The following is a 56,184-nucleotide window of genomic DNA, read 5'->3' on the forward strand; positions in this document are numbered from 1 at the left end:
AATGCTGCAAAACGTCAGAAAGTTCTTGCCAGGGCGCCGTCCACACGTGACCCATAGCGGAAGTCATAAGAAGGAATAGATAGATTGCGACTGTGGCTCCTTCTGAAAGAGAACGAGTATGCGCTCGATGGTTTCCATTCTTTCCCGACTTGTCGTCGCCGGAATGCTGGCATTCAGTTCGGCTTCGGTGGTGCTCGGGCAAGACCACGCAGAGGCGCTGAAACGGGAGTGGGTCACCGCGTCCAAAGGGCGAACCGAGTTTGAGGTTTCGGACGCTGCTTTAATACCAAGCACTCTTGCACTTGCGGCCGAACAATCAGGTTGTCGTTACAAAGACGACATCAAAGACGCGCCCGTTCGTTTCATCCGCCCAGAAGGTCGCCGTCTTGCTATCGTGTTCTGCTCCGGAATTGCAGTTGGCTCTCATCAGGTATTCGACGTACGTAACGTGCTGAAGCCAACGCTGGTAGAACTTCCGTTTCTCGCGCAACCGGATGGCTTTGGCACGACAGCTAGGCCGGGCTGGATTACCTGGGAAAAGGAAGCCAACATCTTTCAAGCCGAAACTGGTTCGGACATCTCGTTTGCGAGGCTTCGCCACATCTATCGAGTAGACCGCGGCACCGGCAGCTTCGTGATTGTTCGCATTGAATTCACGCCGCACATCGGTACCAAGGACGAATGGACCACGATTTGGGACGCGCCCAACTGGTCTTTCCCGGCGAAGCCAAACTAAAGCGGCAAGTTCGGAAACATTCGGGCGGGGTCCGCTTCTGGCACTTGAAGCGATTTTCAGGTCGTCGATACGCTATTTGGAAACCGAGTATCTTGCACCAAAAATTCTTGCTCTGTTCCAGATCAAACACGTCTAGCTCAGGGACGAGCCGCGCAAAGCCGCCAGTTGGTAATCTATCTGCTGGTATTCCCATGGCTTTCCTCCCGCATTCGATTCAGTGCGCTTGGGCACAACGCTGCTCTCTCGCGGGAAAAACAGATATCATCGACGGGACGCTTTGACGACCGCTTATGGCACTTCTGAGACTGGCCGACCCGCTCCGAAGATCTCTGCCATTCGGTGAAGAGCGGAAGTGGCCAGCGTTCGGCCAAAACGTTGCGATTGGACCCAGAGCGGAAATCGGCGCCCGGCGGGCACGCGCCGTTGCTAGTCAACGTAAGCCTGGCACTCGATCTCGACCTTCAATCGCGAATCGACCAATCCCTTCACCTCGACAAGCGTCGAGGCCGGCAGATTTTCGCCGAAATACGCTATGCGGCGGGGGTTGATTTTCGGTCGTTCCGTGATGTCGGTCATGAAAACTTGCACCTTGACGATATGCTCGGGCCCAGCGCCAGCCGCCTTCAGGCACTTGTCCATCACGGCGATGGCGATGTCGAATTGGGCAACAACGTCGGACGGTATGCTGCCGTCCTGCGCCTGGCCAACGACGCCAGCGACCCAGACGTGGGGGCCTGCGCGGGTCACGTGGCAATAGTGGCTGACAGGCTTTGGGATGTCAGGAACAATGATGCGCTGGATTTTTGGCATGCCTAGCTCGCGAATTGGGATCGACGCCCAGAGGCTAGCTGCAGTTTGCCCTGTCGGCCAGCACATCCTCTGCCGCGGAAGCTTATCGCGTGTTCACCTTTATGCGGCCGCAACGTATTACGCTGTACAGCTTCTGCACAATTTGACCGAGTGTGTGTCCTGCGCCAATGGAACTATCGTCATGAGGGGACGTTTTTCCCGGGGACCGTGAACGGTCTGGTTAGGGAGACGGCAATGCGTATTGAAGTAGCTGTGCTCAGTGTAGCCTTGATTGCAGGGGCTGCCGGCGCGCAGTCGACGTCACCGCCGAACTTGAAGCCGGAGACGAACTGCACGACTTCGTCGGTTACGACGGGAAGCGCCGGCGAAAAGAAAGCGGACTCGATGGCGGTGGAGAAGAGCGCAGTGCTCCCGGACACAGGGGGAGAGGCCAATTCAGCCGCCCCCACGGTGCAGAGCGCCGGAAAGCCGATGGAAGTCCGCCCGGATTGCCCGCCCGACTCAAAGCGCAAGTAAAAAAGGACTTGCTGGCTAGTCCAATCGAGGACGACGCACGGCGGTGGTCGTCTCGCGATGCCCAACCTAAGCGTTGTCCAGATGTCACGTAACGCGCCGCGTGGTCGCCTTTCGGCGGCGACGACTGGGTGTCCGTGGCACCTTTCGAACATGACGGACTCGGCTGACCATGTCCGTTCTTGGAGGGCAAACCGGACTTCTTGGTTGCGCGCCTGGACTTCTGGGTTTGACCCAAGGCAGACCTCTGAATGTCAAAATCCGCTCTGTCCCTCCGTGCAACATCTGCGGCGGGGATTATCTCGAACGGATCGGTATGGCCGACGCGACATCGGTGAGGCGCTGTCGATGCGGAATATGTTACGACTCCTTGGCGGCATGGATGTCGTACCACGATCCGCGAATGAGATTTGGTAGACCGCAACGCCTAGCCAAGCCGACCAGACGATCACGAGCCATCACGCGCATGTAGCGCGCCACGAATCCGGGTGGTGAGAGCCAGTGCCCCGGCAGTTCGAGCCCGAAAAGTCCGGACGCATCGGGGGCGATCCCACAGTCCGCGTACAGACCTTCACGGGCGGGAAACGGCTGCTCTTGTTTCTGCACGGCCTTTTGATCGACGAGCTGAAACCGCCGATATCCCAGACGTATAAGGAGCGACAGCTCGGAGCGTAGCGCCGATATGGTCTTGCGATCACTCTCGAACGAGACGAAGTCGGGCCGATCCGATTCCGATAGCAGGCTTTCGAGGCACAGCATGTCGGCACCTTCGATATCGATCTTGAGATAGCGCGGAACACCGTAGCACTGCAGGAGAGAATTGAACGTCACCGAGGGGACAACGATCTTGGCGAAGTTCTCCTTGTCGCGCTCTACAAACTCTCCGCGTATCGTGCCCCAAATGCTGTGCGCGGAATTGACGAAGAACTCGACCTCTCCGGGAACCTCGGCGATAGCCTTTTCAACGAGCACGAACTGGCCACTGGCCATCTCTCGAGAAAACGTCTCGCGCAATTCACGGCATAACGCGGGGTTCGCCTCCACGGCGACGACATGAAAGCCCTTCCGCAAAAAGAAGCGCGAGTCCTCGCCGCGATGGCATCCAACGTCGAAAATCAGGTCCTGTGTTGCCATTCTGCACAGCTAAAGGCTCAGAACCTATTTCGCCATAGGGGTGGCAGAGGATCTGATTGCCTCTATCCCGCAGCTTGTTGCAGGTGCAGGCTGGGGGCTACACTACTCTTGCACGTCGCGCGAGTTGCGTCCACACATGGAACTTTTGAGACATGCCGACCGGTCGTGACGATGTCCGCTTCCGGGGGATACTGTTGCAAAATCGAAAGTTGCATCGGTCCGAATTTTTGGTGAAACCTTAAAACGCGAGGCGATCGACGATTCGGATAATCTCAATCGCGTTACCGAAGTCGCCTATGAGTTTAGCGTGAGGCGATGAGGTCCCTCTGATCTCTACACGAAAATCGCGCTTGCGGCCCTCAGAATTTTTGACGCCTTCGGCAAAACGACTTTTGCAACACAATGGGGGGAAAACTGGAAGTCATGGGCAGATCGGCAAAATGACGCGATTGACCCCAAGCTGACGCTGAAGTGGGAAGAAGTCAGAACGGCATGGTTGCCTTGGTGCCGGCAGCGTTCCCTTGGATCGTCTCGCCGAAGCGTCCATCATAGAAAAGCTTGACCGAGGTACCGTGAAGATCCAGCACATCGACGCTGCTTACACATCAGCCACAACATCGTCGATGCCGGTGCCGATCAATTTCCGCACCTTTGAGGTTAGGCGGCCACAGCATAGATGCGGTTCTCATCGGCGACGTTCCTACCGGCGAAGAGACGCTTGAAATCCTGCCACCCGCCGGACCCGACGACCACTGGGCTCGAGACATTACCGGGAGTTCCGTTGTCCCTATAGGACAGCAGTTCGCCGTTCTGGTTCACAGCGTAGATGCGGTCCTCACCGGCGACGTTCCTACCGGAGAAGAGAAACTTAAAATCCTGCCACCCGCCGAACCCGACGACCATCAATGGGTTCCCGGCATCGAGATTACCGGGAGTTCCGTCGTCCCCCCAGGACAGCAGGTCGCCGTTGTGGTTCACAGCGTAGATGCGGTTCTCACCGGCGACGTTCCTGCCGGAGAAGATAAACTTGAAAGACCACTGACCAATTTGGGGCGCGAGAACCACTGGGCTCTTGTGTTTGACGTTACCGGGAGTTCCGTTGTCCCCATAGGACAGCAGGTCGTCGTCTGGTCTCCTCACAGCGTAGATGCGGTTCTCACAGATCGCCTGATCGCAAACGTCCAGAGCTGGCCTAACCGGCGCGTTGCCCGTCATCCGGCCGCCCAGGCCGGTCGGCTCGAACCGGCGAACATTCCTACCGGAGAAGAGAAACTTAAAATCCTGCCACCCACCGAACCCGACGACCATTGGGCTCCCGACGTTGACATTACCGGGAGTTCCGTCGTCCGCATAGGACAGCAGGTCGCCGGTCCCGAACGAAGCATTTGTCCTGGCCATGAGCTCCTCCTCTTTTGACATAGCGCGTGTTGAATACAATCAGACAATTGGACTTGCTGCGGCAGAGGTCGGTCCGCGACGCTTGACCAATTTGAGAACACAACGCGCTGCTTTCAAACGGCTGCAAGTCTAATTCGAAGGAATACCGCGGCTGCGGCGCTGCCGTATGTGAGCCGGTTCACGGCGGCCAAACGTTTTTCTTGCCGGGATGTCGCTTGTTGGCACGAAACAGACTCGCCCGCGCATTTCGCCGATGTCCGTAGTTGATGGCAGAGCGGACCAAGCGCGTCCGGCGCCGGAGGTCAGTTGATGACCCGGAGCAGAAGTCGGAGATCAAGATAGTCCGAATCTCTGACACCGGTACCAGCCTTGAATCCGGAGTCAGGAGCTCGAACCTCTTCGGGCGCGCCACTACGCCGTTCAAGCCATTGGGAGGGGTCACATCCGTGAATTGGGTAGGTTCAGCATACGTGTCCTGATGAAAGGTTTTGACCTTGCGGACACTGCACCAATAAACGCCGATCCGTGGATTGCCTTACTAGTCCAACTCAGCAAGTAGCGCGGCGGCTTCTTCGAGATGGCGCGTATCGAAGCCTTCAGTGAAGGAGCCGTAGACCGGCGCAAGGAGATCGCGAGCCTCGATGCGCTTGCCGTGGTCGCGCCAGAGGCGAGCGAGACTTGTGGCGACGCGCAGCTCCCAAAACCTGGCCTCCTGGTCTCGAGCCACGGCCAGGGCGTGGCGGAGCGAGGCTTCGGCTTCCGCAGAATCACAGGGCGAGCTCGCAAGGAGCGCCTCGGCCCTGAGGCGATGCAGCTCCGCTTCAAACCACCGCTCCTGCGTTCTGTCGACAATTCCCAGCGCCTCGGTCAGCAGGTCACGCGCTTCGGTTGGGTCTCCAGCTTGAGTGCAAATGTCTGCCAGCAGGCCCAAAAGAAAGGGTACCTGGTTGATGACGCCCAGATCTTCCTTGGCCGCTATGGCACTGCGCATCTGCGCAGTGCCTGCTGTGACCTCGCCAGCGGCGGCGAGCGCCCAGCCATACCAAAACGCAGCACAAACTTCCCAGAGCGGAAAACCGTGCTCCGCGGTAAGTTTCATCGCCGCCTCGGCCCGCTCTCTCACAGTCGTCGTATCGTGGAGATGCTGATAGAGCCAGCAGTTCAGATGGAAGACATGACTCAAAGTGTAGGCATCACCCAGCTCCAGCGCCGCGGCAAATGCCGCGCGGCTGCGCGCTATAGCTTGGTCTATTTCGCCCCGCCACAGCAGGATCAAAGGGATAAAATTCAGCGAGGCGACCCGGATGTCAGACACCGACAGGAACACCGGGGATCGGCGATCAGCCCGATCACAAAACGCGAGCGCCCGCTCGAAGTGCGCAAGTGCGAGCTGCTGGTTGCCACGGTGGAGCGCGCTGACCGCTAAGAACCGATGGCCGACGGCACAAGCAGCGGGGTCTCGCCGCTGTTCTGCGAGGCGCAGCAGCTCCTCGGCAACGTCGTAGGCGACATGGACACCGGATCGATGCAGATGATGCACGCACAAACCAGACAGAACGGCGGGCAACTCGGGATGATCGGCCCCCTGCCGGCACAGCTCACGGGCACGTTCATAGGCCCTTCCGACCTCCAGCGCTGCGAAGCTCTTGGTGGCGGCGATCGCCGCCCCCAACGCCACCTGCACGTCAAGCTCGAGATGGTCACGCTCGTCTCCGGCGGGCAGGTCGGCTAATAGTTCCAGACTTTGCGCCAACTGGGCCACGGCCTCGATCATGGCCGAGCGCGCCATCGCGTGACGGCCGGCCCGGTGCCGATAGGCGACCCCTTTCTCAATAAGACCTGCTCGTGTGCAGTGGTGGGCAAGAAGCTCGGGGTGTGTTTCGCCTATACCGGGAAACTGCTCCTCCAGCACCCGCACGATGCTGGCGTGAAGTTGCTGGCGCCGGGCGCGCAGCAAGGTGCTGTAGGCGGCATCCTGTACAAGCGCGTGCTTGAAAGTGTACTCCGCGTTAGGCGGCGTCCCGCGCCGGAAAATCAACTCGGCGCGCACGAGCCGCGCCAAGGCATCGTCCAGTTCCTGCCGTGGCATCCGCGACACCGCGCTGATCAACTCATGGGAGAATTGCCGGCCGAGCGCCGCTCCGATCTGAGCCACTTCTCGCACCGGCGCCAATCGATCGAGCCGGGCCAGAAGGGAGGCTTGGAGCGTCGTTGGGATCGCCAGATGGTCGCCGGCATCGGTCATCCGCCCGCTCTCAACGACGGACTTGGTCAGCTCCTCGATGAATAATGGCACACCGTCCGTGCGATCAATGATCTGATCCGCAATCTTCTTGGGCAATGTCTTGCCCCCGGTTACGTGCGCGATCATCTCGGCGCGGTGCCGGGGTGGCAAGCGGCTGAGACTGAGCAAAGTCACGTGCGGACGGCCGACCCAGGGCGGCGTGAACTCCGGTCGAAAAGTGAGAATCACCAGGACCCGAAGCGTCGCGGCGCGGTCGATGAGCAGATCCAGCGACTCCAGCGTGGTGGGGTCGCTCCAGTGGATGTCTTCCCACAGCATCAGCAGCGGCTGCCGCGCCGCGAGTCCTTCGACCTGCGCAAGTTGCACATGAAGCGTTTTCTCTTTGCGCTTCTGCGGCGTGAAATTGAGCGGCGGGTAGCGATCGCCGGTCGGTATCGACAGCAAGTCCGCCAATAGAGGGACGGCTTCGCTCAGCTCCTTGTTTGCCAGAGCCAGCACCGCAACCAGCTTATCCAAGCGGGTCTCCGCCGTATCCTCGCGTCTAAATCCGGCCGCCTGCTCGAGCTGGGTGATGCTGGGATAAAGCGCACTGTGCTGATGATGTGGCGAGCAGAAATAACGCAACCGCGTGTGCGGCTCCTGGCCCAACTGCTCCAGCAGAGTTTGTGCGATGCGCGACTTGCCGATGCCCGGCTCACCGACTATCAGGACGACGGACCCGTCGCCGGCCTTTGCCCGCTCCCAGCGCCGCGTCAACAACGCGATCTCTTCCTCCCGACCAATCAACGGCGTGCTGGCGACCCGTAGGGCCTCGAACCGGCTGCCGACCAGGCTCGCGCCCAAGACCCGCCAAACCTGCACCGGATAGTCAATTCCCGCGACCGGCAAAGTGCCGAGATCGCGATACTCAAACAGGCCGCCAAGCATGCGGCGCGTGTTGTCCGCGATGACGACTGTGTTCGGTTCGGCCAGTCCCTGGAGCCGTGCCGCAAGGTTAGGGGTCTCGCCAATGACCGATTGTTCCTGGGCGGCGCCCTCACCGAGCAGATCACCGACGACGACGAGGCCGGTGGCGATACCGACACGCACCTGCAACAAGGCCGACTGGCCTACATCAAGCTTGGCCACAGCCTCGATCAAGGCGAGGCCCGCGCGCACCGCTTGTTCGGCGTCCTCCTCATGCGCCTGCGGGTAACCGAAATAGGCCAGCACGCCATCACCGAGATACTTGGCAACAAAGCCGCCGGACCCGGTGATGACCTCGGCGCAACGACGGTGATAGGTGCCAATGATGTCGCGCAGCTCCTCTGGATCGAGCCGCGCCGACAATGCGGTGGAACCGACGAGGTCGGCGAACATGACCGTGAGCTGGCGGCGTTCGGCTTCGGGAGCCTTGCCGCGGGGGCGGTCGGGTTCGACCGCATGTTGGGTCGTGTCGTGAAAAGTCTCGGCTCGCAAGGCGGCGATCGCATCGAGGAGAATACGGCGATGGCCAACCGCCGTCACGCCGAGGTCTTTGAGGTCCTCCGCGGTCAGCTTGGGCAGGATTGCCTCATCGATCGCGTTTTCCCGGAATGCCTGCTCGTAGCGTTCCAGGCCGAGGCCGCGCAGCCAGGCAGAGATATCCATGGCGTTCACACGCACACTTGGCCGCACTCATCCACTGGCGAGGGCCGCCGCCACGCTGGCTGTGCGCTGTCGGTCGAGCCGTTCGGGGTCAAACCCGTCGCACCAGAATGAGGTAACCAGTTTACTCCTTCCCTTGGGGCGAAGCATGTTTTTTTGGCTTCTGACGCGTTTAATCCCGGAACCACCCCGAAGCGAGCCCCGGAGGACTCCCCAGAAAACGGCGCTCAGCCTCACGATCCGGCCGCACTTCTCGTGCTCGCCGAGGAGGTGATCGAGAAGGCTACTTCCGTTGTTGGCCCGTAGGTGAAGTGGCGGCACGTTGCATCGAGGTCCGCTCATGGACGTGTAGCGGACTAGGTTTGCTCACGGTCGGTTCTTCGCATTTTGACCCAGATGCGACATCAGTTCGCAATTTTTGTGTGATGGACAACGCCGCTCTTTTCAAAGCGGATGTGGTAGGGTGTTGTCCTCGACTCGAGGGCTAGCCGAAACGCGACGCGAATTCACGGTTGCGGCGTGGCCGCGATCGCCAGCCGTACTCATTCTTGACGCCGCGAAGGCGGCCCACGGAAAAGGCCGGCATCTTGATGTTGTCAGCCACCTTAGGTGGGCCGAATCGGCGTCCCCTCCCGTCCTCAGCTCCGCATGAAGCCTTCGCACTCGCTTTCGGCCCAGGCGAGCGTGCTCTCCATTTTTTCGCCCTGCGAGTAGCGAAGCGCCATCTTGGTTAGCGTCGCCTGTGTGTAAATTTGCTGCGCGACCTTCGGTGGTGCCGGCGACGCAGCAATCGACAGCTTTTGATGGTTATAGGGATTAGGGTAGTGATAGAGCGTGCCTTTCGGCGGCCCCTCTTCCTCCCAAACCTTCAGCGTCGTCATCTTTTCGTATGCCGGCAGGTCATAACCGCCGCTGGCGACAACCAGCTTCTCGATCGATGACGGCTGCGACAGATGGACGAGCAGGCTCCTTGCTGCCTCCTTGTTCTTGGAGAAATTCCAGCTGGTCCAGAAGAAGGGCAGGTAGGGCGCGAAGCGGCCCTTCGAGCCGGCCGGGAAGCCGTGGGTCCAGCATTGCGCGGCAACTTCCGGCGCGTCTCGCTTGGCAACCGCCCAAGCGCTTGGCGGGTTCAGGATTAGCGCGCCCCTGCCGGAAACTAGCCATTTGTTGTTGGATGCGTCATCCCACGCCCCTGCATCCGGCGGCAGATAGGCGATCAGCTTCTTGTAGAACTCGAGCGCCTGCCGAACCGTGTCGGTCTTGACCGTGAGATTGCCCTTGGCATCGACCAGCTCGGCGCCGAAGGACTGGAAGATTGCGCCGGCAGTGTCGACGTTGTCGCTGGTTTCGCCGAGACCGATTCCGAAGGGATGGCCGGCCTTTTGACATGCTTCCGCAGCTTTCAGGAACGTATCCATGGTCCAGTTGTCCGCCTTCGGCGGGCTGCCGGCAGGATACATTTCCTGCACGTCAATATTGGCGAACTTCTTCATCAGATCGATGCGGGAGCAGGGCCCCTTGATCTGGCTGCCGACGCAGGTTGGAACGCCCAGCCATTTGCCGCCGGCCTGGCCGAGATATTTGACGGTGTCGTTCACCTCACCGTTCTGCTTGAGGATCGGCCCCATGATATCGTTGACGGGTTCAAGCAGTTCAGCATTGGCGTGCGGCCACCAGGTCGCCATCGCAAGAATGTCATGGCCCGATTTGGCTTGCGCTTCGGCGGCGACGGTCAGGATGAGCTTGTTGCCTTGACTCGTGATGTAATCGATCTGAACGTTGACCTTTTCCTTTTCAGCCCACTCATTGACGAGAGCGGTCGAGGTCTTGTTGGCGCCGGGCACCCAGTGGTCCCAGAAACCAATCGACAGCTTGCCGGCGGCGTGAGCACCGCGCACGTAGGGCGCGGTGATGAGTGCTGCGGATGTCGCGGCGGCAGCACCTACGAATTGTCGTCGTGAAAGTTTTCGTGACATTTGTCCCTCCCGATCCATTTGCTGGCTTGGTTTTGATTGTTGACCCTCATCAGCACTGCGCCGAAACAGCGCAAGCCTGTCGAGATCTGCCTCAGGCGATCAGAACAAAATTGATCGCTTCTAGAACTATCGGCAGCCGGGTATCATTACGGAATTCAACGCTCAAACTTCTACTAGCGCAAGGGATGTGATCCGACAGCTACACTGTCCCGACGCCACATCACTCTTCATCTGATCGTTTTCAGAGCTGAGAAGCGAATGTCTGCAAACCGAATGCTTCCGCTCGTGGCCCAAAGCGTCAGTCTGCTCGGTGCAATGCCATGTCCGGAGTTGGGGGTAAAGCCGACCAGCCGGTCGAACGCCCGGACTTCTCAGTTTGACCCGTAAGAGACATCAAATTCCATCCCACAAACCATTGCAAGTGCTATAAAATAGTCATCAAGTGGACCGTCGGGGGGCCCGATGACGCAGAACAACGACGTGGGAATTGCGCGCGCGCCTGAGCAAATCGAGGCGGCGCTTCGCGAAAGCGAGCAACGATTGCGTTGGCTGGCTTCCATTATTGAATCTAGCGACGACGCGATAGTCAGCAAGAATCTCGACGGCGTTATTACAAGCTGGAATGGCGGTGCTGAGCGCATCTTCGGCTACTCTGCCAGCGAGGCCATTGGTCAGCCCATTACAATTGTGATCCCTCAGGATCGGCAAGGCGAAGAACGTGAGATTCTAACGCGCATCCGACGAGGCGAGCGCGTGGACCATTTTGAGACCGTTCGGCAACGAAAGAACGGTGTTTTGATCGCCGTGTCGCTGACCATTTCTCCTGTCAAAGATGCGAGCGGAAGAATTGTCGGCGCATCAAAGATTGCAAGAGATATTACTGAGCAGAAGAAAAATCAGGAGCTGATCGTGACTCTGGCACGCGAGGCCGAGCACCGCAGCAAGAACTTACTCGCGAACGCAATAGCAACGGTCAATCTTTCTCAGTCGAGCTCGCCAGAAGGTCTCAAAGAGATAATCGCTGGACGCGTCCAGGCACTTGCAAATGTTTGCTCACTTTTCGCGGCAACGCGTTGGATCGGTGCCGAGATATCGGAGATTGCGACACAGGAACTCGCTCCTTATTTCGAAAGGAAGCGAACGTTGATAGATGGTCCACAAACCCTGTTAGCGCCAGACTTAGCTCAGGCAGTTGCGGTAACGTTGCATGAGCTAGCGACCAACGCCGCGAAATACGGTGCTTTGTCCAAGTCCGACGGCCAAGTCCGCTTGGAATGGTCACACGCAGTTGATGGTCGATTGCAGCTACGCTGGACGGAGACGGGCGGTCCAGCCGCGCACAAACCTACGCGAAAGGGACTTGGTAGCCGTATCATCGAACAAATGATCGTCCAGCAAAAGGGGGAAGTTCGCTTTGACTGGCGCAAAGACGGGCTTGTTTGCGAAATCAAAGTTCCGGTGTGAGCATGTCCGCAGTTGGCCCGTAGCTGCCCAAGCACTCGGTCAGTGTCCACGTCGGCTGCCGGAATGAAACCAGACTAGCATTTGGCACCAAAGGCACTTCCGAGTCTGACCCATATCGGAAGTCAGCATTTGCGCTACGACGCTTCTGGTAGTGACCATTCCGACCGTCCATCGCTGCCAGATCGACATTCATTCGCCGGATAGGACGCCTCGCGGATCGCAACCATGATGCGAAGCGAGGTAGTCGATTTCGCTGCGGGTAATACCGATATCCATTAGCTCCCTGTCACTTAGGTCGCACAAGTTGGCCAATCTCTGGCGTTTGCGCCACTCCTGAAATGCATTCCAATATGTTTCGAGAGGACTGTACACCTGCCGCCTTGCGGTTACCGGCCGCAGCTCAGTGGTCTCGCGGATCGTGCTCATTAGGATGTGTCCTGTCTGGACTGTTCACTAGGCAGAAGTTGCCGCAAGATGCGCGGGCGCGCTTAACTGGTGGCTTACATTTCTCTTACCGGCGGCTTACTCTTCATGCGCTAGTACAGAGGCAACCCCGGGAAGGAATGGCAGCTTGCGCTAACTACAGGCGCTAGTAGCGGAAAGGTTGCAGTTCACTCTAAGCTCCGAAAATTCGAACTAAGCCGGGTTGCCGTGCCGCTTTGGATGACCGTTGCCAACTGCACCACGTTTCAAGACATCTCAGGTAGACGTAAGGGCTAAAGCCTCTTTCAGTTTAGGCCAAACGTCGCCTATTGGCCCAAGGCTGCCGAATTTGGTGCTACAGCAAGTGGTCAGCTATTTGGGTCACAGCGGCCGTGGCGCTGACGCATTCGCGACGGCAGCACGTGACCCAGAACGGAAGTCGGGCGCTCATAACGTAGTATATGACGCTGCCGCTTGCCTGTTGGATTGACGAGAACTGTGCGACGGCGTTGTCAAACGCAGCCGGTATTGTTAGTTCCGGCGTGCCCAATTGAGGAAGAATTGCACTTCCTGGAAAAGCTGCATCCGGTTCTTCTCCAGCATAACGAAATGCGATCCCTCGCCGATCTCGACAAACCGCTTGTTCGGGCTACTCGGAAGCTTGTGGAAGAGCGCTTGTGCACTCTGGCTGGGAGTCACCCGATCCCACTCAGCGACGACCACCAGGGTCGGAATCTTAATCCTCCCGGGGTCGTAGTATGCCTTGCCCGCGTCCCAATAATTGCGGTTGTCCTGGAAAACGCCCGCTGGGCTGCGCAGCACCGGCGGCTCTTGCTTTGAACCGATCGGATCGCTGGCCAATGCGGCAGCCGACCATGCTTCGAACCAGCTCGCTGGCATCAAATCGTTCTTGCGATCGTCGGGTGCGCCAGCCTGCAAGCGCTCCCGCGCGGTCGCCATTGGCGCCGCAACATAAGCCCCTAATGGGGGAGGCGCAGTTTGCGGTGGCGGTGAGGTCCTTAGCCACGTTGGTGCATAGAGCACGAGCCGGTCGACCCTGTCATTGTGGTCGGCGGTGTAAGCGCCCATGATCACGGCCCCCCACGACCAGCCCATGAGACTGAGCTTAGGCACACCTCGTCGCTGACGGATGAAGTCGATCGCTGAACCGACGTCCTTAATAGCCACATCAGTCGTAGCGAAAGGAGGATTGTTGGCAGCTGGCTGATCCATTTCCGGCGGACGCGTGGATCGGCCGTAGCCGCGCACATCGACCAAATACACATCCCAACCATGCTGGGCGATGTAGTCCATCCAGGACAGTCCCTCTAGCGGAAGGTCAAAGGTCGCCTCCGACGGTTGCGTCGCACCGTGAACGAACAGCAACGTTTTCTCAGACCTAAACTGCTTCAAATCCTCCGGCCGTTTGTTTCTGACGTAGAGCTTTATTCCAGGATCGACGGCATCGATCATGAACTGCTCAGTCACCAGCTTTTGCGCTGGATCGGCCGCAAATGCGGACTTGGGCTCAGCGGCCTCGGTCTTTGCGAGTTGCGTGGCCAGCACGATACCGCCGAGGGCGAAGGTGCTGCTGCAGAGCGCCTGACGTCTGGTGATCATCATCATCTTCCTCCCTGCTTTGGGGCCGGATGACGGTCCCGGGCCAGCCGGAGGTCGCGCCAGGAGACCCCGGCGACCGCAGTCTACTCCCTCAGGCCGCTATCAGTGAGGAAGATCGCGACCCCGCGGCGTTGTGTCCGGTCTTGGGGAACGAAGAGGAACATCAGATGAAAGGTCGCTTGTGGCCCAAGGCTGCCGAATTTGGTGCTACAGTAAGTGGTCAGCTATTTGGGTCACAGCGGCCGTGGCGCTGACGCATTCGGGAAGGCAGCACGTGACCCGCAGCGGTCGATGTGGGGTGGCGCTGATATCCGGTTCGACCTTTGGATCGACGGTTCTGCGCTGTGAGGTGCGTCATGATCCGGCCAAGTAATAGGAACCGTCCTCAGGCGCGCCCGTTTCCCACGCATGAAGAAACCCTTAGCGCCTCGCCCAGAAGCTGCGCCGGGGCTGACGCCGGCTCTCGAACGGAACATCCACGCGCTAGTCGAACGGAGGAAGCGCGAGCAATCCGATGCGTCTATTCAGCAAAAGGTCGCCGATGCGATAACTTCGTTCACCGGCAGCATGCAGTTTGTTTACCTACACTTATTTGCTTTTGGATTTTGGATAGCCGCAAACGTCCGGTGGCTCCCAGGAATTTCACCATGGGATGAAAGCTTTGTAGTGCTCGCTATGATCGCTTCTGTAGAGGCAATCTTTCTTTCGACCTTTGTATTGATCTCTCAGAATCGAATGGCGGCCGAAGCGGATAGACGGGCGGAGTTGGATCTGCAGATCAGTCTCCTCACTGAACATGAGATTACAAAGGTAGTCGCGCTACTGAATGAGATGGCCCCCAAAATGGAGATCGATCCCCGGCAGAACGAAGAGCTTCAGGAAGCTGCCTCAGATATCGCGCCGGAGCGAGTTCTCGATAAGATCGACCAAGGGCTAAGTGGGCGCAACAACGCTCCTGCCGCGAGAAGCCAAAAGCCGGAATGACCGTTTCTGCCCCTCAGCCGAGCTACCTGTGAGCGGCCGCGAAAGGACGCTTTCGGAGGAGAAGCGGACCTGAGGAGCTGAGCGGTCGGACTGCCGCTTGTGACCCATCTGAGACATCAGGCCCTGATACCGTTTGATGCCGTTTGCTTGCCATTTTTGGTTCGCCGCTCATTCGCAAGGTGTTAGATTAGATTTTGAGATGAACTAAATGAGCGTGTCCGGATGCAGCGGCGCGAGTTCATAGCAGTTCTTGGCGGCATGGTGGCAGCTTGGCCGCTTGCCGTAAGTGCGCAGAAACCGCTGCCCCGGATTGGGTGGTTAGTATTTGGCGACCCCAAAAATTGGGACCAGTCGATCAGTCGTTGAAGGACGCACTCGCACAGGCCGGTCTCCTCGACGGCCGCAACATCGAAATCGTCTTCCGCTATGCGCACGGTATGCCGGATCGACTTGCGGAATTGGCCACCGAACTCGTCGCGCAAAGGCCCAACGTTCTGCTCGCTGTCGGCGGTGATGTTATCAAGCCACTGTTTGAGGCAAGTAAAGGTAGCATACCCCTCGTCGGTGGCGTTAGCGATAGCCCTATCCGGTCGGGACTTGCCGTGTCTCTTGCTCAACCAAGTAAGAACTTCACTGGGATCACGTTTCTTACGGATGAAATGGCGGCGAAGCGGAAAGAACTGCTCAAGCAGGTGGCACCCAACGTCAGGAAGGTTGCGGTGATATTCAATCCGCAGCATTTCGATGACGAAGTGACTTTTGCACGGCGCGGAGCCGAATCGCTCGGCCTTGAGCTAACGACCCACCCGATAAACAAGATCGCCGATCTCGATGCTGCGCTGCAGGGGGTGGGTGCAAGCGGCGCCGATAGCCTGCTCGTCATCTCGTCACGCCTTACTGGCATTGTTGCCGCTAGAATCGCACAACACGGCCAAGAGCGTCGTCTTCCAGTGCTTGCGTCGTGGCGGGAATTCACAGACAGCGGTGCTTTGCTATCCTACGGGCCGAGTCGGATTTTGAGGCCAAACGTTTGGCGGGCTATGTGCAAAAGGTCTTAAACGGGGAGAAGCCGGCAGATTTGCCTATCGAGCAACCTGTGAAATTCGAACTTGTTATCAATCTCAAAACCGCCGAAATCCTCGGGCTCACGGTACCGCCTTCATTACTCGGCCGCGCCGACGAGGTGATTGAATGAAGCGGCACATCACTGCAACGCCTGAGTCCGCATCTGGCACCTTCGAGACATGCTGACGGCCTCTGAATTGTCTGCTCTCAGGGTAGATCGGAAGTGATCGCCTGGCAGCCGACATGCATGCGGTATTAGCTTTTGCGGCAGATCAAAAATCTGGGTCGGAACAAGGTGCGTTTTGGCACGTTTGAGACATGTTCGCCGGGCGCCGGAAAGGCCCGTTTGTTGAGGAAGGCCGGACGTGACCGGCACACCGCCAAGCGGTGCTTTTGACCCTTTTCAGGCGGGGCAAAGGCTTACGACCAGTTGCGTGCGCGTTCTGCTTACTCGAAATGGGTTGTTTCCTCAACGAACCCGAATTGCGATGATGCAGGGCAATTGCGGTGGCCGCCGGGGTTGTGGGGCGGCGTTGATTCCTATTAGAGTCAGCGACAGGCCGCTTAGCTCCGAAAAATTGGTGCGACTTTAGTTGCGATCTTTGATCTTTAGCAAGGAGATCAAAAGGTCAGTCATGGTGGACGATCCAACTGCCTGGTCCAGGCGTCGACGATGTCCGATCCACGATCACTGACGCCGGAGATAAATTTCCGCCGAGGCATTAGCTATGCCGGCGGTCTGGTCGCAATTGGAGTGATCTATTTCGCCCTGGCAAAAGGCGGCCTTGCCCTCGCCTCTATTCATCCCAATGCAACGCCAATTTGGCCACCGACGGGTGTCGCGCTGGCGGCGGTGCTGTTGTGGGGATATCGGACTTGGCCCGCAATTTTCACGGCGGCGGTGATCGCCAATGCGACGACCGCCGGCTCGGTTGCCACCGCAATTGCGATTGCGACCGGCAACTCTCTCGAAGCGATTGTTGGCGCTTACCTGATCAATCGATGGTCGAGAGGGTGCAATACGTTTTCGACGCCAAATTCTGTCGCGAAGTTTGCTCTGATTTGCTTCGTGATCGCGACACCGATCAGCGCCAGCATCGGACTGACCAGCCTGGCAACCGCCGGTTACATCGAACGGACCAATTTCGCGAACGCCTGGGTCACATGGTGGCTGGGAGATGTGACCGGCGCGCTGGTCATTGCCCCCGTTATCGTGCTTTGGGCCTCAAGCCACTGCCATGCCTTCAACCGCAATGCATTTTTGGAGACGGTCGGCGTCCTCGCAACAGCGGCGGCTGTTGGACTCATTGCTTTCAGCCCCCTGATCGAGCAAACGCCGAGTCGAGATCCACTGGGTTTTCTTGCGATCCTGCCAATGTTGTGGGCGGCGCTGCGCCGCGGTCCACGTGACACCGCAACGGTTGCGCTGGTGCTTGCGGGCATCACGATTTGGGGGACGCTCACGGGCGGCGGCCCCTTCGCGACCGCGGATCTCAACGTTTCATTCCTGCTGGTGTTGATGTTCTTGATCAGTATTACCGTTCCAAGCCTGTTACTGAGCGCCGACGTCGAGGTGCGCAAGAAAGCGGAGGAAAGTCTGCGCCGCGCGCAGACCGAACTCGAACGGAAGGTTGCAGAGCGTACGCAAGAGTTGGAGCTCGCCAATGCAGCAAAATCGCGCTTTCTTGCCATGGCAAGCCATGATTTGCGGCAGCCATTACATGCACTAGGCCTGTTCGTTGCACAGCTGCGCACGCCGCTCAAATCGGGGGAACGGACAAAGACGATCGAGCGGATCGATGCAACACGCAAAGAAATGGATGAAATGGTCAATTCGCTTCTGGATATTTCCAGGCTCGACGCTGGGATCCTTACACCCAAAATTACCGAATTCCCGATCGCGCGCCTGTTGCAAAAAATTGAGACGACGTTTGATCAGGCAACGCGAGAAAAAGGCTTGCGTCTACGCATTAGGCGAAGTGACGCCTGGGTGCGGAGCGACGCCATGCTGCTCGAACGCATACTGCTTAATCTGGTATCCAATGCTGTGCGCTATACATTGCGGGGCGGGATCATCGTCGGATGTCGTCGGCGCGGTGAAATGTTGCGTATCGAAGTATGGGATAGCGGTCCCGGCATTCCTGAGGATCAGAAGCAGAATATCTTTGGCGAGTTTTTTCGACTTGCTGCCGCAGAAGGAAACCGGTACGGCGGCCTGGGGCTCGGCCTGGCTATTGTCGACAGGCTTCGTCTACTTCTCAACCATCAAATCGACTTAGCTTCGACTGTGGGTCGAGGTTCGCGATTCGCAATTCTGGTTCCGATGGCCAACGAATGCGTCACGTCCACCGAGCCCGTCGACGCACCTCGCCCCGCAGCCTTTGCGGTCGAAGGCAAGGTAATTTTTGTTATTGCCGATGCTCCAATTGTGTTGGAGGAAACGGGCGGATTGCTTGGCAAATGGGGATACTCTGTCCTTACCGCCGAATCCGACGAAGCTGCACTTGTCCGACTTGCTGAGCGCCAACAACGCCCCGATCTTATAATCTCGGACTATCATCTTGCGAGCGGAAAGACCGGGATCCGAGCAATTGAACAAATTAATGCGGCGTTTGGTTCATCGATTCCAGCTATTCTCATCAGCGGCGATACGGCACCTGAACCATTACGTGACGCTAAGGATAGAGGATACATTTTGCTGCACAAGCCTGTCGACCCAATGCGGCTCCGCGCTGTCATGCACGAGCTCTTTATGGATCATGACGATAAGAGAGATACCGGGCCGGCTTTATGACTCAGATTTCGGCGACAATTCCCAGCCCATTTTTCCTACTTTTATTACTGCCTCGGTGCGGCTCGTTACGTTGAGCGCCTTGAGAACGACCGTGATGTGGTTCTTCACTGTCGGCACTGCCATATTGAGGGTCTTGGCAATGACCTTGTTGCTTTTTCCCTTCATCAGGAGCGCAAGCACTTCAATCTGCCGATCGGTCAACCCGAGACCCTTAAGAGAGTCGCGCGTCGCTGGCTTATTTGTAAGCCGCGGAGACGTTGTTTCCTCCAGAATTTCGGAGGGAATGTAAATACCGCCGGAGAACACTAACTTAATGGCATTGAGCATGACCTCTCGTTCGGTCGTTTTCGGGATGAAACCCAGAGCGCCAAGTTTGAAAGCACGCCTGACTGTGTCTTGATCATCCGACGATGAGAGAATGATGATAGCAATGGTCGGATGGCGGCCTCGCAGTTCGCGGAGGACAGAGAAGCCATCTCGATCAGGCAAATTGATATCAAGCAAAATGAGGCTGATGTCGGGATGTTCCTCGACTATGTGCATTGCCTGCCGGCTGTTCGAAGCTTCAAATATGACCGCTTGTCGCTCCAGTTGTTTCAGGACAGCGTGCAACGCCTCGCGAATTAATGCATGATCGTCGACAATAAGAACTTTCATAAAAGAGCTCTCCGTCATCGCACGGAGATCCAATTAAAAAAATCATACACCCACCTTCGGGTCTTTGGCGAGGAAGAGGCTGGCGGAAGACTGGCTTCCGAAACCGTCCATCCTCCATCCTTGGCCCAACCAGCGGTTCACCGTCATGTACTCAAGGTAGGAGCCGAATGCTGTTGTGTGCTGTAATTGTAATCACCTCACAGTAGGACACCGAAAAAGCTACTGCGGACCACGAGACACTTCCCCGATGCGCAATGGCGAAATGTGCATGAAGTGTCTAACGGATGTTGATGCCGAGATCTGTACGGTACTTTGATCCTAGGACCTAGGAACCTCTCTGTGCGGACCTCCGGCTGATTTACACGCTGTGCCGATAACGATTATCGACAACGGATAGCCTCGCTAGGAGGTTCTACCAAGCGCCGCCATATGATCGCTCTCGCAATAGCTTTTGTGGCCGGGTTCGGCGTGAAGCAGTTTTAGACTGCGGCGTTGTTCCGATCCGGCAGCGCAGCGGCGATGTTTTTTGTCAGATTCGGTCCCTCTTGAAGCGTGCTTGCACGCCGGATGGGCAACCAGATGCATGATCGAACTGCCACCCCGAAGCCATCGGTCGGCGAGCTGCCGGAGCTGAAAGGCCAGGGCCGCGACCTGCGCATTGATGCCTGCCGCGGCATCGCGCTGTGGTGCATCTTTCTTGACCATGTCCCCAACAACATCGGGAACTGGCTGACGCTGCGGAACTACGGCTTCAGCGATGCCGCGGAAGTGTTCATGTTCGTCTCGGGCGTAACCTGCGCGCTGGCCTACGGCAAGGCATGGCGCTGCGGGGGCTGGATCAGCGTGATCGGCCGGACGCTGTGGCGAAGCTGGGATATTTATGTCGCATTTCTGCTGCTCACGCTCGCCTGCGCCATTCTGATCCACCTCGCAGGCAGCGGCCGTCTTGCCGACGAGAGCAATACGCGCATTCTGTTGGACCAGCCGGGCGCGACGCTCGCGCACGCGGCGATCTTGCAGTACCGCCCCGTCAACACCGACGTCTTGCCGATCTTCGTACTTCTTCATCTCTTGTTCGCGCCGCTGCTGTGGCTGCTGCTGCGAGCGCCGAACACAACGCTCGGCGCGTCGCTGTTGCTTTACGCACTGGTGCACGTCTTCGGCTGGACCATCCCGGCATGGCCGAACGGCCACTGGGCCTTCAATCCCCTGGCCTGGCAGCTGCTGGTCGTGCTTGGCGCGTGGTGGATGATCGAGGACAAGAGATTCCGGCCGTGGGTGACCTCACGCACCGCGCTTGTGGCTGCGGTTCTCTATCTGGTATTCAGCCTCATCATCGCATTGAGCTGGAGCATCAAACCCCTGGAAGCGCTGGTCCCGCAGGCGCTGCTGACGCTGCTTTACCCGATGGACAAATCGAATCTGCATCCATTGCGACTGCTGCATTTTTTGGCCCTTGCGGTTTTGGTGGTATGGTTCGTGCCTCGCAATTGGCGAGGGCTGACGACGGCAGTGATGCGCGGCGCCATTCTCTGTGGCCAGAACTCGCTGCCAATCTACTGCCTCGGCGTTTGGCTGACGTTCGCCAGCCACCTGGCGCTGCTCGACATCTCGGAGGGGCTGACGATGCAGATCGCGCTCAGTGTTGGTGGCGTCCTGGTGATGATCGTGGCGGCGACGCTGCTGAACTCGATCAAGATCAAACCCAGGCAGCAGCCGCACGCGAAGCCCGCCGACCTGCCCGTTAAGCAGCCAACCAAGTTTGAGCTGGTTGTCAATCTCAAGACAGCCAAGGCGCTCGGCGTTGACCTTCCGCCCACGCTGCTCGCCTCGTGCCGGCGAGGTGATCGAATAAAGATGCTGTTTGCCCCAGTGCGCGAGTCCGGCTGCGGCGCTGATGCAGTGCCAGCAATCGCGCACGCCTCGGGGCCATTAGCGAAAAATGTGGACCAGGATGTGAGTTAGATCGCCAAGTTATTCTTCCAGCTATCGTACAGGAGCCAAGGCCATGATTTCCCACTCAAGGACCCACAAGGGAGCGGTGCTGATCGCGGCGTGGATGGTGTTTGCCTGCGTAGCGGCATTACTGTCGGTCAACCTGACATCACCCACCAGCGCCGCGCTCGGCGCTGACTGGCAGTGCAGCCGGTTTGCGCTCGTGGTCACGACCTGCACCCCGGTGCGTGCACACGAGACCGTTTCCACTGGCGTGCGCAAGCGCAGTACACGACAAACCGGACACCATGCTGCGAATGTCAGCTGAAATCAGCGGACACACTCTGCGACGGCTCCTTTCCTAGTTCGGGTTGGGCTGCCGATACGCTCGGCCAACTCTAACAGCTGCTCGGTCTGACGCTCGGTTGGAAACTCGGCGGATGATATAGCCATCTTGGTCAGGAATTCCTGGAACCAAATCCCATCGGCCGCACCGATCATGAGAACGCATCTTTGGCGCGGTGCATGGCCGGCGACTTCGGGTTCTTCACCTTGATTCAACGCGGTGATCCCAGCCCGATAAGCCCGATCCCGGTGCTTGGAGACCAAGTTCAGTACCTGCTACTGCTCGGGTCCAATTGCCAGTGCCGATGACCCACAGAAACGGGTTTGGGGGAACGGAGGTTCCCATGACCAGTTCGAATGGACGCCGGCCGACACGCCTTTATCGGTTGATCCTAGCTAGCATGATGGGATTGAGTGCGGTTGCCTTTCTCGAGATTGGCACGGCCAATTCGCATGACCCGATGCGACCAGAACTCAATGCGTGGTTCAAGAGCCTCAAGAATAAGGTAGGCGAGCCGTGCTGCGACACGGGCGATGGCCAGCATGTGGAGGCCGAGTGGGATATGACGAAGGGCGGGTATAAAGTCTTATTGAAGGATCCGCATAGGCCAACCGAGCCGGGGCAATGGTTCGACGTGCCGTACTCCGCCGTGATCGACCAGCCGAACCTCAGCGGCATCGCGATGGTTTGGTGGTCGCCGTCCTACATCGATGGAAGAATGACCCCTATATGGCGCTGCTTCATTCCGGGACCGGGGGGATGATCTGAGCAAACACGCCCGTAAATCCGCTGTGGGTCATTGGCGCCGTTCTGACTAACGGACATCGTCAGGACCGGTCCGGCCGGGCCGGTTCGTGCCATTAACGGACGTGAGAAGGTTCAACCGGATGGCCGACGCGCTGGCTCGGTTGGCTACTTCGAATCTGGCACCAATGCGAAGTTTCCAGAGGCCTCCGAAATTATATGCTTATCGGGGCAGACCGGAAGTGGTCAGCGCACGGTAAGAAGGACGCGATTGATGCTGTGGACGGCGCCCACTCTGCGGCATCGAAGTGCCATAGGGTGGTTGCGTTGAAGCAAACCACTTTGAGGGGAGCCGTCCATGGGCGAGGTTAGCACGATTTCAAATGCCTTTGGCGACAACGCCAGCACGATCGCCCTGCTGAAAGCGCAAGGGCCGTAGATCGCTTTGCGGCAACGGTGGGCGTGGGTAGCGAGCGCTTCGCTTACCCGAAGGATTCCAGGAGGCCGCGGTCCGCGCCAAAGATTGTAGCCGGCGAGCGCATCACCGGCGCTGACATCATCCGCGCTCGCACCTTGGAGCTCGCACGGCGCCGACGCGTTCGGCCTGATGTGCATCCATTACGATCAATCGGAGCCGGAGGAGCGAGAGCCGGAGCGCGAACAGATACCGCGGCCGGCGGCCTAGCTCCGGCGGCGGCTCGTGGCAAAGTGTATGAGCCGAGGGCCTCATGCTGCGTGTCGGCCCGATAGCCGACATAGCGGCACGTATATAACGGCTTAAGTTTTTGAAATAACCTAACAATTGTTCGGGGCACGCTCGGTGCAAAGTGCATATTGCAGCCCATCGCACCAGCGGTGATGAGAACGCGCAGTAAGCGCTCCAAGCCCTTCTTCCAGCAGAGAGCAGTTCATGGTCATCAAACGTCGTCGTTTCAAGCAAACTCATTCCCTTGAGGAACGTCTTGCCCAAGATACAGCGCAACTAGTTGAGCAAGCTAAGGTGCTGCCGGACGGTGCCGCGAGGGAGCACATCATGCAGAGAATCCAACAGAACGAGGCTGCCACTCACGTTTGCGGGCTGCTTCGCTCGCCACGACTTCAGCCTGCCAAGTAGGGAGTATTTGGTGGTCAAGTATCAAGCGTACTTTGTAGGTTCGGACGGGCATTTCACGAGCCATCGCGCGTTTTCGTGCTATACGGACGAACAAGCCATCGAGTGGACGAAGCAGCTAATGGATCAGCGGCCGGCGGAGCTTCGGTGCGGCGCGCGCGTGGTAAAGCGTCTCTCTCCTCTGATAGACGGACCGGGACCCTAATCGAGCTTGCATCGGACGGCGCCCCGCCTCCGGTGCTGTAGTTCTAGGAACCCTGGCGCTGCACGAACGTTGTAAGGGCAATCCCCCAACGCGGAGCTTTCCATGCGACAACAGCGCACGCAACGATCGCCTGTGGCGGCGCCAGCGACAACGATCAGGGCGCCGACCGAACTTCCGACAACTGGTTACGCCCTCATTGTCGATGGCCATGCGAAACGAGAGTTCAAACCCAGGATTCTGCTATCCAAGCAGCTCAAGAGTTGAAGACGCGTTTTCCCAACCTCCAGATCAAGGTTTACGATGCGGAAGCAAAGCGGGCTGAGCAGATCGAGATCGAAGTCGCTCCGGCCTAAAGGCGACTGGCAGCACGGGACAATACTCGCGCCATTGGATTCCATGACAAGGTTGGCGCTCGAGGCGAGCGGTGTCATGGGGCTGCGCATGACAAAGCTAATGCTGGGTGGAAAACGAGCGGCGCGGCGAGAGGCCCGTCTAATGGTGAGCGAAAAGATCGATGCCGCGGCCAAGGCGACCGCGAGCCTGATGGGCGGCGCTTCAGCAGAGCAGATAATCAGTCAATACCGAAAGCGTGTCGCCGCCAACGCGAGGCGGCTAGGCAAGATCGGGGTGAGCCGCCCAGCGAAGAGAATACGCCGTCGGCGGAAGTAAACGGGGCAGGGGCTCGCCACCGCTTCTGCAAGGCAGACGGTTCATTCTGGCGGCCAACCCTGAAGGCGAGTAAGGCGCTCGTCAATATCGTTCGGTCCGCATGTATTCGCTGCGCTCAGAGACCAAACGCAAGTCGGGATCGGCACTCAAGGATTGAGAGGCTCCTAGGCGAGGCGAGCTCTCTTGAAGGTTAGCGAAGACAACCCAGGCAATGAAGCCAAACGCAAAAGCTGCCGCGAAAGTCCAAGGATCCCGCACCATGGCGTCCTCATTTCAGGACGTCTAATGCTTAAGAGTGGCCAGCGTTCCTCCGATGCTTCTCTGATGGCGAAGAGGGGCGCCTAATCACTCAGATCGTAATGCTGGCACAACTCGGTAACGATCGCGTCCGCCATCAGTTGTAAATGGTGAGCTTCTCCCGGTTGGTGCGCTTGAACGATGGCGTGCCATCCTGCGTCAGGACCGCGCTGAACAATCACATCAAAATCGCCGGTACCCATTCTCACCTTTACGATTTGCTCCAGGTCCGCCGCCGTTTTCGACTGCTTGTCCATCCCGGTCCCATTAGCCATCAACTAGGGTGCGGATAAGCTTCAGTAGTGCGTGTTTCTCTGGACTGCTGGCGCCGCTCACCAGGAAGCTACCGATTGGCATGTAGGATGTTTGTCCGCCGGAGCTGGGATTCGCCTGATGCTTCACGGCAGGCAAATTGGAAGCTGGGTCGCGTGCAAGAGACCAGGAATCGCTGTTGCTGCTTTCGTACAGAACTCGTTCGAACATGACGAACTAATCGAGCCGGCGATGTTCGGTTCCTGATTCCGGGAGGCCACTTTGAAGTTTGCAAGATGTTGTCCGGGCGGCCTCTTTCATTCGAGCACTTCTCAAGTACGGCGCCACCTGGTCATTGTCAGCGGCCGTACAGACGGAGCCCGCGGTGGCGGCTATTCTGTAAGTCCCCCGGCTGCATGCCCCAAGCCCCAAGCCGGGGGTTTCTCCAAGGTGCGGCGGCCCCGGAGCGTTGCGTATTGCCGGGGCCGCTAGATCCTAATCTGATTTGGGGTGTTCTAATTCCCTTCTGCAACTAAAACGGCATTAGCCTGTTCAATAGCAAGCTAGGGTGCACGAATGCCAAGATACTATTTTGATATCCGCAAGGGGGGACAACTTTACCGCCGATGACGAAGGTCTGGAACTCACCACCCTTGCGGGTGCCCGGGCAGAAGCCGCAGGTGCGATTGCCGATATGGCGAGGGATGCGATCCGTAAGCAATCCAACAAGGGCTGTCCCGATCATCAGTTGGCAATCGAAGTCCGCGATGGTCGCAGACCTGTGCTAGCGGTAAAACTTTCCTTCGAGGTTGATGAACAGAAAGAGGGTTAAGGCCGCACCATTTGGAGGCCTCTTTCATTCCAGCACCTCATACTCCAACGCCACGCCCTCCGGATCGTTTTCCTTGAGCCAGGCTTCGGCAACATCTTGGCTCGCAAAGACCTTGACGTGATCAACGTCGCCAACCTCCTTGCTGGTGTAGACGTATATCCAGACCGTCGTCATTGATCCCTCTTTAGCTTGCGCTTTCCCCAGTGATGACTCTTACGATCGGGATCAAAGACCCGTTCGACGTGCCGGTTCAACGCCCGCATGACGCCGATCCGGGCCAGCATCGTCGGGCCGCCGCTCTCTGCAACGAGCATTAGCGTCTCCATGGCCGCTTGCCATTCCGGCGCGGAGTGCTCGGCTTTCGGTAGCTTCGTGATGTAGCTGGCGGCATCCCTCAACGTGAGGAGCCGTCGGTCATCCGGAAGCGGGATTGGATCCTCAAACGAGGCGGACCAGGGCAATAAAATCTACTCGGGCAATGATCTTGGGTGTTCCGGCCAGCAGACCCTATTCCTAGCGGCTCGTCATCTCGTTCACGCTTTGTACTATTGCCTACACATTATGAAAAGTGCCCGCGAAATCGAAATCTTGTTCAGACGCCTTCGCCTGTACGACCAGCTCGGTCGCCGGGCCGAAGGTCTCATTCGAACAATTCGGAGAGCATTGAAAGAACGCTATGGGGCTAGATCACGTCCATGCCGGAATCGAGCACACGCGCGTCCAGGTCGGAAGGCAGCGTAAGGAGATCCTCCAGCTTCAGCGCGCCGGCATCTCAACAGCATCGGCTGAGCTTCTGCTGCAGAGGATGCTGGCGAAGATCGAAGACCTTTGCGCCGAGCGGGACCGGCTCAGAAAAGAGCAGGGCAGCCCGACCAAGGGGCGCGTTCTCGGTGGCCGGAGCTGGTGATGGGCGAACAATTGAAATGGTACGACGAGAAGGCGGACAACTCGCCCTGGATCAAGGCGCTTGCCGAACTGCGCCGGCAAGCAATGCGAGAGGGCTACTGTTATCAACACGTCCAGGCGATCACGGTTGCGATCGATCAGTACGCAGAGAAGGCGCTAGGCAACCGCGACTACTTCCTCAACAAGCCGTATGGCGTTGGCTGACTACCCGGAGGCTGGCCCCCTACGCCAAAAGGCGTGTACGCTGTGCCGCGGGCCCGCTTGCCATCTCGTCGGCAGCGTCACGCATGACGGTGCGGCAGCGCACGTCGACGATCTTGTCGTCAATCTGCGCGCATTACCTACTTCGGCTGATGAACTGCCACGCAAGGTCTCGGAACCGGACCCAACGGCTAAATGTTATCAATAGCTAGAATTCCAAGCTGCGCACTGCGTATACGCTGCAGGCGGAGGAAAGCTCATGGATACCACCACACTTCTAATTATTTAATTATTGTGCTTGTTATTCTGCTGGTTGGCGGCGGCGGCTGGTACGGCCGAGGACGCTGGTACTAAACGTTAGCTCGATCCGTGGTCAATCTTCACGTCTCGTCTGTCTAAAAGCGCCGATTAGTCGCAGACGCGCTCCCTGCGCGTGATCCTGCGGCCGTCGTCCCGTTCAACCTGGGTAGTCACCGTGCGGCAGCGCGGTCGTGGGCCGATGGTGACACCGCCTGGACCGACGCCAACTGTGGCGTTGGAGTCATAACGCCGACGGTCCCTATAGTCGCGGTCGTCGCGGTCTTCGTAGTGCCGGCCGGTCTGCATATCGACTTGGGCCATTTTGACGCCTTGGGCGTTGGCCGGAGTGACGAGCGGGGCGGTCGTCAGCACCGCTAACGCCACGACAAAAGCGATTTTTATCATGGTGAGTCCTCCCTTGGTACTTGAAGAGGTGTAACGGGCACGAACACTGAGGGGTTCCACTAGGCATTGCGTGGAAGGCTGTGGCCGTTTGATTGCTCACAAAATCAAAAGCCCGCCGGTTCACGCTGGCGGGCCGCTTTCGAGTGAACCTATGGAGCCGCAGAACGACCAACATGTATCCGGGATTTTGTTAGTCCCTCTCGGAGGAGAGATTCAGCGCCGCCAGCGAACGTTTCAACGCTAGGCGGCGTTGCGTTGTCCGGTCCCGTCGTGCGCCGGGCCGCCTAGAATCCTTTTATCAACCCTAGATAAACAAAGCACCGATCTGGACCGTCTTACTTTTGGAGATGGTCGATGGATCAGAGTGACGATCCCCGGGAACTGGAGCGCAAGATTGAACAGGCGGCCCGGATTGCTTCGCGTGTCAGCGATCAGACTACCGTTGAGCGGCTGAGGGCGTGGATTGAGGATCTGAAGCAGAAGCTGCGGCAGCGTCTGGAGACGAGACACACAAAGCAGGCGATCAGTGCACGCGCCCGGGAAATTTGGGAACAGAACGGATGCCCTGCAGACCGGGACTTGGAGTTTTGGCTTCAAGCCGAGTCTGAGATCAGCGAACGCGATCGGCCGTAATCGACTGCTCAGTATCGGCCGCTCAGCCTCCGTGCGTGAATGTCTCGACGTGTCGATCCAGTTGCCATAGCTCAACGTCGTAACCATCAACGAGCTGTTTGGCGAGCAAGCAGGACCAGGCGCGCGTGGCGGGCGGTCAAGACTACGAGGTGCGTTACGAAGCCAAGAAAACCGGACGATCGGCAAGTGCGGTAAAGAAGGCGGTGAAGAAGGTAGGCAGTAGTCGGAAGCGCGTCGAGCAGCGCCTGGGACGTTAGGAACGCGGAAGCGAGAAGTGGAGTTGATGCGCGTCGCAACCCGATGCGACACCTCACCTCCAGGAGGGCCCCAGCACGTCCCCGCTGGGGCCCTTTGCTGCGGACTGCGGCAGTTAGCCAGCCGCGTTCGATCAGCTCAAATCGGGCTTGAAGCCTGCCGGCATCGCCGGGACGTCGTCAGGATCGGCCGGATTTCTATGCAGTTCGGGCACGGTGCGCCGGCGCCGCCGCAACCACAGGCCCTTTCTCCCAAGAACGGCCGATCGAGGTGATTTTCACAAACCCACCGAGTGTTGTCACACCGAGGACAGTACCGCATCGAATTCCGCTCGGTAGCAAAGGAAAACCAATGTCGGTGCGGTCATTGGGTTCCGGCGCCGATGGTGCGGCTAACTTTTGTTGTAGCGAAAGACGGCTATGCGGTGCTGTGATTTTGGCGTGGCCCTTTGTGGGTGAAGGGCTGGCCTCCAGGGGCCTCAGCTTCACGTCCCGAAGCTGGGGCTCTTGGTGCTGGGTAAATAGGTCGCCGCAAGTTTCACGAGCCTTGCTCTATCGATTGCCATTTTGTCCCGAAAATCGTGCTCTAGAGTCGTGGTTCGAACCGACACCTGAATCGATCAGTGCTTCAATGTCGGCGTTTTCAGCACGTATAATTAGTTCGCGATTGGCCCGGCTCCCGCAGAGCCGGGTTTTTCGTTGATAGGTTCTCGCGCCTTCTGGTTATGCACGGGCGCTTACGTCGGCTTTGGGAGCGGTCGAGCGGACCTAGATCGGCCCAAGCTGCAGCCGAGCGGCTGGGGACCTGATGATTGTTGTTCGCGATACCAACGGGCCGGTGTTGGAAGCAAAGTACTCATTCGAAGCTACGCGTCTCGATGGTCCGAAACCGAATTCGTGGTGCCGTAACCGAATTCGGTTTGCCGCTAACCGAATTCGGCCAAATCCCGCAAAGGACCGCCTAGGACTTCTCCGCATTGTCAAAAACGGAGACGTTCGAACATGGATAATAGCGAAACCACCACCGGCTTTGTAAGACTTTCCGGCATTCTTGCGCCACGCGGGCCAATCCCTGTCAGCAAATCAACCTGGTGGGCGGGAGTTAAAGGCGGCCGTTACCCCAAGCCGGTGAAGCTGGGGCCGCGGATCACCGCTTGGCGCGTCGAGGACATTCGGTCGCCTAGTAGATACCCGCTCTCCCAGTCTGAATTGTCACTCTGAACAACGGGAAACGGCGCAATGAAACACAACGAAGAAAACGAGCGGATCAAGCGTGCTTACAGGCTGCACCTGAAGGCCGCTTGCGGGCTTTCTGACGCAAGCATTGACGTTGCTAGCGCCGCCATTCACCGCTTCGAGGAATCCACCGGCTTTCGGTCCTTCAAAAAGTTTCACTTTGAGCAAGCGATTGCGTTCCGTCGCCGGCTCGACGAGGCGCGGAACGAGCGAACGGGTAAACCCCTAAGCAAGGCCACCGCGCTCCAAATCCTGACCGCCTTGCGGGCGTATTTCCTTTGGCTGGCGGCACAGCCGGGTTATCGCAGCCGCATTCGCTATTCCGATGCCGACTACTTCCGTCTCTCCGAAAAGGATGCGCGCGTTGCAAAGGCGACCAAGCCCCGGCCGGTGCCGACGCCGGAACAGATTGAAAGCGTGCTGGAACGCAGTCCAATCGCCACCGTGATTGAGCGACGCAATCGGGCAATTGTTGCGTTCATTTGGTTGACCGGCGTTCGGGATGGGGCGCTTGTCACATTAAAGCTAAAGCATGTGGACCTTGCCAATGAGCTGGTTGACCAAGACCCGCGGGAAGTCAGAACGAAGAACAGCAAGCAATTGCGAACCACCTTTTTCCGTGTCGGCGGCTCCGCGCAGCGGATAGTGGAGGAATGGATTGCGGAACTGAGACGGGACCATCTATGGGGCAACGATGACCCGGTATTTCCAGCCACTGCGATCGGGCAGGACTCAGAACAACACTTCGCCGCGATTGGATTGGCTCGCGCTCATTGGGCGAGCGCTGACGCGGTACAGAAAATCTTCAAACAGCTATTCGTGGGTATCGGCTTGCACGGATTCAATCCGCATAGTTTTCGCCACGCGCTGGCGGCGCTAGGCGAGCGGACTTGCCAAAACCCGGAGCAATTCAAAGCTTGGAGCCAGAACCTGGGCCACGAAGGAGTGCTCACAACGTTTTCTAGCTATGGGCCGGTGTCGGAGCAGCGGCAGGCCGAACTAATCAAAGGCCTCGCCCGGTGCTCTTGCGGACCGGACGAAGCATCCGCGTCTGCGTTGGCTCAAGCCGCTATCGGCGTGCTGCGCCAATTGGGCGTCCGTCCTTGATTCGTAGCAGACTGGAAAGCTAACTTCGCGAAGAAGCGTTTTTGGGGGCGGGCTGCATGAGGATCGCGCGGGGCATGTTGAGGGTTTCGGTTGTTGCCGCTCTGCTAGTGGCAATTGCCGGCGTCGTGACGGCCCATTTCGAAGTGATCAAAAAGCAAGATCGCATTAGAGAAAGCTGGAACGAAGATACGCGGATATGGAAAGGGCTCCGCTGCGGTGGCCAATTTCTTGGAAAGGATATGCGAGAATACACGAACGAATTTGGGGTGATTGATATTGGGCGCGCGGGTTGCTCGAACGGAAGATTTCTCGCAACCTTCGATGAAATCCGAGACGCCATTAACCGGCCCGCCCCGGTGAAGCCGGATAGCGACTATCTCGCGATCTACCTGCCGCATTTGGGGATATGGCCAGTGCTTGCTTTCATTGCCTTCTGTGTGGTCAATCTACTCGGCCTGCTCGCGATCGGCGTTCGCTCAACGGCCAATTGGATCAAGGCAGGCTTTCGGTAAACTCAGTCCTCGTGCGAAACCGTGCGACCCGGCGCGGGCTGTCCCATAGTTCCACCGGATGGCTATCCACGCGTTGCCGCGCGCGCTCCACGAAGGCATCTTCCTCGGTGTCGCAAACTAGGACGATCGTCTGCAATACCTGACCCTCGAATGACAGCACAAAGGCGAGGTACTCTTTCAAATCGGCGCTCAATCAGTCTTGCGACGCTTCAGCGGGACCACCGTGTTGCCCTGCGAGGCGGAGCAGAAAATAGACCAAGCATCCATCAGCCCGCGCCGCTTTTCGAGTGCATCGCCGCGGCGATAAGCCCGCTCCGTTTCATCGCCAACCAGATGGGCGAGGGCGGCTTCTGCCACTTCGCGGGGAAAAGCCGTGCGTTCACCGGACCAATCGCGGAAGGCGCTCCGGAAGCCGTGCACGGTGGCGTCAATCTTCGCGCGGCGCAGGACCATTTCCAGCGCCATCACCGAAAGTGGGCGGTTGGCCTTACTGCCCGGAAAAATGAAATCCGAAACCTTGCGGGCCTGCATCGCTTTGAGGATTTGCACTGCGCGGTCGGAAAGCGGAACGCGGTGTTCGCGCCCGCCCTTCATTCGGGTGGCCGGCACCGTCCAAATTCGCGCGTTCAGGTCTACTTCACACCATTGCCCGCCCATAACCTCACCGGACCGCGCCGCAGTCAGGATGGCGAATTCCAGCGCTGCGGGAGCGATGCCGGGCATTTGGCCAAGCTGCTTTGAAAATTCGGGCACGTCGTCGAAAGCCATCGCCTTGTGATGCCCTCGCGTCAGCTTCTGGCGCTTGGGAAGCAGCGCGTCGAGGTGACCACGCCACCGGGCCGGGTTCTCGCCCGAACGCATCCCGCGGGCCTTAACGAAATCCAGGGTGCGTTCAATGCGACCGCGGAGCCGGGAGCCAGTTTCCGGCTTGGTCAGCCACAGAGGCTTCAGGACGCGCAGGACATCATCGGTGGTGATGTCGGCCACTGTTTTGGTGGCGATCGGCGCACAATAGACGGTGAGGGTCATATTCCATTGAGCGCGGTGCTTGGCATTGCGCCACGCGGGCGACATGCTTTCAACGAGCGCGCTGGCGGCTTCCGCAAACGTCATGGTGGCGGGCTTCTGCCGGGCCGTGAGAGGATCAAGACCGCTGGCAAGCTGCTGGCGCGCGTTCGCAGCCAACTTGCGGGCTTGAACCAAGGGCACATCGCGCACGGAGCCAAGCCCCATTTCGCGACGCCGGCCACCTGCTTTGTACATGAACAGCCATGATCGGCCGCCGCTTTCGGTGACGTTCAGGTAAAGCCCTGCGCCATCGGAATGGCGACCCGGTTTGCTTACCGTCTCAACCTTGCGAGCACTCAGCTTATTGATTTGGCGTCCCATGATCTTCCCCACCGGCTTCCCCACCGAAATGGGCGGATCATAGCGGATGCGGCTGGACGAGGGAATGCAGGAAAGGCTTAGTTCTACGGGGGTTTCGCGCGAGCTTTGTACTGCCTAAAACCGTGCTGGACGCTAATTTGGCGGACACTCTCTCCGCCAGCCCGGCTGAAGGCGCGCATTCTCTGCCCGAACTTGTTGGCAATTAAGCCCACTGGCAGCAGCGATTTCTCATTCGGACTCCGGACCTCAAATCGGCAGAGCCTGCCTATTCTTCTCCGAATGGCCCATCTATCTCCGGAGCTCTGGACTCTGCGGCTTCGGTACGGTTCTCAAAATTCGTATGTTTCGAGAGTCTTATGAATTGCAGTGAAGTGGGGTTCTGTGGCTCCTCTCGGACAAGCAATAGCATCCGATGTCGAAATTTGTTCGAATGCTCCCGCCCCAGCCACCCATTCCTGCGTTCGGCCAGGCTTCCCAAGAGACGCGAGAATGAGCCGGAAATCCGGGCTTTTCGCGCACTCGCTTTCGTCTCTGGACCCCCGGTTTGCCGAGGTGAAGGCGGAAATGGGCGAAAGTCTCCGGCCTTCTCCGCGAATATTCCCGTTTTTGAGAGACTATTGGCAGAGACCGGTTTGATCACGACTGCCGCCCGAGGTGAATGACTTGAAGCAGGCAGTTTCCGGTAGGCAGCACATGCCGAATATAGATGCGTTCACTCGGGCGCGCATCATTCGAGAAAGATCACGCCGGTCTGGCGCGTGCCAAGGCGAACGGGTCCGCGCAGCGAGCTCGGCAGCACTGAGAAATCCGTGGTGCTGTCGGCTACATCTTGCCATCGATGATTGCGGAGCCAGCGCTGATCAGGAAGGCATCGCCGGCGACCTTCCTGAAGCGGAGTTTCCGCTCACGGCAGCACCAATCGTATAATACGTCTGGAGACAACTTGGGGACGTGTCGGTAATCCTCGTCGAGTATCCATAGGAATCTCCGATCGCATATGGCAGAACATCAGAACCAGCATTACACGCCTCGTTGTTTGTTGAAGCTGTTCACGCTCAACGGCGGCGACAGGGCAATCAATTTATATGCGATCAAGGCCAATAAGCTCATCGCTGGTGCGCCAGCACCGCTTAGCAAATCGCAATGATCAACGAATAGCGGCCGTGTCGATCACCCGAAACAACAACTACGTCCCGCAATGGTACCAGGAGGGATTCTTCGAGCCTGGGCGCTCGTCGCTCGCCTATGTCGACTTGACGCCGGATAGGAAAGAGCTTCCAGACGGCCGCGTGATTATCCAGCGGGGCTCGTGGGACGATACGCCTACCTCGAAAGCGTTTCGCCAAAAGGACCTTTACTCGACCTTCTTCGGAACGTCCGTCAACGATGAGATTGAGCGCCATCTGTTCGGTGATATCGACCGTAGGGGCTCGAAAGCCGTTCGCGCATTCGCAGGCACAGATAAGCGGGAATGGCATCAGGAGTTCCAAACGCTGTTTGAATTTCTAGACATTCAAAAGGTCCGCACGCCGAAAGGCCTGGATTGGCTACAGGCCCAGTACCCCGCTCTGTCGCAGAACGAGCTGATGTTCGAGATGCAGGGCATCCGCATGTTGCATTGCTCTATCTGGGTCGGTGGAGTGCGTGAGATCGTCTCTGCTGAAGATGCCGAGGTAAAGTTCATCGTCAGCGACCATCCCGTGACGATCTACAATCACGCTGTCCCTCCTACGGAAAGGACTTGTGCATACCCGCTTGATCCTGGAATCGCATTGAGGGGGTCTCAGACAATTTACCCGCTGAACCGCGACTTTTGCTTGATCCTCACGAACCTGGAATACGCGAAGGACCCGAGTACGAGTCCGCTCGTAAAGAGAACGTTCCCGCGCAACTTTCAACAGTCCTTGACCAGGGCCGACGCGTTTATACGCACGCGAAAGCTCTCCGGGGAGGAAGTCGCGCAGGTCAACTTCGTAATTAAAGCCCGCGCCCGTCGCTATATCGCTGCCGGCCGCAAGGAGTGGCTGTTCCCCGAAAGGACCGTGTCACAGCCGTGGGGGGAGCTCCGGAAAGTATTCTACCCACCCAAAGGGGGCTTGTTCCACTTCGGCGGCGAGATATTCGTCAAGTACGAGAGCGGCGATCTCCACTATCAAGACGAGTTTGGAAGAACCGAGAAGCCGCGAGACTACCTGATCAAGAAGGTGCCGGATAAACCCCCGCGCCCGGGAGATGGATGCGGTTGTGGGTCGGGGAAGGTGTTCAAGGAGTGCTGCCAATCCAGACCGGAGGCGCTGCGCCCCGCCTGGAATGAGCGCAGCATCCGCGAACGAAATCTTATGCTGCAAAACGGGATCATAAATGTCCTGGAGCTCAACTCCGAAAAGGACTGGGTTCAGGTTCGTCGTGAGCTGACTGACGATAAAATCAGCAAAATTTATAAGCTGTACGAGGGCCTCTGGCCGCTCGAGACTGACTTGCTGGCGCTGTTGCCGAAGCCCGACGGCGTGGCTCGTGCGGTCTACACTGGCTCGATCCACCCGTCGTCTATCACTGATTTCGCGCTAACGGCCCCGCTATACTTTGGCGAGCTGATCGTAGCGCATCCGTTCATCCACTCTGGAACAATGGCAAAAGAGTACCGCCCGACGGAAAACCCCAGGTCCTACCGTCAGGACTTTCTGAAGACAGTCATGTTTTTCCTGAACGTCATGCCACTCGTAGACCTCGGCTTGATTAATCTCATACCCGACCCTTGCGATTTCGATTTCCATCTCCGCCAACAGATGATGAGCATGGCCAAGGCCCGGTCAGCCTCGATACATTTTGACCCGAAGAGTGACCCTCACTTGTACAAGCAGATGGAAGAAGACAACAGGCGCAGCGTGATGTTGATGCCGCCGGACGCAATGCGCAGGAAGCTCCGCAGACTTATGCCGCATCTGACTGAGGCTCAGGTCGAGGCGGCGATGCGCTACACCGAGCGGGCCAAGGAGGAAGATCCCTTGGCCGTTCTCCAAGAAGGTTCTCTGGAAGGCGGCAAAGACGGCGGGCAGATGAACATGTTCAAGCTCGCGCCGAATTTCGAGATGACGATGTACCTGGCCCAGGCGACCGGAGCCAGTATTGTCACGGATAGCCCCTTCCGTTGGAAGGAAATTGATAGAGCCATACGTCAGCGCTTCAAAGCGTCGAGTCCCGGTCTCGGCGCGCTCTTGAGCGAAATCGAGCGTTCTAAATTCGCCTTTCCGCAGAACGTGACGGATGTTGTCGACGCTGCCTTGGCAAAGACTGGCGCCGGCTATCCTGATTTGTTTCGGGACCTCTTCAAGTATCTTCATAAGGTTGAAGACCGCGGGGCGAAGCCCAATAGAGAAGCGCAAATGGTCGGCCGGTTCGCCAAAACACATTCAACAGCCCAAAACGCTTCAAAAGTCGGGCGTTTCCGTAAAGGACGGCCGCATTTCGTGTGTCTTCCCGCCGGGAGGTATCCAGGATAACACCGTCAACCGCCTTCTCTTGATGTCGAGCTCTGAGAGGCACTTGTCGAGTGTACCGATGGCCTTCTTCATCGAAGAACCCGCCGACGAAATCTTGATTGGCGCGAAGGGGCCGCTGTCACCATAGCCCGCTCGTTTTTGACTTTTACTTAAAGCGTGCTATATTGCAGCTAATGCAGGGACGGGATGTCATTGCATAGGCAAGCTAGACCGGGATGGTCGCCTGTCGCTACTGCTCGGGGACGGGATGTTCCTGGGTTCTCCCTTAAAACTATTAACTGCTACACGTGTTGCCGAATCGCAATCGGCTCAGCGCTGGGTCTCTCTTCGGAGTTACCCAAATGAAAGTGGTCCTAACCATCGATGTAGGGCGGCTGGCGCTCGCGCTCGTCATGTACCTACAGATGATGCAGTAAGCGAAACGCCCGGCATTCGCGCCGGGCGTTTTTCTCACTTAGGCGTTGTACGTCTGGCGTCTTTCCGTGATGGCGCGCGCATGTGCAACTCCCGGCAGGCGCTCCACGCAATCGGCGATAGCGGACACAATCCGGTTGTAAGTTTCCACGTGCAAAATGTTTTTGCCTTTTTGCAAGCGACGTCAACGTTCCATAACGTTCGATAGACGAGTTAGATCAGAGTTACCGTGATAGCGCACCAGCTTTCACGATGCAGCTACCGGTCATAGGTGAAGAAGTTCCACCTGAGATTATTCCCGATAGCACCGTTGCGAGTGGGCGCCCGCCTATCTATCGAACCCAACAAACACCGTAGCTTCTTCGACAGACTTTCGCTCAGACACCACCGCATTCGCCGGGAAGGTCTCATCCGGCCAGCCCAGCGCGATACTTTTCATGATGACCTGATCGTCGGCTATTCCTGCGTGCTCGCGCACCACGGGTGATTGCATGATGCCCTGGCTGTTGATCACGGCGCCCAGCCCGCGAGACCAGGCGGCATTGACCAGGGCGGTCGCCACGGCGCCGCAATCGAAGGGCGTATCGTCGCTGCCGTCAAGCACGCGGTCATAGGTGATGATCACGCAGACGGGCGCGTCGAATTGACGGAAGCCGCGCAGCACCAGTCCTGGCGCTTGTCCTTGTTGTCGCGTTCGATCCCCATCGCGGAGAACAGTTGCCTGGCGATGCCTTGCGCTGCTGGCTGACAGTGACAGACGGAATGCCGATGCCGGGCGTGGTCTGCTGGTGACCAATCGCTGACGTCGAACAAGTGTTTAGCACCGGCTCGATGGGAAGCCGGCACGGGCCGCATCACACACAACCGGTTTGGAGAACGACGTACCAAACCATTTGCTCGTCAACGAGCCGTCATTGTCGATCCAGGGGATCGGTGGCAATTGCGGCAGGTAGGATGCATACGGCATCACCTTCGCAAGCGTCACCCTGCCCGGAAACCGTGCGAGGAAAGTCTTGTTCATTCCGCCGTCAAGCCCGCTGTAAATCGGGGCCGCCGGCACATTGTCTTCAACCAATTGCGCGTAGGCGCGTTCGTCGGCGCGCTGTTTTTGCAGCGCCCGCCGCGCGATTTCCGGATTGACGACGAAGGGCGGGCATTTTTCGATCGCGTTGAACACGAGAGGGTGCGGCGAATTCGGGAGAGATTGCGCATCGAATACATAGCGGCGGTTGCACACATCCACCTTGGGTTCGCGTTGCGTCGTCTCGAAGTGATCGTTGCCGACCTTGAGCATTTTCCAGAAGGCCAGGTTGGGACTATTTCGATGCCGCGCCAGATTTTCCGGCGTCAGGCGGAACGGATAGGCCTGGACCTGAAACGACGGCCGGCCGCTGAGTGAGCCGCGCGCCAGCGAATAGATTTCGCTGATCTGTTCGTCGGTCATGGCATAGCAACCGCTCGACCAGCAGTCGCCGTGGATCATGAGGAAGCTGCCGTTGCGCTTGTTCGCCTTGTCGAAGCTGTTGGGGTAGCCGAGGTTGATCGACAGATAGAAGTTGGAGTTGGGATTCATCAACTCGGGCGTAATCCTATAAAACCCTTCCGGAGCCTGCCGGTCGCCCTCGCGCAACTTCGGCCCGAGATCGCCCGACCACCGGCAGATCGGATAGGTCTTGAGGATCTGGAAACGGCCGGTCGTGTCCTGCTTCCAGACTTCGAGCTCCGCCTCTTCCTTGAAAAGGCGCATAACGATCGGCGAATATTTTGGCATCTTCTTCTGTTCGAGCAGCGCGAGCAGCTCAGGCGGTAGCTCCTGTGTTGCCTTGGCCGGCAACGGCTTGCTGCTTTCGCCGAGGCAGGAGACCGGCGTCAAGGCAGCGGCAAAGGCGGCTGGCAGCACGAGAGCCTTAACCGTTCCGATGAAATCGGAACGGGGCTCTCGATTCTTGTTTTGACGCGTTTTCTTGACGCGAACCGGTATCCACTTCGCTGGAAAACGCTCCAGTGCACGTCGGGCCATCGCGCGGATCACTGCTGCACCTCCGGCCCTTCCGCCCGCGCGCCGTTAACTCTCAAACCCAACGAACACGGTCGCCTCCTCGACCGACTTCCGCTCCGACACCACCGCATTCGCCGGAAAAGTTTCATCCGGCCAGCCCAGTGCGATGCTTTTCATGATGACCTGATCGTCGGCGATCCCTGCGTGCTCGCGCACCACGGGAGATTGCATGATGCCCTGGCTGTTGATCACGGCGCCGAGCCCGCGCGACCAGGCGGCATTGACCAGGGCGGTCGCCACGGCGCCGCAGTCGAACGGCGTATCGTCGCTGCCGTCGAGCACGCGGTCATAGGTAATGATCACGCAGACGGGCGCGTCGAATTGGCGGAAGCCGCGCAGTACCCAGTCCTGGCGCTTGTCCTTGTTGTCGCGCTCGATTCCCATCGCGGAGAACAATTGCTTTGCGACGCCGACCTGCCGGTCGCGGTGCTTGCCTGCAAAGGCCTGACCGGTGCGGAACTCGCGCGACTGCGGGATGCCCGCCACCATCCGCTCGGTGTTGCCGGCGCGGATCCGGTCCAGCGGTTCGCCTGATATGACGTAGAAATTCCAGGGTTGGGTGTTCATCGACGACGGCGCGCGCATCGCCAAACCAATGATTTCCGCAATCAGCGCTTTGGGTACTGGATCAGGTTTGTAACCGCGGATACTCCGGCGACCGAGAATAACGTCATCAAACTGCATCTGTGCCGAATTCCCCTGACAAGTTCTGAAACAGCCCGGATTTTCGCGGTTTCTGCATCCTCGCGCAAGCGACAGCGGCGTGTCCTCAACGGTCCAGCCACGCGGAACATGATCGCACCGATATTGCGCACACGCAGTCGCTTAGCGAATTCTGGGATGATGAAATTTGTGCCGCTGATTTGCCCGACGTGTCAAGTTTTCGGTCCAAACCTTCGGTTGCGGCGGCCGCCGGCTACTTTGCATGGGGTTGTTTTCGACATTTTGGTGGAGCCGTGGCGACCGGGCGCGATGGCGCCGTCCGGAAGGCGCGTAGGCTTTTCACGCTGTTGCTCAAATCGTGGGTTTTGGTCTGGAAAGGTCGAAAATTCTTGATCTTTCAATGGGGATTGACTGACGCTCTCTCCGCCATCCGCCTTCGCGAACGCTTCGGCGTGGCAAGCCGTGTCACCCATCTACCCCAACTGTCGAATCGCCTTGTCATACGCCTCAATCGTTGCCTTGGCGCGCGCGGCTACTTCCGCCGCCGTCATGCCGGGCTTGTAGAGACTGCTGCCGAGACCGAACGCCAGAATGCCGGCCTTCGTGTAATCCGCGAAGTTCTTGTCGGAGACGCCGCCGACGGCGGCGATCATCAGGTCCGCGGGGAGAACAGCGCGGATCGCGGTGATGCCCGCCGCGCCAAGCACGCTCGCGGGAAAGAATTTGAGGCTTGAGGCGCCCGCCTTGGCGGCGAGCAGCGCCTCCGTTGGACTAAACACGCCGGGCATCGTAACCATGCCGCGTGCCCGGGCGCCGGCAATGATTTCAGGATCGACGTTGGGAGTTACGAGGAGCCGGCCGCCAACATTGTGGAGCCGCCCGACAGCTTCCAGCGTCAAGACCGTGCCAGCCCCAACCAGGATTCCGGCGGGCGCCCTCCTGACGGCGATCTCGATGGAGCGGAACGGGTCCGGCGAATTGAGCGGGATCTCGATCGCCGTCATGCCGCTGTCGATCAGCACGCTGACGATATCCTCCGCCTCCTCGGGCCTCACGCCGCGCAGGATCGCGACCAGCGGACGCTTCATCGGGGGAAATGGGACAACGCTCATTCGTCTTATCCTTCATACGTTCCAAATCGAGTGAGCGGCCATCGCAAGGCCGCGACGGACCGCATTCTCGGCACCGATTGATCGGACGGGAACGGAAACCGTGTCAAACGCCAATTGGTAAAGCATCTGGAGCCGTCCTGATGCCACCAGCGTGATGCCCGCCTTGGGAGCTTCGGCGAGCCCCGCCGCCAGTTCAAGACCAATCAAGGTGCCCGATACTTTTTCGCGGGCGGCGGATGGCGTGCCGCCGTAGAGGAGCTGACCCGATCGCACCTGGAATAACAGATTGGCAGCGAACGCGGGCGTCTTAAAGGCGGCAACGACCGCTGACTTGAATGCGTCGACATCTTCGGCTTCATCGGCGCCGGCCACCGCGTGGGACAGGATCGTCTCGCGCGACACGACATCGAACAACTCGCCCGTCATGAACGTGGCGAAGCGCTCGACGGCGCCGCCACTCGCCCTGACCCATTTCGAATGGGTGCCCGGCATGCAGACCAGCGCCTCGTCGGCCGCGTCCACGCCCAAGGCCCCGAGCAACTGTGTTTCCTCGCCCCGCATGACATCCGGCGCCTTGGGGTCCCGTTGTGCTATTCCCGGGAGGATGCGGATGTCACGGTCCTGTCCCGGCACCACGACGGCCTGCTTCAGGATCGATGCGAGCCGTGCCGGCGTCTCGACGTATCCGGCCTCGACCCACCCCTGCCGGGCGCCGGCCATGCCGCAGATGACAACGGGCAGCCCATCCGCGGCGCCGACGGCTTTAAGATGCGATTGCAGCACGGTTGCGAAGCCAAGCTTGCCTGCCGCCATCATGCCTTCGTGGCTGCGCCGCTCCCCCAGCACGTTGCCGGCCCGATCGACCAGCCAAAGCCGAAAACTGCTCGTGCCCCAATCGACCGCAACATATGCAGCCTCGCTCATTTCATGTCCGTCCCGATGCTATGCGCCTTGAGGACATGGTATCACGCCAATCCGTCGGCGAGCTACGTTCGCTTTCCATTTGATTTGCGGAAGCACAATCAGCATGATCCGAGGTCATGCGAAGCCGGGCCGTTTGCTGCGGGTGGCTTCGCCAACGAGCACACGTCCGCGATAACGCGGCATGACAACAAGAACAAAATTCGGGAGCACGCCGTCGTGATCAATTTTCCCTTCAGACGTGTAATCATGGGCCTTGGCCTGCTGATTGCGGCACTCTCGCCGCAGGCGCACGCGCAGTCCTCCGCCAAGACGGTAACGCTGGTGGTGCCCTTTGCCGCCGGCGGCGGCACCGACACTGTCGCGCGTCTGATCGGTGAGCGGATGTCGCGCACGCTCGGCCAGACCGTCATTATCGAGAACGTGGTCGGAGGCGGCAGCACGCTGGCCAATGATCGCGTGGCCCGATCGGCGCCTGACGGCACCACGATCCTCATCAATCACGTCGCGCTGCTAGCGGCGCCCAGCCTGTTCACCAACCTTCGCTACGATACCAAAACGGCGTTCGAGGCGGTCGGCCTCGTCAACAATGCGCCGATGGTTCTGATTGGCCGCAAATCGATCCCCGGCGCGGGGCCGAAGGATTTTGTGGACTGGATCAAGGCGCAACGCGACAAGGCGAACTTCGCGCATGGCGGCCTCGGGACCAACAGTCATTTGTGCGCCGTGATGATGGGCAATGTGCTCGGTTTCAAGCCCACGGTCGCGGCCTATCGTGGATCGGCGCCGGCGATCTCCGATCTGCTGGCGGGGCAGATTGATCTTTTGTGGGATCAGGTGACCAACGCGCTGCCGCAGATCCAGGCCGGAACGTTGCACGGCATCGCCATCACCTCGCCGCAACGGCTTGAACAGTTGAAGGACGTGCCGACCACCGCCGAGCTCGGCATGCCCGAGGTCAGCTACTCGATGTGGCATGGGCTCTACGTCGCGAAGGGCACGCCCAAGGAAACCGTCGGCGCGCTGAATTCGGCGCTCCGTGCAGCGCTGGCCGACCCGACCCTGCTGGAGAAACTGAAGCAGCTCGGTACCTTGCCGTTTCCCGAAAACGAGCTGACGCCGGAGGCGCACGCGCGCCTGTTCGCCAGCGACCTGACACGTGTGGCCAAGCTCGTTGAAAGCTCGGGAATCAAAGCGAGCGAAGCGAAGTGAGCGCCGCGTGAGATACAGAAATGGCGGCGCTGCAATCGGCGCCATTCCGTCACACGATCAGATCCTGCGGCGCGTGGGTAGTGACAGCGTTACCCGGCTGGTTCCAACTGAAACCGTCGGAGCATTGTGCAGACAGTTCGATAGTTTGGGCTGTCTCTGTCGTCGCCGGCGGTACACTGACTCCTGAAGCGTCTTCGGGGGAACTGACAGATGAGATGTCCTCTGAAAGGTCGATGACGTCAGAAGTTTTGACGTCGGACATATTGTCCTTGAAATGGAACGTGTCGTTGGCGCCGTTGATGGTGATTGTCACCACCTGTGCGGTGTCGTCGATGGTGGTCACCGTGAAGGTGTCGATCAGCGTTTGGCAGTCGTTCAGCGCCTGCACTTCGCAATTGGCGTTGTCGAGCTCGTAGATCCAGGCGCCATCCGCCGTCATCGTGAAGGTGCCATAGCCGGCATCGCTCGCCATCGGCGAGCACACTGCCGTGAAGGTGTTGGGCGTGTTGTCGACGTCGGTATCGGTGAGCGTGCCGGTGGCGAACGGCGTACCGTATGTGCAAGCGCCAGCTTCGGTTACTGAGCCGGTCGTGGCGCCATAAATGACGGCGGCGTCGTTGGCGCCGTTGATGGTGATTGTCACCACCTGTGGGGTGCCGTCGATGGTGGTCACCGTAAAGCAGTCGGTCAGCGTGTCGCAATCGTTGAGCGCTTGCACTTCGCAGTTGGTGTTATCGAGCGTATAGGTCCAGACGCCATGAGTCGTCATGGTGAAAGTGCCATAGCCGCCATCGCTCAGCTTCGGCGAATCGATCGCCGCAAAGGTGTTGGGAGCGTTGTCGACATCAGTGTCGGTGAGCGTGCCGGTCGCGGTTGGTTTGCAAGATACCGAATTGGCCACGCCGCCAGCCTCGATGACCGACCCTTCCTTGATTCCGCAAATGATGGCGGCGTCGTTGGTACCGTTTATGGTAACCGTCACCAGTTGCTCGGTGCCATCCAGGGCGGTCACCTTGAAAGTGTCGGTCAACGTGTCTCCGACATTAAGTGCCTGCACCGCGCAATTGTTGTCGTCGAGCATGTAGGTCCACACGCCGTCCGGCGTTATTGTGAAGGTGCCATAGCCGGCGTCGCTGGCCGTCGGGCAATTGACCGCCGTAAAGCCGGACGCGTTGTCGACGTCGGTAGCGGTCAGCGTGCCGGTCGCGGTCGGCGGATCGCACTTGGTGCCGCCGTCCTCGGTCACGGAGCCGGTCGTGGTGCCGGAAATGACTGCTGCGTCGTTGGTGCCGCTGATGGTGACCGTCACGACCTGGGGGGTGCCGTCGATCGTGGTCACCGTAAAGAAGTCGGTCAGTTTATCGCCGACATTGAGTGCTTGCACCGCGCCGTTGGAGTCGTTGACCGTGTAAGTCCATACGCCGGCCGCCGTCATCGTGAAGGTGCCAAAGCCCTGTGCGCTCGCGGTCGGAGTGTCTACCGTCGTAAAAGTATTGGGCGCGTCATCGACGTCGGCGCTGGTGAGCGTCCCGGTGGCGCTCAGCGTGGCGAGCGCGACGTTGGCGACGCCGCCGGCCTCGATCGCCGTGCCGTTAGTCGCGCCGGAGATGATGGCGGCGTCGTTGGCGCCGTTGATGGCAATCGTGAAGGGTTGATTGGCCGAGAGCGTGCCGTCGGATACGGTGACCATGAAGTCCGTGGTGGTGGGCTCGGTCAGCGCATTGATCGCATCATTGTCCGGAACGAACGTATAGGCGCCGGTCGTGCTGTCGACGTAAAGCGTGCCGTAGGGACCAGCGTTCGATACATCGTACGTCACCCCGTCGATTACGGTGCTGCTGGGGGTTCCCCCGCTGATGCCGAAGGTCAGCATAGCGTCGCTGTTGGGGCTACTGGCAAGGAAAGTGCCGCTTGACGCGGTGAAGACGTCAAAGACCGAGGTGTCAATTTCGGTCGGCCCGATCACCGCATTCAGTGTCGGCGGCACCGGCGGAGGAGGCGGCAGTTGTCCGATAATCATTTCCGGGACTGATGCGAGGATCACCGCGGGCAAAGCCGGCAAATCCTGCTCCGGGGCAGAATCATCAATCTCAATGAAATTGATCGGTTGCACCGGCAGTCGCTCCAGGGGAGGAGGCGTGCCTGATCCCGTCGACCCCAGTCCCTTCTCGTAGGTGGCGAGCGCTTCCTGCTGGGCCGCTTGCAATTCAGCCATTCGCGCGGCGGAATTCGTGCTCTGAGTCACGCTGATCGTGGACCCCTGCGAACGCAGGATGATAGTCTGTCCAGGATCGTCGACGAGGAAGTGTCGAGGGATCACCTCCTTGGTGACCAGCTCGAATGCGCCATGCTCGAGGTCCTTGTATGTGATGTTGCCGTCGTCCAGGACCGTGACGTTCGGATCGGCGGCCCGGGCCTCTTTCACAAGCGAGAAGGTCAGTGCCGTGAGCCACAGCATGCCGAACCTGCCGGCATGAGCCCTGCTTCGCGGATCGCCGACCGCGACTTGAGCGGCAGTGCGGGTCGCGCGCCAAAGGGTGCCGAAGCCGGCCGTGGTCTGAACGTTGCCGATAATTTGGGGAAGCGGAGCCGCCGCGGCCTTACGTTCGTCCCCAGTCTCGGCGTGGGACCCGACAAGCATGGCCTCAACCCCCGCCCCTCGTGTGAAATTTTCGTGGTCTGGCTTTGCCCAGCCCATGAGGTCAAAATATTCAGGTCAAAATAGCCTAGCGCGGCCAGCCGAAGGCTAGCCGCCAAGACTCCAAACTACCCCAATCCATGGGCGGTAGGCTTTAGGCACAAAAGGAGTAATCCTTTTGAGCGGGTAATAGAATAATGCCTTTCCCCGACATCGGGTCTAATGTCGCCCTGGCCGACGGTTCAAAGCGACCGTGAGCGCTCTCTCGGACAAGATCTTCTCAGGAAGGGGGGATCATGTGCATGCATGCTATTGCTGCATTGGTGACAGGCTTCGTTCTGGCGACCGCCGGGCTTTTTGCTGGGCCGGCTCACGCGCAACGCGATTCCGCCAGGCCCGCCGTTCAGGATCTAGCGTCAAAACCAATTGGAAAAATTGTTGTCGCCACGGGGTCGGTCACGATTGAACGCGCGGGTGCGGTGGTTGTTCAGGTGAGCACCTCAGGTCAGCATGGTCAGGCGAAGGTAGGTGATCTCGTCTATCAGGGCGATGTCGTCGCGACCGGCGCCGACGGCCGCGTCGGAATCAATTTCACCGACGGCACTTCTTTCAATCTGTCGAACAACGCGCGCATGGCGTTGAACGAGTTCGTGTACGATCCAAACAGTCAATCCAACGCGACCTTGTTCAGTCTAACCAAGGGAACCTTCACCTTTGTCGCAGGCAAAGTCGCGAAGACCGGCGATATGAAAGTCGACACCCCGGTCGCGACCATGGGCGTTCGAGGCACCACGCCACGCGTCGAAATTTCGGATGATGGGACAGTCAGATTTTCGACGCTCATTGAAGAAGGCAAAAGCAGAGTCGCAAGAACGCCGACGGCACCAGCAGCGCAGCAACCCGATCAAAAGCCTTTCCCGAAGTCAAATCTGAATATCTGTCGGGGGTGCTAAGCGCCGCTCCGGGTGCAAGCCGCTTCCGGTGCGAGAAATTCATCAGTCAACCAGTCCGGGCGTGCCGCCTTCACGTCAATGGGGCCCATTCGCTAGTTCCGACATCGGAAGGCCTGATATGGAATTTAGTGCAAGCAAGCGCATCGTCCACGGCTTCGCGCCCGCTTTTGCCTTGCTGCTGCTCGGCTCACTCGCTGCCGCGCAGAGTCCCAAGAAGAACGACTATCTCGAGAGCATCGCGCTGTGCAACGGCTCGGAACACACTTCGCTTGCAGCCCGGATCGGTGGTTGCACGGCGTTCATCGATTCCGGGCAAGGTACAAAAACCGCTCTTGCTATTGCCTATAACAACCGTGGCAACGCCCATACGATAAACGGAGACGTCGACCGCGCCCTCCTGGATTTCGATAAATCGATCAAGCTCGATCCAACTTACGCCAAGGCATTCAATAACCGCGGCGCGGCTTACTTGAGGAAAGGCGAATACGACCTCGCCCTCAAATCTCTGGACGAAGCGATCAAGCGTAACCCGAATTACGCCAGGGCTTTCGTCAACCGGGCCGGGGTTCTCCTGAAAAAGCACGAGTACGATCGCGCTGCGCGAGATTACGACGAGGCAATTCGTCTTGAGCCCAATCTGGAAGCCGCGTGGAGCGGACGCTGCTGGACCCGGGCCATCCTCGGCTCGTTGCAGGCGGCGCTTGAGGACTGCAACAAGGTGCTTCAGTCATGGCCGAACGACGCCGCCACATATGACTCGCGCGGACTGATTCACTTGAAGATGGGGGAAGCCGGCGCGGCGATCAATGATTTCAGTGCCGCGCTACGCCTCGATTCCAAGCTGGCGAGTGCGTTTTATGGGCGCGGGCTTGCCAGGCTTAAGAGCGGCGACAAGGCTGGCGGCGCCGCCGATATTTCCGCAGCGAAGACGCTGCGGGCCGGAATCGATGACGACTTCATGCGTTATGGCGTGCGCGGCGGCAACTAGCCAGCAAAGCCCGGCGCGGCGAACTCGTCATGAAACGATGCCGCGCCCAGGCTGCCGGGCTAATCCAGCTTCACGTTCGCTTCGGTCGCGACCTTGCGCCAGCGCTCGACTTCCGACGACACCATTTTCGCGAAGGCAGGACCGGCGACATCAGGAACGTCGGAGCCATTGCGCTCCCAGGCTTCCTTGATGGCCGACGTCTGCATGGCCTTCTGCAGCTCCTTGGCCATCTGTTCGACAATCGCCGGCGGCGTGTTCTTCGGTGCGAACAGGCCGTACCAGGTCGATACTTCATAGCCGGGAAGGCCTGCTTCGGCGGCGGTCGGAAGATCCGGGAACGCGGGCACGCGTTTTGGCGCCGCGACGGCCAGCGCCCGCAACTGTCCGGCCCTGATGGGCGCGGCCGACGAGCCGAGTCCGTCGAAGACAACAGGCACGTGCCCGGCGATGAGATCCTGCATCGCAGGGCCGGCCCCGCGATACGGGACGTGTTGAAGGTTGGTCTTGGTCAGAATCTTGAACAGTTCGCCCGCGAGATGGTGCGTGGTGCCGGCGCCGGCCGAGCCATAGTTCAATTTGCCCGGATTGGCTTTGGCGTAGGCGATGAACTCGGCGAGCGTCTTGGCGGCAACCTTGTCCGGATTGACCACCACGACCTGCGGCGGCCGCGCAACCAGCGCCACTGCGATGAAATCCTTCTCGAAATTGTAGTCGAGATTGGGATAGAGCGACGGTGCAATGGCGTGATGCGCTGCGCCCATGAAGAAGGTGTAGCCGTCGGGCGCGGCCTTCGACGCCAGCGATGCGCCAACCGTACCGCCCGCGCCGGCGCGGTTTTCAATCAGCACGCGTTTTCCCAACTGGCTGTCGAGCTGGGCTGCGAGCGGGCGAGCAAAGGCGTCGGTGCCGCCGCCGGCCGCGAACGGCACGATGAAGGTGATCGGCTTCTCCGGCCATGACTGGGCTTGGGCCTGACCGGTCACGGCGGATACTGCCGCCAGAACTGAAAACAGGGCGTACCGGACAACTCTTGACTTCACGGTATTCTCCTCCGGGTATTGCAAATTGGCATCCGCCCTCGGCGGCGCGATTGTCTTTTACGTCCCTGATTCCGGCTTTATTCCGGAAACGGCCAGGGCAACGAGCCCGCACCGTATGTAATATGCCAGCCGCGATCCATCAAAATGAGCGGCCGGCCGGGGGAAAATGGTCGTAGTCCCTGGGGCGTATGGTCGTTCCCACGGGCGCCGGCACCGCTCGTTTCCCGTACGGCCGCGCCGAAGGATACCAAAAAGCCCCGCACCTGCCGCTATCGCGCCGGCACCGGGGCGGTCGAAACCCCCGGACGAAGCAGAAGCACCATCAGCGGCACGGGAGAGGCGGGGCGATCCGCTCCCCTGACAGGAAATTTTGGTCCCTGCGCCGGTCCAAATGGACACTGGTTGCAAAGCAAAATATGCTCGCCTTGGGAATGTGGGGGAATGCGCTTATGGCCTGCCGTGCTGCTGCGGTTGCAGCTTTGTTGTGGTCGATTTTTGCCAACTCGAATGCAGAGGCGCGTGGGCCCTACGGCTCGATCAGCGTCGGCAACTGGAAGGGCGGAGCCTACACCCACGATCAGACCGGGTCGTTCTCGCATTGTGCAGCAGGCGCCCAATACGCCAGCGGCGTCTATTTTGTCGTGATGATCGACGGCAATGGCGGATGGAGCCTCGGCTTCATGCACGAGCAATGGAGACTGAGGACCGGGGAAGCCTTTCCGCTGACCCTGACATTCGATGGTCAGCAACCGTTCAACGTTCATGGCGTCCCGATTGCGGACAAGCTGGTTCGCGTGCCGATGCCGAACAACTCCGCGCTGATCAGCCAGTTCCGGCGGGCCAAGGCCATGACGGCCTATACGCAGGGGCAGCTCTTCCAGTTCAACCTCGACCAGACCGGCCAGCTATTGCCGGTATTGGCGAATTGCGTCGCCAAGATCAGGCAATCGGGATTGGCCAGTGCCGGCGATTTCTCGGTCCTGCCTGCCGCCAAGCCGGTCGCCGCAGCGGCGCCGGATTCCGGGCCGGCCAAGCCCGACAGGCTGTTCGATCAGACCGGCACCGGCTTCCTGGTGAGCACGAACGGACATCTCGTGACCAATGCGCATGTCGTGCACGGATGCGTCGGCGACATTTCGGGCAATCTGTCCGGCGAGGCGCCCGCCAAATTGCGCCTGGTGTCGAGCGACGAGACCAACGATCTGGCGCTGCTGCAGGTGACGGGCTCGTTCAAGGACGTCGCCAAAATCCGTGACAAGGCGATCCAGTCCGGCGACAGCGTGGTGGCGATCGGCTATCCATTTCACGGATTGCTGACGTCGGATTTCACGGTGACGACCGGGATCGTGAGCTCGCTCAGCGGGATCCTGAACGACACGCGCTTTCTGCAGATCAGTGCGGCCGTTCAACCCGGCAATAGCGGCGGGCCGCTATTGGCTGCAAGCGGTGACGTGGTCGGCGTGGTCGCGGCGAAACTGAATGCCATCAAGTTCGCGAGGGCCACGGGCAACATTCCCGAGAACATCAATTTCGCCATCAAGACGGGAGCCTTGCGGGATTTTCTCGACAACAGCGTGGTGCCGTATCAGATCTCGGACGCCAAGGCCGAGTTGAAGACGGCCGAAATCGCCCGCAATGCGCGGGGATTTACGTTCTTAGTTTCCTGCAAGGCGAAGGCAAAGGAGAAAGAGACGGCAAAGAACTAGAAACGGGGCCGCCAGTCCCTTCAACGCCTACTGCGAATTGCGGCCGCGGTCTGGGCGTTCCAGGCGCTCCAGCTCACACTGGCGAGGCTTCGCTGGTCGGTCGCAAGCGGCCGCCGGGTCTGCCGCTCATAGGCGGCGATGATGTGCTGCGACTGCCGGATTTTCTGCTCGAGCTCGGCAATGGTCTTCTGGGTCTTGCCGGTCCTGCTCGACTGTGCGGACTCGCCCACCATAAACCTGGCGGTCTCGATGCCCCTCAATGTCTCGCGAAGCTTCTTGAGCTGGGCGCGGTGCCACGCAATGGCGCTGTCACTATCTACCGGCATGCAAACCCTCCTGATTCGTGGCCGAATCTAGCACGCATGGGGCAAGTTGGGCCAAGGGGGGCCGGGCGGGGGCATCGGGCCCACCGGTTTCGCATGGCGGGAGGCGGTCGCTTCCCGATTTCGACCTCTTTTTGCCATCGAAGCGACCGCAGGCGAGCCTTCTAACAACAAACTTGCATGGCGATCTGTAGTCAGCGCGGTCCCCTCTTATCGTCCTGGCGGCTGAATGCCGGCCCGGCGCAATGGAGCGTGCGATGAGCGAAGTTGAGTTCGATCGAATTGTCGATGCCGTGCGGAAGGAAATCGCGCTGGCTCCGGCGGCGAATTCGTTGACGGGCTTGCGGGCCTCCGAGGGGCGGGCGAAGGCTATCGACGACAAGCCAGCGTCCCGGCGCCACGCTTCCTTCGCCAGGATTCGTCGCGTCGGCGAGGGGCGGAAGCGATACAGGTGACGCGTATAGGAGACCTCATGGAGCGATCAGTGTTCGAAGTCGTGAAGGCGCCGCTGGGCTGGTCGGTGTTTGCCGACAACGTCAAGATTGGCGGTGTCTACGATTCGCGGGGTGCCGCCCTCGAAGCCGCCGTGCTGGCCGCCTCCTATACCGTCAGCGACGGCGGCGGCGTTCAGATCAACGTGCCCGGCGCGGAGGAAGAAAAGCCGAGATGGGCGATCGCGTTTGATATCGCAGCCGCCATTCTGCCGACGCGGAGCGGGCGCGAGCGAAGCAGGTCACGGTAAAGCCGGCCCAGTCGCGAGCCATGTGTGGATCGACACCGGCCGCCGGCGGTTTTCCGCCGCCGGCCTTTCATTTTACATCGTCGAACGGTGACACCGCGGGACGGCCAATGCGCGTCCGCTTGATACGGCGCACTGCCATCGGCGCGCCGTCGGACTGATACTGCAACTCGTATGCCTTGCCGTTCTTGTCTCTCGCGGTGCAGGAAATGCTGGAGACTTCGAGCGTCACGAAGTTTCCGACCTGCTTGCAGAGGCCGGCCGTCAATTCAACCGATGGTATCGGCAGCCCGTCGGCCTTCGGCCTGTCCTTGGATTTCAGCAGCATCCGGTCAATCGGCAGTTCGTACAGATTGGCCTCCGGCCTTCGCCCGTTGTCACCGGAGAACGTGATGGTGTGACTGCCGTCGCTGGGATCGTCGAGCGCTACGGTAAAATTAGCACGGCCTTCCTCGGTCTGGAAGAACGCCACGGCCCGGCAGGCAAAGTCCCGTCCGGCAACCTTCAGCGTGCTGCACTTGCCGGACATCAGCGCGAAGATGATGGTATCGGGCTCGTCCGAGGCGAGCGCCGGCGCTGTCGTGAGAAGGATGGCAAGGGCGAAAGCCCGACGGCCAAGGCGCGTGGTCATGTTCGGTTGATACGACATCGAGCGCCGTGTTGGCCAGACCGGCGGAGCCCGGACATCGGAAGAGGACAGCGCCGGTTTTGTGATACCTCAGTCCATCAGAAGTCGAGCGGCGCGTTGTCGACGACTTCCTTCATGACGAAGAAGGTCAGGGTCTGGCGGACGCCCGGCAGTGCGATCAACTGCTCGCCGTGGATGCGGTTGAAATCCTCCATGTCGCCGACGCGGATCTTGAGGAAATAGTCGAAATCGCCTGCCACCAGATGGCAATCGAGCACGAATTTGAGTTGCGCGATCGCCCGCTCGAAGGCGGCAAAGCTTTCCGGCGTGGAGCGGTCGAGCACGACGCCGACCATGACGAGCGCACCCTTGCCGACCTTGCGCGGCGCCACCATCGCCCTGACCCCTGCTATGAATCCCTCGTCGAACAGGCGCTGGGTGCGGCGGTGACAGGTTGCGGCACTGACACCGGCCGTTTCGGCCAGCTCGGCATTGGTCAGCCGGCCGCTATTTTGCAGCAAACGCAATATCTTAAGGTCGATACGATCGAGCCTGCCGGGCATGAAAGAATGTTCCGCTGTTATGCCATCCAATGGTCGATAATGCACCAAGTCCCCCGAATAGTGCAAGAATAGCGCTAGCTCTGTGTCAATTTTGAAAACACCTGTCTGGAGTGTGGTGATAGGCATTCCCCCGACATCAGACCATCAGCGGGGATGACCATGTTGGAGAAATTCGAACGCTATCCGCTCACTTTCGGGCCTACCCACATCGAAAAGCTGGAGCGGCTGTCGCAGCATCTCGGCCGCAAGGTCGAACTCTACGCCAAGCGCGAGGATTGCAATTCGGGTCTCGCCTTCGGCGGCAACAAGCTGCGCAAGCTCGAATACATCGTGCCCGACGCGATCGCCTCCAATGCCGATACGCTGGTCTCGATCGGCGGCGTGCAGTCCAACCACACCCGCATGGTTGCGGCGGTAGCGGCCAAGATCGGCATGAAGTGCCGCCTGGTGCAGGAAAGCTGGGTGCCGCATGAGGACGCGGTCTACGACCGGGTCGGCAACATCCTGCTCAGCCGCGTGATGGGCGCGGACGTGCGGCTGGTGGATGAAGGTTTCGACATCGGCATCCGCCAGAGTTGGGAAGAGGCGATTGCGGATGTGAAGGCCAAAGGCGGCAAGCCCTATGCAATTCCCGCCGGCGCCTCCGTGCACAAATATGGCGGGCTCGGCTATGTCGGTTTTGCGGAAGAAGTCCGCGCGCAGGAGAAAGAGCTAGGCTTTTCCTTCGATTACATCGTGGTCTGCACGGTCACCGGCTCGACCCATGCCGGCATGCTAGTGGGATTTGCCAAGGACGGCCGCGCGCGCAAGGTGATCGGCATCGACGCATCCTTCACCCCGGCCCAGACCAAGGCCCAGGTGCTCGACATCGCGCGCAATACCGCAAATCTCGTCGAGCTGGGTAAGGAGCTCGTCGAGGACGACGTCGTCCTCGTCGAGGATTACGCCTATCCGGCTTACGGCGTTCCGTCGGAAGAGACCAAGGAGGCCATCCGGCTTTGCGCGCGCCTCGAAGGCATGATCACCGATCCCGTCTACGAGGGAAAATCCATGCAGGGCATGATCGACCTCGTGAAAAAGGGCTATTTCCCGAAGGGGTCGAAGGTGCTCTACGCCCATCTTGGCGGCGCGCCCGCGATCAACGGATATGCTTACACCTTCCGTAACGGATGAGGTCGAGACTTACGCGTCGGCTGCCCGCACCACCGCGAGCAGTTCGTCGCCGTAATGTTCGAGCTTCTTGTCGCCGATGCCGGGAATGTCGCGAAGCGCGTTCAGCGTCGCCGGCCGCGCGGCGGCGATGCCGTCGAGCGTGGAATCATGCAGCACGACATAGGCCGGCACGCCTCGCTGGCGTGCGATCTCCGAGCGCCATGCGCGAAGCGCGGCCTGAAGCGGGGCGTCGGCCGGCCTCGCCTCGGCGCGTGGCGCGAGATCGCCACGCCTTGATTTGGCGCGGCTGACGCGAATGCGCGTGCCCGGCGCCGCCTCGCGCAGCATGATTTCGGTCTCGCCCTTCAGGACGCCGCGCGCGCTCTCGGTCAGCTTCAGCGCGTTGAAGGCCTCGCTGTCGGCTCGCAGATGGCCCATGGCGACCAGTTGGCGGATCACGGCGCGCCATTGCTTCTCGTTGAGCTCACGGCCGATGCCGAACACGGACAGCTTGTCGTGTCCGAATTGAGTTACGCGCTCGGTTAGCCGGCCGACCAGCACGTCGATCAGATGCATGGCGCCAAAACGTTGCCCGGTGCGGTAGGCGCAGGACAACAGTTTTTGCGCGGCAACTTTGCCGTCGCGAAGCTGCGGCGGCGACAGGCAGTTGTCGCAATTGCCGCAATTGCTGGAGGTCGCTTCCTCGCCGAAATAGCCGAGCAGGCGGCTGCGCCGGCAGCCCGCGGTTTCCGCCAGCGCAACCAACGCGTCGAGCTTGCCGATCGAGACGCGCTTGAACGCATCGGCGCCGGTGGATTCATCGATCATGCGGCGCTGCTGCACGATGTCGGTCAGGCCATAGGCCATCCAGGCGCTGGACGGCTTGCCGTCGCGCCCGGCGCGGCCGGTTTCCTGATAATAGGCCTCGATGCTTTTCGGCAGATCGAGATGCGCCACGAAGCGCACGTCGGGCTTGTCGATCCCCATGCCGAACGCGATGGTGGCAACGATCACAACGCCATCCTCGTTGATGAAACGGTCCTGGTTGCGGGCACGAACGCTGGCGTCGAGACCGGCGTGATAGGGCAGGGCCGGAATGCCGGCCTTGCTCAACGCTTCTGCGGTATCCTCGACCTTGGCACGCGACAGGCAGTACACGATGCCGGCGTCACCCGCGTGCCGCTCGCTGATGAAGGCCTTGAGCTGGGCTGGGGCGTTCTGCTTCTCGACGATCTCGTAGCGGATATTCGGGCGATCGAAACTCGAGATGAAGCTCGGTGCGCCTGATAGCCCCAGCCGGGTCACGATCTCCTTGCGTGTCATCTCGTCGGCGGTCGCCGTCAGCGCAATGCGCGGCACGTCGGGAAAGCGCTCGGCGATCGCGGACAGGCCGATATATTCGGGACGGAAATCGTGTCCCCATTGCGACACGCAATGCGCCTCGTCAATCGCAAACAGCGCGATATTGGCTTGACCGAGCAGGGAAAGACAGCGCGGCGTCAAGAGCCGTTCCGGCGCGACATAGAGCAGGTCGAGGTCGCCTGCCAATAGCCGTCGCTCGACCTCCGACGCCTCGTCGAATGACAGCGTCGAGTTCAGCACGGCCGCGTTGACGCCGGCCTCCAGAAGTCCCGCGACCTGGTCGCGCATCAGCGCGATCAGCGGCGACACCACGATGCCGCAGCCCTCGCGCAGCAGCGACGGCAATTGATAGCACAGCGACTTGCCGCCGCCGGTCGGCATCAGCACCAGGCAATTGCCGCCCTCGGTCACGTGCCGGACGATTTCTTCCTGCGCGCCGCGAAAGGCGGGCAGGCCGAACACGGAATTCAGGACGGACAGCGCGTCGGGCGCATTGCCGGATTCAGAGCGCCGGGCTGCAGGGGCAGGCATGGGAGTGAGGTCGTCCGGTTGAAGGCGTATGGCGCCAGCCTTTGGGGCAAGCACCGCGCAATTGAGCGATCAATAGGCCAAAAACATCGTGGCAAGTCTATGCCTGATTTTGATGTTCCCGCGGCGTGTTTCGGCAAAGGGTCAACTGCCGGTGATCGGCGCGTCCGGGGACGAACGACGCAGGGAGATTTGTGTTAGAAGGCAACCCAAGCAACAAAAACCCGAGGCGAGAGCATGCGGGCATCGACGCGGATCATTGCGGGCATCGTTGCCGCCGTGCTGATCGCTGCCGCGGTCGCAGCCTTTGCCATTGCGTGGCGCCCGGCAATCGCGGCAATCGATCCTCCCGACCCGCAATCCTTCGATACCGCCCTGGTCAAGCGAGGCCGCGATCTGGCGGCGATCGGCAATTGCAGCGATTGCCATACGCCGCGTGGGGCTAAGAATTTTGCCGGCGGCCTGCCGGTGCCGACCCCGTTCGGCACAATCTTTTCCACCAACATCACGCCGGATCCGGAGACGGGAATCGGCCGATGGTCGGAAGCGGCATTCCGCCGCGCGATGCGGTCCGGCGTCAACCGTGAAGGCCAGCACCTTTATCCGACATTCCCATACGACCACTTCACCAACGTCAGCGATGAGGACGACCGGGCGCTCTATGCCTTCTTGATGACGCGGCAGCCGGTTCGCGCAGCGGCACGCGAAAACCAGCTTTCTTTCCCGTTCGACCAGCGGCTCGCCATCGCCGGATGGAAATTACTTTTCCTTCGCCCCGACGCCTATCGGCCCGATCCCAAGCAGAGCGCCGAGTGGAACCGCGGTGCCTATCTGGTCGAAGGGCTCGCCCATTGCGGCGCCTGCCACACGCCGCGAAATGCGCTGGGCGCGGAGCGCGTCAGCG

At 59.5% G+C, this 56,184-nt stretch carries 51 protein-coding genes and 1 pseudogene (1 of these 52 only partly in view); 27 read left to right on the forward strand and 25 right to left on the reverse strand.

The features are described from left to right. Positions 1 to 118 precede the first annotated feature (118 nt). The gene (locus KJQ96_RS30930; protein WP_213290144.1) at positions 119 to 736 is read left to right on the forward strand and encodes a hypothetical protein; all 618 of its coding nucleotides are present in this window, start codon (positions 119 to 121) and stop codon (positions 734 to 736) included. A 426-nt stretch (positions 737 to 1,162) separates the two neighbouring features. Here the strand turns inward: KJQ96_RS30930 and KJQ96_RS30935 are convergent, their stop codons facing one another. After that, positions 1,163 to 1,546: a RidA family protein gene (locus KJQ96_RS30935; RefSeq protein WP_213290145.1), complete on the reverse strand. Its 384-nt coding sequence runs from the start codon at positions 1,544 to 1,546 to the stop codon at positions 1,163 to 1,165. Between the two features lie 234 nt (positions 1,547 to 1,780). On the opposite strand from KJQ96_RS30935, the gene KJQ96_RS30940 reads away from it, so the two are divergent. Next, on the forward strand, positions 1,781 to 2,062 hold the full coding sequence (locus KJQ96_RS30940) for a hypothetical protein (protein WP_213290146.1): 282 nt from the start codon (positions 1,781 to 1,783) through the stop codon (positions 2,060 to 2,062). A 357-nt stretch (positions 2,063 to 2,419) separates the two neighbouring features. Here the strand turns inward: KJQ96_RS30940 and KJQ96_RS30945 are convergent, their stop codons facing one another. The 4 genes from KJQ96_RS30945 to KJQ96_RS30960 form a co-directional block, all read right to left on the reverse strand. Further along, complete coding sequence (locus tag KJQ96_RS30945; protein ID WP_213290147.1) at positions 2,420 to 3,193, reverse strand: FkbM family methyltransferase; 774 nt, start codon at positions 3,191 to 3,193, stop codon at positions 2,420 to 2,422. 657 nt (positions 3,194 to 3,850) lie between these two features. Further along, positions 3,851 to 4,591: a tachylectin-related carbohydrate-binding protein gene (locus KJQ96_RS30950; protein ID WP_213290148.1), complete on the reverse strand. Its 741-nt coding sequence runs from the start codon at positions 4,589 to 4,591 to the stop codon at positions 3,851 to 3,853. Positions 4,592 to 5,129: 538 nt separating this feature from the next. Then, positions 5,130 to 8,465, reverse strand: coding sequence for an adenylate/guanylate cyclase domain-containing protein (locus KJQ96_RS30955; protein WP_213290149.1), 3,336 nt, complete (start codon positions 8,463 to 8,465; stop codon positions 5,130 to 5,132). Positions 8,466 to 9,100: 635 nt separating this feature from the next. After that, positions 9,101 to 10,438, reverse strand: a complete 1,338-nt coding sequence (locus tag KJQ96_RS30960; RefSeq protein WP_213290150.1) for an ABC transporter substrate-binding protein — start codon at positions 10,436 to 10,438, stop codon at positions 9,101 to 9,103. Positions 10,439 to 10,900: 462 nt separating this feature from the next. Here KJQ96_RS30960 and KJQ96_RS30965 point away from each other — a divergent pair, with 462 nt between their 5' ends. Next, a complete protein-coding gene (locus KJQ96_RS30965; protein WP_213290151.1) occupies positions 10,901 to 11,902 on the forward strand; it encodes a PAS domain S-box protein in 1,002 nt (333 codons plus the stop codon). Positions 11,903 to 12,091: 189 nt separating this feature from the next. Here KJQ96_RS30965 and KJQ96_RS30970 read toward each other — a convergent pair whose 3' ends face one another. Continuing rightward, complete coding sequence (locus KJQ96_RS30970; RefSeq protein ID WP_213290152.1) at positions 12,092 to 12,328, reverse strand: DUF1127 domain-containing protein; 237 nt, start codon at positions 12,326 to 12,328, stop codon at positions 12,092 to 12,094. Positions 12,329 to 12,856: 528 nt separating this feature from the next. Continuing rightward, complete coding sequence (locus tag KJQ96_RS30975; protein ID WP_249734735.1) at positions 12,857 to 13,951, reverse strand: alpha/beta hydrolase; 1,095 nt, start codon at positions 13,949 to 13,951, stop codon at positions 12,857 to 12,859. 402 nt (positions 13,952 to 14,353) lie between these two features. On the opposite strand from KJQ96_RS30975, the gene KJQ96_RS30980 reads away from it, so the two are divergent. From KJQ96_RS30980 to KJQ96_RS30995, 4 genes are all read left to right on the forward strand, one after another. Further along, a complete protein-coding gene (locus tag KJQ96_RS30980) occupies positions 14,354 to 14,929 on the forward strand; it encodes a DUF1003 domain-containing protein (protein ID WP_213290153.1) in 576 nt (191 codons plus the stop codon). Between the two features lie 362 nt (positions 14,930 to 15,291). Further along, positions 15,292 to 15,987 carry an ABC transporter substrate-binding protein gene (locus KJQ96_RS30985; RefSeq protein ID WP_213290154.1) on the forward strand — a complete coding sequence of 232 codons (696 nt, stop codon included), beginning with the start codon at positions 15,292 to 15,294 and terminating at the stop codon, positions 15,985 to 15,987. Next, on the forward strand, positions 15,960 to 16,124 hold the full coding sequence (locus KJQ96_RS41470; RefSeq protein WP_213290155.1) for an ABC transporter substrate binding protein: 165 nt from the start codon (positions 15,960 to 15,962) through the stop codon (positions 16,122 to 16,124). The genes KJQ96_RS30985 and KJQ96_RS41470 overlap by 28 nt, the downstream gene beginning before the upstream one ends. 543 nt (positions 16,125 to 16,667) lie before the next feature. Further along, on the forward strand, positions 16,668 to 18,788 hold the full coding sequence (locus KJQ96_RS30995) for an MASE1 domain-containing protein (RefSeq protein ID WP_213290156.1): 2,121 nt from the start codon (positions 16,668 to 16,670) through the stop codon (positions 18,786 to 18,788). Here KJQ96_RS30995 and KJQ96_RS31000 read toward each other — a convergent pair. Then, the gene (locus KJQ96_RS31000; RefSeq protein ID WP_213290157.1) at positions 18,783 to 19,445 is read right to left on the reverse strand and encodes a response regulator transcription factor; all 663 of its coding nucleotides are present in this window, start codon (positions 19,443 to 19,445) and stop codon (positions 18,783 to 18,785) included. The two genes, KJQ96_RS30995 and KJQ96_RS31000, sit on opposite strands and share 6 nt — an antisense overlap. 567 nt (positions 19,446 to 20,012) lie before the next feature. On the opposite strand from KJQ96_RS31000, the gene opgC reads away from it, so the two are divergent. From opgC to KJQ96_RS31015, 3 genes are all read left to right on the forward strand, one after another. Next, a complete protein-coding gene (opgC, locus tag KJQ96_RS31005; protein WP_249734737.1) occupies positions 20,013 to 21,410 on the forward strand; it encodes an OpgC domain-containing protein in 1,398 nt (465 codons plus the stop codon). 43 nt (positions 21,411 to 21,453) lie between these two features. Continuing rightward, positions 21,454 to 21,708, forward strand: coding sequence for a hypothetical protein (locus KJQ96_RS31010; protein ID WP_213290158.1), 255 nt, complete (start codon positions 21,454 to 21,456; stop codon positions 21,706 to 21,708). A gap of 361 nt (positions 21,709 to 22,069) precedes the next feature. Then, complete coding sequence (locus KJQ96_RS31015) at positions 22,070 to 22,489, forward strand: hypothetical protein (RefSeq protein ID WP_213290159.1); 420 nt, start codon at positions 22,070 to 22,072, stop codon at positions 22,487 to 22,489. 2,307 nt (positions 22,490 to 24,796) lie between these two features. On the opposite strand, the gene KJQ96_RS31020 is transcribed toward KJQ96_RS31015, so the two are convergent. Further along, a complete protein-coding gene (locus KJQ96_RS31020; protein ID WP_213290160.1) occupies positions 24,797 to 25,009 on the reverse strand; it encodes a hypothetical protein in 213 nt (70 codons plus the stop codon). A 587-nt stretch (positions 25,010 to 25,596) separates the two neighbouring features. Here KJQ96_RS31020 and KJQ96_RS31025 point away from each other — a divergent pair. Continuing rightward, complete coding sequence (locus KJQ96_RS31025; RefSeq protein ID WP_249734740.1) at positions 25,597 to 25,836, forward strand: DUF6894 family protein; 240 nt, start codon at positions 25,597 to 25,599, stop codon at positions 25,834 to 25,836. A gap of 24 nt (positions 25,837 to 25,860) precedes the next feature. On the opposite strand, the gene KJQ96_RS31030 is transcribed toward KJQ96_RS31025, so the two are convergent. Beyond that, complete coding sequence (locus tag KJQ96_RS31030) at positions 25,861 to 26,010, reverse strand: hypothetical protein (RefSeq protein WP_213290161.1); 150 nt, start codon at positions 26,008 to 26,010, stop codon at positions 25,861 to 25,863. Then, positions 26,007 to 26,150 (reverse strand): hypothetical protein, encoded by a 144-nt coding sequence (locus tag KJQ96_RS41835; RefSeq protein ID WP_309142491.1) that lies wholly within the window; start codon positions 26,148 to 26,150, stop codon positions 26,007 to 26,009. Before KJQ96_RS41835 ends, KJQ96_RS31030 begins: the two co-directional genes overlap by 4 nt. A 362-nt stretch (positions 26,151 to 26,512) precedes the next feature. On the opposite strand from KJQ96_RS41835, the gene KJQ96_RS31040 reads away from it, so the two are divergent. Beyond that, positions 26,513 to 26,743: a hypothetical protein gene (locus KJQ96_RS31040; protein WP_213290163.1), complete on the forward strand. Its 231-nt coding sequence runs from the start codon at positions 26,513 to 26,515 to the stop codon at positions 26,741 to 26,743. Beyond that, positions 26,743 to 26,946, forward strand: coding sequence for a hypothetical protein (locus tag KJQ96_RS31045; protein ID WP_213290164.1), 204 nt, complete (start codon positions 26,743 to 26,745; stop codon positions 26,944 to 26,946). Before KJQ96_RS31040 ends, KJQ96_RS31045 begins: the two co-directional genes overlap by 1 nt. 405 nt (positions 26,947 to 27,351) lie before the next feature. Here KJQ96_RS31045 and KJQ96_RS31050 read toward each other — a convergent pair whose 3' ends face one another. Continuing rightward, the gene (locus tag KJQ96_RS31050) at positions 27,352 to 27,648 is read right to left on the reverse strand and encodes a hypothetical protein (protein WP_213290165.1); all 297 of its coding nucleotides are present in this window, start codon (positions 27,646 to 27,648) and stop codon (positions 27,352 to 27,354) included. A gap of 354 nt (positions 27,649 to 28,002) precedes the next feature. Between KJQ96_RS31050 and KJQ96_RS31055 the strand changes: the two genes are divergently transcribed. The 4 genes from KJQ96_RS31055 to KJQ96_RS31075 all read left to right on the forward strand — a co-directional run bounded on the left by KJQ96_RS31055 (position 28,003) and on the right by KJQ96_RS31075 (position 31,390). Further along, complete coding sequence (locus KJQ96_RS31055; RefSeq protein ID WP_213290166.1) at positions 28,003 to 28,281, forward strand: DUF2934 domain-containing protein; 279 nt, start codon at positions 28,003 to 28,005, stop codon at positions 28,279 to 28,281. Positions 28,282 to 28,379: 98 nt separating this feature from the next. After that, positions 28,380 to 28,538, forward strand: coding sequence for a DUF3606 domain-containing protein (locus KJQ96_RS31060; protein ID WP_213290167.1), 159 nt, complete (start codon positions 28,380 to 28,382; stop codon positions 28,536 to 28,538). Between the two features lie 1,236 nt (positions 28,539 to 29,774). Further along, on the forward strand, positions 29,775 to 30,878 hold the full coding sequence (locus tag KJQ96_RS31070) for a tyrosine-type recombinase/integrase (RefSeq protein WP_213290169.1): 1,104 nt from the start codon (positions 29,775 to 29,777) through the stop codon (positions 30,876 to 30,878). Positions 30,879 to 30,934: 56 nt separating this feature from the next. Beyond that, complete coding sequence (locus KJQ96_RS31075) at positions 30,935 to 31,390, forward strand: hypothetical protein (RefSeq protein ID WP_213290170.1); 456 nt, start codon at positions 30,935 to 30,937, stop codon at positions 31,388 to 31,390. On the opposite strand, the gene KJQ96_RS31080 is transcribed toward KJQ96_RS31075, so the two are convergent. Both KJQ96_RS31080 and KJQ96_RS31085 read right to left on the reverse strand, forming a co-directional pair. Next, entirely contained in the window at positions 31,371 to 31,583 is a 213-nt protein-coding gene (locus KJQ96_RS31080; RefSeq protein ID WP_213290171.1) for a hypothetical protein, read from the reverse strand. The genes KJQ96_RS31075 and KJQ96_RS31080 overlap by 20 nt on opposite strands. Beyond that, a complete protein-coding gene (locus KJQ96_RS31085) occupies positions 31,580 to 32,779 on the reverse strand; it encodes a site-specific integrase (RefSeq protein ID WP_213290172.1) in 1,200 nt (399 codons plus the stop codon). The genes KJQ96_RS31080 and KJQ96_RS31085 overlap by 4 nt, the downstream gene beginning before the upstream one ends. A gap of 997 nt (positions 32,780 to 33,776) precedes the next feature. Between KJQ96_RS31085 and KJQ96_RS31090 the strand changes: the two genes are divergently transcribed. Beyond that, a complete protein-coding gene (locus KJQ96_RS31090) occupies positions 33,777 to 33,926 on the forward strand; it encodes a hypothetical protein (protein ID WP_213290173.1) in 150 nt (49 codons plus the stop codon). Between the two features lie 16 nt (positions 33,927 to 33,942). Beyond that, complete coding sequence (locus KJQ96_RS31095; protein WP_213290174.1) at positions 33,943 to 36,279, forward strand: DUF4238 domain-containing protein; 2,337 nt, start codon at positions 33,943 to 33,945, stop codon at positions 36,277 to 36,279. A 742-nt stretch (positions 36,280 to 37,021) separates the two neighbouring features. Here KJQ96_RS31095 and KJQ96_RS31100 read toward each other — a convergent pair. From KJQ96_RS31100 to KJQ96_RS31120, 5 genes and pseudogenes are all read right to left on the reverse strand, one after another. Further along, positions 37,022 to 37,425: pseudogene (locus KJQ96_RS31100) on the reverse strand (nitroreductase family protein); the annotation flags it as partial. 85 nt (positions 37,426 to 37,510) lie between these two features. Next, positions 37,511 to 38,713, reverse strand: coding sequence for a murein L,D-transpeptidase family protein (locus tag KJQ96_RS31105; protein WP_213290175.1), 1,203 nt, complete (start codon positions 38,711 to 38,713; stop codon positions 37,511 to 37,513). Positions 38,714 to 38,758: 45 nt separating this feature from the next. Next, positions 38,759 to 39,436, reverse strand: a complete 678-nt coding sequence (locus KJQ96_RS31110; RefSeq protein ID WP_213290176.1) for a nitroreductase — start codon at positions 39,434 to 39,436, stop codon at positions 38,759 to 38,761. 452 nt (positions 39,437 to 39,888) lie between these two features. Beyond that, positions 39,889 to 40,527 (reverse strand): 2-dehydro-3-deoxy-6-phosphogalactonate aldolase, encoded by a 639-nt coding sequence (locus tag KJQ96_RS31115; RefSeq protein ID WP_213290177.1) that lies wholly within the window; start codon positions 40,525 to 40,527, stop codon positions 39,889 to 39,891. Positions 40,528 to 40,539: 12 nt separating this feature from the next. Continuing rightward, positions 40,540 to 41,451, reverse strand: a complete 912-nt coding sequence (locus KJQ96_RS31120; RefSeq protein ID WP_213290178.1) for a 2-dehydro-3-deoxygalactonokinase — start codon at positions 41,449 to 41,451, stop codon at positions 40,540 to 40,542. A gap of 216 nt (positions 41,452 to 41,667) precedes the next feature. On the opposite strand from KJQ96_RS31120, the gene KJQ96_RS31125 reads away from it, so the two are divergent. After that, the gene (locus KJQ96_RS31125; RefSeq protein ID WP_213290179.1) at positions 41,668 to 42,660 is read left to right on the forward strand and encodes a tripartite tricarboxylate transporter substrate binding protein; all 993 of its coding nucleotides are present in this window, start codon (positions 41,668 to 41,670) and stop codon (positions 42,658 to 42,660) included. Positions 42,661 to 42,709: 49 nt separating this feature from the next. Here KJQ96_RS31125 and KJQ96_RS31130 read toward each other — a convergent pair whose 3' ends face one another. Then, complete coding sequence (locus KJQ96_RS31130) at positions 42,710 to 45,301, reverse strand: VCBS domain-containing protein (protein WP_249734742.1); 2,592 nt, start codon at positions 45,299 to 45,301, stop codon at positions 42,710 to 42,712. Between the two features lie 299 nt (positions 45,302 to 45,600). Between KJQ96_RS31130 and KJQ96_RS31135 the strand changes: the two genes are divergently transcribed. Further along, complete coding sequence (locus KJQ96_RS31135; RefSeq protein WP_309142492.1) at positions 45,601 to 46,251, forward strand: FecR family protein; 651 nt, start codon at positions 45,601 to 45,603, stop codon at positions 46,249 to 46,251. A 28-nt stretch (positions 46,252 to 46,279) separates the two neighbouring features. Further along, positions 46,280 to 47,239, forward strand: a complete 960-nt coding sequence (locus KJQ96_RS31140; protein WP_309142493.1) for a tetratricopeptide repeat protein — start codon at positions 46,280 to 46,282, stop codon at positions 47,237 to 47,239. Between the two features lie 59 nt (positions 47,240 to 47,298). Here the strand turns inward: KJQ96_RS31140 and KJQ96_RS31145 are convergent, their stop codons facing one another. Continuing rightward, positions 47,299 to 48,279, reverse strand: coding sequence for a tripartite tricarboxylate transporter substrate binding protein (locus KJQ96_RS31145; RefSeq protein ID WP_213290182.1), 981 nt, complete (start codon positions 48,277 to 48,279; stop codon positions 47,299 to 47,301). A 449-nt stretch (positions 48,280 to 48,728) separates the two neighbouring features. Here KJQ96_RS31145 and KJQ96_RS31150 point away from each other — a divergent pair, with 449 nt between their 5' ends. After that, positions 48,729 to 49,985, forward strand: a complete 1,257-nt coding sequence (locus KJQ96_RS31150) for a S1C family serine protease (RefSeq protein WP_213290183.1) — start codon at positions 48,729 to 48,731, stop codon at positions 49,983 to 49,985. A 20-nt stretch (positions 49,986 to 50,005) separates the two neighbouring features. On the opposite strand, the gene KJQ96_RS31155 is transcribed toward KJQ96_RS31150, so the two are convergent. Further along, positions 50,006 to 50,311 (reverse strand): hypothetical protein, encoded by a 306-nt coding sequence (locus KJQ96_RS31155; RefSeq protein WP_213290184.1) that lies wholly within the window; start codon positions 50,309 to 50,311, stop codon positions 50,006 to 50,008. 254 nt (positions 50,312 to 50,565) lie between these two features. Between KJQ96_RS31155 and KJQ96_RS31160 the strand changes: the two genes are divergently transcribed. Together KJQ96_RS31160 and KJQ96_RS31165 are read left to right on the forward strand one after the other, a co-directional pair. Continuing rightward, positions 50,566 to 50,763, forward strand: coding sequence for a hypothetical protein (locus tag KJQ96_RS31160; protein WP_213290185.1), 198 nt, complete (start codon positions 50,566 to 50,568; stop codon positions 50,761 to 50,763). Positions 50,764 to 50,780: 17 nt separating this feature from the next. Continuing rightward, on the forward strand, positions 50,781 to 51,050 hold the full coding sequence (locus tag KJQ96_RS31165) for a hypothetical protein (RefSeq protein ID WP_156433437.1): 270 nt from the start codon (positions 50,781 to 50,783) through the stop codon (positions 51,048 to 51,050). Positions 51,051 to 51,117: 67 nt separating this feature from the next. Here KJQ96_RS31165 and KJQ96_RS31170 read toward each other — a convergent pair whose 3' ends face one another. Then, positions 51,118 to 51,678, reverse strand: a complete 561-nt coding sequence (locus KJQ96_RS31170) for a hypothetical protein (RefSeq protein WP_249734744.1) — start codon at positions 51,676 to 51,678, stop codon at positions 51,118 to 51,120. A gap of 95 nt (positions 51,679 to 51,773) precedes the next feature. Then, the gene (locus KJQ96_RS31175; RefSeq protein WP_213290187.1) at positions 51,774 to 52,238 is read right to left on the reverse strand and encodes an Lrp/AsnC family transcriptional regulator; all 465 of its coding nucleotides are present in this window, start codon (positions 52,236 to 52,238) and stop codon (positions 51,774 to 51,776) included. Positions 52,239 to 52,397: 159 nt separating this feature from the next. Between KJQ96_RS31175 and KJQ96_RS31180 the strand changes: the two genes are divergently transcribed. Beyond that, on the forward strand, positions 52,398 to 53,411 hold the full coding sequence (locus tag KJQ96_RS31180; RefSeq protein ID WP_213290188.1) for a 1-aminocyclopropane-1-carboxylate deaminase: 1,014 nt from the start codon (positions 52,398 to 52,400) through the stop codon (positions 53,409 to 53,411). Between the two features lie 9 nt (positions 53,412 to 53,420). On the opposite strand, the gene recQ is transcribed toward KJQ96_RS31180, so the two are convergent. Further along, positions 53,421 to 55,283: a DNA helicase RecQ gene (recQ, locus tag KJQ96_RS31185; protein ID WP_213290189.1), complete on the reverse strand. Its 1,863-nt coding sequence runs from the start codon at positions 55,281 to 55,283 to the stop codon at positions 53,421 to 53,423. Between the two features lie 234 nt (positions 55,284 to 55,517). Here recQ and KJQ96_RS31190 point away from each other — a divergent pair, with 234 nt between their 5' ends. Then, a protein-coding gene (locus KJQ96_RS31190) for a cytochrome c (protein WP_213290190.1) crosses the window boundary here: on the forward strand, positions 55,518 to 56,184 show its beginning. It continues 686 nt past the right edge of the window; 667 of the gene's 1,353 nt are visible here — the first part of the coding sequence; it begins with the start codon at positions 55,518 to 55,520; its stop codon lies beyond the right edge, outside the window.

Origin of the sequence: Bradyrhizobium sp. sGM-13 (assembly GCF_018398875.1) — a bacterium.
Classification (GTDB): Bacteria; Pseudomonadota; Alphaproteobacteria; order Rhizobiales; family Xanthobacteraceae; genus Bradyrhizobium.

What these genes read in the sequence shown, in the direction of transcription:
- KJQ96_RS31085 (WP_213290172.1), bottom strand. Translation starts at nt 32,779, where the DNA reads ATGGGACGCCAAATCAATAAGCTGAGTGCTCGCAAGGTTGAGACGGTA.
- KJQ96_RS31170 (WP_249734744.1), bottom strand. Translation starts at nt 51,678, where the DNA reads ATGACCACGCGCCTTGGCCGTCGGGCTTTCGCCCTTGCCATCCTTCTC.
- KJQ96_RS31115 (WP_213290177.1), bottom strand. Translation starts at nt 40,527, where the DNA reads ATGAGCGTTGTCCCATTTCCCCCGATGAAGCGTCCGCTGGTCGCGATC.
- KJQ96_RS31075 (WP_213290170.1), top strand. Translation starts at nt 30,935, where the DNA reads ATGAGGATCGCGCGGGGCATGTTGAGGGTTTCGGTTGTTGCCGCTCTG.
- KJQ96_RS31175 (WP_213290187.1), bottom strand. Translation starts at nt 52,238, where the DNA reads ATGCCCGGCAGGCTCGATCGTATCGACCTTAAGATATTGCGTTTGCTG.
- KJQ96_RS31105 (WP_213290175.1), bottom strand. Translation starts at nt 38,713, where the DNA reads ATGGCCCGACGTGCACTGGAGCGTTTTCCAGCGAAGTGGATACCGGTT.
- KJQ96_RS41835 (WP_309142491.1), bottom strand. Translation starts at nt 26,150, where the DNA reads ATGCTCGTTGCAGAGAGCGGCGGCCCGACGATGCTGGCCCGGATCGGC.
- KJQ96_RS31030 (WP_213290161.1), bottom strand. Translation starts at nt 26,010, where the DNA reads ATGACGACGGTCTGGATATACGTCTACACCAGCAAGGAGGTTGGCGAC.
- KJQ96_RS30940 (WP_213290146.1), top strand. Translation starts at nt 1,781, where the DNA reads ATGCGTATTGAAGTAGCTGTGCTCAGTGTAGCCTTGATTGCAGGGGCT.
- KJQ96_RS30970 (WP_213290152.1), bottom strand. Translation starts at nt 12,328, where the DNA reads ATGAGCACGATCCGCGAGACCACTGAGCTGCGGCCGGTAACCGCAAGG.
- opgC (WP_249734737.1), top strand. Translation starts at nt 20,013, where the DNA reads ATGGGCAACCAGATGCATGATCGAACTGCCACCCCGAAGCCATCGGTC.
- KJQ96_RS30960 (WP_213290150.1), bottom strand. Translation starts at nt 10,438, where the DNA reads ATGTCACGAAAACTTTCACGACGACAATTCGTAGGTGCTGCCGCCGCG.
- KJQ96_RS31180 (WP_213290188.1), top strand. Translation starts at nt 52,398, where the DNA reads ATGTTGGAGAAATTCGAACGCTATCCGCTCACTTTCGGGCCTACCCAC.
- KJQ96_RS31165 (WP_156433437.1), top strand. Translation starts at nt 50,781, where the DNA reads ATGGAGCGATCAGTGTTCGAAGTCGTGAAGGCGCCGCTGGGCTGGTCG.
- KJQ96_RS31090 (WP_213290173.1), top strand. Translation starts at nt 33,777, where the DNA reads ATGGCAGAACATCAGAACCAGCATTACACGCCTCGTTGTTTGTTGAAG.
- KJQ96_RS31000 (WP_213290157.1), bottom strand. Translation starts at nt 19,445, where the DNA reads ATGAAAGTTCTTATTGTCGACGATCATGCATTAATTCGCGAGGCGTTG.
- KJQ96_RS31155 (WP_213290184.1), bottom strand. Translation starts at nt 50,311, where the DNA reads ATGCCGGTAGATAGTGACAGCGCCATTGCGTGGCACCGCGCCCAGCTC.
- KJQ96_RS31055 (WP_213290166.1), top strand. Translation starts at nt 28,003, where the DNA reads ATGGATCAGAGTGACGATCCCCGGGAACTGGAGCGCAAGATTGAACAG.
- recQ (WP_213290189.1), bottom strand. Translation starts at nt 55,283, where the DNA reads ATGCCTGCCCCTGCAGCCCGGCGCTCTGAATCCGGCAATGCGCCCGAC.
- KJQ96_RS30980 (WP_213290153.1), top strand. Translation starts at nt 14,354, where the DNA reads ATGAAGAAACCCTTAGCGCCTCGCCCAGAAGCTGCGCCGGGGCTGACG.
- KJQ96_RS30945 (WP_213290147.1), bottom strand. Translation starts at nt 3,193, where the DNA reads ATGGCAACACAGGACCTGATTTTCGACGTTGGATGCCATCGCGGCGAG.
- KJQ96_RS31135 (WP_309142492.1), top strand. Translation starts at nt 45,601, where the DNA reads ATGCATGCTATTGCTGCATTGGTGACAGGCTTCGTTCTGGCGACCGCC.
- KJQ96_RS31160 (WP_213290185.1), top strand. Translation starts at nt 50,566, where the DNA reads ATGAGCGAAGTTGAGTTCGATCGAATTGTCGATGCCGTGCGGAAGGAA.
- KJQ96_RS31130 (WP_249734742.1), bottom strand. Translation starts at nt 45,301, where the DNA reads ATGCTTGTCGGGTCCCACGCCGAGACTGGGGACGAACGTAAGGCCGCG.
- KJQ96_RS31010 (WP_213290158.1), top strand. Translation starts at nt 21,454, where the DNA reads ATGATTTCCCACTCAAGGACCCACAAGGGAGCGGTGCTGATCGCGGCG.
- KJQ96_RS30955 (WP_213290149.1), bottom strand. Translation starts at nt 8,465, where the DNA reads ATGGATATCTCTGCCTGGCTGCGCGGCCTCGGCCTGGAACGCTACGAG.
- KJQ96_RS30930 (WP_213290144.1), top strand. Translation starts at nt 119, where the DNA reads ATGCGCTCGATGGTTTCCATTCTTTCCCGACTTGTCGTCGCCGGAATG.
- KJQ96_RS31120 (WP_213290178.1), bottom strand. Translation starts at nt 41,451, where the DNA reads ATGAGCGAGGCTGCATATGTTGCGGTCGATTGGGGCACGAGCAGTTTT.
- KJQ96_RS30950 (WP_213290148.1), bottom strand. Translation starts at nt 4,591, where the DNA reads ATGGCCAGGACAAATGCTTCGTTCGGGACCGGCGACCTGCTGTCCTAT.
- KJQ96_RS31045 (WP_213290164.1), top strand. Translation starts at nt 26,743, where the DNA reads ATGGGCGAACAATTGAAATGGTACGACGAGAAGGCGGACAACTCGCCC.
- KJQ96_RS31050 (WP_213290165.1), bottom strand. Translation starts at nt 27,648, where the DNA reads ATGATAAAAATCGCTTTTGTCGTGGCGTTAGCGGTGCTGACGACCGCC.
- KJQ96_RS31040 (WP_213290163.1), top strand. Translation starts at nt 26,513, where the DNA reads ATGGGGCTAGATCACGTCCATGCCGGAATCGAGCACACGCGCGTCCAG.
- KJQ96_RS30965 (WP_213290151.1), top strand. Translation starts at nt 10,901, where the DNA reads ATGACGCAGAACAACGACGTGGGAATTGCGCGCGCGCCTGAGCAAATC.
- KJQ96_RS31110 (WP_213290176.1), bottom strand. Translation starts at nt 39,436, where the DNA reads ATGCAGTTTGATGACGTTATTCTCGGTCGCCGGAGTATCCGCGGTTAC.
- KJQ96_RS30995 (WP_213290156.1), top strand. Translation starts at nt 16,668, where the DNA reads ATGTCCGATCCACGATCACTGACGCCGGAGATAAATTTCCGCCGAGGC.
- KJQ96_RS31070 (WP_213290169.1), top strand. Translation starts at nt 29,775, where the DNA reads ATGAAACACAACGAAGAAAACGAGCGGATCAAGCGTGCTTACAGGCTG.
- KJQ96_RS31020 (WP_213290160.1), bottom strand. Translation starts at nt 25,009, where the DNA reads ATGGACAAGCAGTCGAAAACGGCGGCGGACCTGGAGCAAATCGTAAAG.
- KJQ96_RS31015 (WP_213290159.1), top strand. Translation starts at nt 22,070, where the DNA reads ATGACCAGTTCGAATGGACGCCGGCCGACACGCCTTTATCGGTTGATC.
- KJQ96_RS31150 (WP_213290183.1), top strand. Translation starts at nt 48,729, where the DNA reads ATGGCCTGCCGTGCTGCTGCGGTTGCAGCTTTGTTGTGGTCGATTTTT.
- KJQ96_RS30975 (WP_249734735.1), bottom strand. Translation starts at nt 13,951, where the DNA reads ATGATGATGATCACCAGACGTCAGGCGCTCTGCAGCAGCACCTTCGCC.
- KJQ96_RS30935 (WP_213290145.1), bottom strand. Translation starts at nt 1,546, where the DNA reads ATGCCAAAAATCCAGCGCATCATTGTTCCTGACATCCCAAAGCCTGTC.